Here is a 53,825-nt window from a genome sequence, read left to right as displayed (position 1 = left end):
GCGAACCGCAGCACGCTGTATCCGGCGACTGCCGACAGGATCGACCCACCGAGTACGCCGATCTTCACGCCCTCCGCCAGCGTGGGATCGCCGGGGAAGGCGAGACCGCCGATGAACAGGCTCATCGTGAAGCCGATCCCGGCAACCAGCGCGACGCCGTAGAGGTGCAGCCACCCCGCCCCGGTCGGCCGCCGCGCGATGCCCAGCCGGTCGGCGAGCCAGACGCTGCCGAACACGCCCGCCTGCTTGCCCAGGAACAGGCCGAGCGCGATGCCGAGTACCAGCGGCTCGGTGAACGTCGCCCACGCGACTCCGGCAAGCGACACGCCGGCATTGGCGAAACCGAACAGCGGCACGATGGCGAAGGCGACGATCGGATGCAGCCCATGCTCCAGCCGGTGCAGCGGCGATTCGGGCTCGTCCGGCGATGCGCCGACCGGCACCGTTAGCGCCGCGACCACCCCGGCGATCGTCGCATGAACGCCGGACATCAGCGTCAGCAGCCACAGCAGCGCGAAACCCGCGAGGTACACCACCGGCCGCCGCTCGCCCCGCCGGTTGAGTGCGTACAGCCCAGCGGCGACCACCACCGCTCCCGCCAGCGCGGCGACCGCGATATGATCGGTATAGGCCAGCGCGATAATCGCGACCGCGCCCATATCGTCGACGATGGCCACGGTGGTTAGGAACAGCTTCAGCGACGCCGGCACCCGATTGCCGAGCAGCGCCAGCACGCCGATCGCAAAGGCGATGTCGGTCGCCGCGGGGATCGCCCAGCCGCGCTGAAGGCCGGGCATATCGCGCGTGATCGCCAGATAGACCAGCGCCGGCACCGCCATGCCCGCAAGCGCGGCGATGACCGGCAGGCGGCGCCGCTCGGGCCGGGTCAGGTCGCCGTCGACGACCTCGCGCTTGATTTCCAGCCCGACCAGGAAGAAGAAGACGGCCATCAGCCCGTCGTTGATCCACAGATGGATCGTCATCGGCCCGAGATGCGGGTTCAGCACCGGGCCGGTGGCCATGTGCAGCAGCGCGGCATAACCGTCGCGCGTCGCCGGCACATTGGCGACGATCATCGCCAGCACCGCCGCCGCGATCAGCACGATACCTCCCGCGGCTTCGCTGGCGAAGAAGCGGCGAAAGGCAAACGTCAGCACCATCGCTCTCCTACCACCGTTCGTGATGAGCCTGTCGAAGCACTGCCTTTTCTTCGTGCGCAAAGGCTCGCGGCGCGAAGAAAGGCAGCCCTTCGACAAGCTCAGGGCGAACGGAGGTTGGGCTCACGCCTTCGCCAGCGCGTCCGCGATCAGCCGCCTCGAATTGGCGATGCCGTACAGCTTGACGAAGCTGCCCATCCGCGGCCCCTGACTCGACCCCAGCAACGTCTCGTACAGCGCCTTGAACCAGTCGCGCAGTTCGGCGAAGCCGCCGGTCTTGCCGATCTCGTAGACGATGTTCTGGATATCCTCGGCCGGGGCGGCCTCGGGCAGCGCGGCGAGTTCGCGGTCGAGTCGCTGGAGCGCATCGACCTCGACACCCTCCGGCGCACGACGGACCAGCGTCGGCGCGACGAAATCGCGGGCATAGGCCAGCGCATAGCCGATCAGCCGGTCGAGGTCGGGATGCGTCTCGGGCGTCGCATCGGGGATGTAATTGCCCAGATAGCCCCACACCTGATCCTTGGTCGCATCGCCCATCACGCCGACCAGGTTCAGCAACAGGCCGAACGTCACCGGCAGCTCACCTTCGGGCAGCTTGCCGTCGTGGATATGGTGCACCGGATTGCCGAGCTGCTGCTTCAGTTCCTGCGTCGGATAATTGCCGCGGAACTGCCAATACTCGTCGACCGCGCGGGGGATGACGCCCATGTGCAGCTGCTTGGCCTTCTTGGGCTCGCGATAGGCGTAGAAGGCCAGGCTCTCTTCCGGTCCATAGGTCAGCCATTGTTCGAGGCTGAGGCCGTTGCCCTTGGACTTGGAGATTTTCTCGCCCTTTTCGTCGAGGAACATCTCATAGTTGAAGCCCTCCGGCGGACGGCCGCCGAGCACGCGGGCGATCTTCGACGACTGGACGACCGAATCGATCAGGTCCTTGCCGGCCATCTCGTAATCGACGCCCAGCGCGACCCAGCGCATCGCCCAGTCGACCTTCCACTGGAGCTTGGACTTGCCGCCCAGCGCGGACTGGACGACCCGCTCGCCGCTTTCGTCGGTGAAGGCGATGGTGCCCGCATCGGCACCGACGACCTCGACCGGTACCTGCAGCACGACGCCGGTCGTCGGGCTGATCGGCAGGACCGGCGAATAGGTCGCGCGACGCCCCTCGCGCAGCGTCGGCAGCATCACGTCCTGGATCGCCTGGAACTGGCGGAGCACCATGCGCAGCGCATCGTCGAACCGACCGGAATGATAATAGTCGGTCGACGAGGCGAACTCGTAATCGAAGCCGTAGCGGTCGAGGAAGTCGCGCAGCCGGGCGTTGTTGTGCGCGGCGAAGCTGTCGTGGGTGCCGAACGGGTCGGGCACCTGTGTCAGCGGCTTGCCGAGATGTTCGGCCAGCATTTCGCGGTTCGGGACGTTGTCCGGCACCTTGCGCAGGCCGTCCATGTCGTCGCTGAACGCGATCAGACGAGTCGGCTGGTCGCTGAGCGCATGGAAGGCATTGCGCACCATCGTCGTGCGCAGCACTTCGTTGAACGTGCCGATGTGCGGCAGCCCCGACGGGCCATAGCCGGTTTCGAAGATGATCGCGTCGCCATTCGCCTTGCCGTCGGGCCAGCGCTTCAACAGCTTGCGCGCCTCCTCATACGGCCAGGCCTTGGATTCGAGAGCGGCGGAGCGGAGTTCGTCTGTCATCGTATCGCGCGCCCTATCGTCGGCGCGTCGAAATTTCCACACCGCGATGCAACCTTGATCCACGTCATGCGTCCCGGTGCGCGATGATCATCACCGCCACGCCACGCTATACCCGCATCCTCGCCGAAGTTTGGAAGCCGCTGCTCGTCCTGTTCGTGTGGGACTGCGTGGTGACCGCCTTCTATATGCTGACCTCGGCGAGAGCCCCGTCATTGCCGCTGACGCTGTTCGGCACCGCGCTTGCGCTGTTTCTCGGCTTTCGCGACAATTCGGCCTATCAGCGCTGGTGGGAAGGCCGCATCCTGTGGGGCGCGATGATCAACTGCTCACGCAGCCTGGCGCGCGAGATCGTGACCTTCATGCCCTACGCCGCCGAGGGCAAATTATGGGATCTGAAGCGGACGATCGTGTTGCGGCACATCGCCTATGTCCATGCCCTGCGGTGCCAACTGCGCCGGATCGACCCCAAGCCCGACGTACTGCGCTTCCTGTCGGCGGAGGAGGCAGCCGGGCCGTTCGGGCGGACGAACATCGCCAACGGCATCATCGACGGTACCGCCGGTCGCATCGCCAAGGCCCGGCGCGAGGGGCACCTCGACACCATTCTGCATTCCGCGCTGGAACGCACGCTGACCGACATCACCAACGCGCAGGGCGGCATGGAGCGGATCAAGAACACGCCGCTGCCCAACCAGTACCGGTTCTTCCCGAACCTGTTCACGCGGCTGTTCTGCATCGTCCTGCCGGTCGGGCTGGTCGAGACGTTGGGATGGGCGACGCCGGTCGGGTCGACGCTGGCTGGCCTCATGTTCCTGGCCGTGCTGCAGATCGGCGACGACCTGGCCGACCCGTTCGCAAACACCATCCACGACCTGCCGCTGGATGCGATGTGCCGGACGATCGAGATCGACCTGCTCCAGGCGATCGGCGATACCGCGCCCGAGCCCCTGAAGCCGGATCGGGATGTGTTGTGGTGAGGCTGGCCTGCACTCAATAAGCGCACCCCCGCGAAGGCGGGGGCCAATTCTGGCTGACGTCGAGGATCGAGCCGCACGGTCAGCCAGAATTTATTCGCGCCTCCGCGGGAATGACGGAGGAGGGGTCCGCCCCTCCCCCGGAGCGATCAGAGCTTCTCGGTTAATTCAGGCACGACCTTGAACAGATCGCCCACCAGCCCGACGTCGGCGACCTGGAAGATCGGCGCATCCTCGTCCTTGTTGATCGCGACGATGACCTTGGAGTCCTTCATGCCGGCAAGGTGCTGGATCGCGCCGGAAATGCCGACCGCGATGTACACTTCCGGGGCGACGATCTTGCCGGTCTGGCCGACCTGATAGTCGTTCGGCACATAGCCCGCATCCACGGCGGCACGCGACGCACCGACCGCGGCGCCCAGCTTGTCGGCCAGCGGCTCGATCAGCTCGACGAACTTCTCGCTCGACCCCAGCGCACGGCCGCCCGAAACGATGACCTTCGCACTCGTCAGTTCGGGGCGCTCCAGCTTGGCGATTTCGCTGCCGGAGAAGGTCGACACGCCGGCATCGCCGGTCGAGGCGACCGCTTCGATCGTGCCCGATCCGCCCTCGGCCGCAGCCTTCTCGAACGCGGTGCCGCGCACGGTCAGGACCAGCTTCGTGTCCTTCGTCTGGACGGTCGCGATCGCGTTGCCGGCGTAGATCGGACGCGTGAACGTGTCCGGCCCCTCGACCGACAGGATGTCGCTGACCTGCATCACGTCGAGCAGCGCGGCGACGCGCGGTGCGATGTTCTTGCCGTTGCTGGTGGCCGGCGCGACGAAGGCGTCGTGGCTGTCCATTAGCGACTTGACGAGCGGTGCGACGTTCTCGGCGAGCGCATGGGCATAAGCCGCGTCGTCGGCGACATGGACCTTGCCGACGCCGGCGATCTTCGCGGCTTCGGCGGCGACGCCGTCGACGCCTTGCCCTGCGACGAGCAGGTGGACCTCACCCAGCTTGGCCGCAGCGGTCACCGTGGCGAGCGTGGCGTCCTTGACGGCCTGGCCGTCGTGTTCGACCCAAACGAGAGTCTTCATCTTCGAACCTTTCCTAAGCCCGTTCGCCCTGAGCGAAGTCGAAGGGCATGGGACTCATGTGCTTCGACTTCGCTCAGCACGAACGGTGGATGTTACTGCGCGATGCCCAGCGTCTTGAGCTTCGACACGAGCTCATCGACGTCGGCGACCTTGACGCCCGCCTGGCGCTTGGCCGGTTCCTCGACCTTCAGCGTGGTCAGGCGCGGGGCAATGTCGACGCCGTAATCGGCCGCGGTCTTCTGCGCCAAGGGCTTCGACTTGGCCTTCATGATGTTGGGCAGCGAGGCGTAGCGCGGTTCGTTGAGGCGCAGGTCGGTGGTGACCACCGCCGGCAGCGTCAGCGTGTCCGTTTCCGCACCGCCATCGACTTCACGCGTCACCGCGACCTTGCCGTCGGCGACCTCGACCTTCGACGCGAACGTCCCCTGGCCCCAACCGGTCAGCGCGGCGAGCATCTGGCCGGTCTGGTTGTTGTCGTCGTCGATCGCCTGTTTGCCGAGGATGACGAGCGACGGCTGTTCCTCGTCGCAGATCGCCTTCAGCAGCTTGGCGACGCCCAGCGGCTCGACCTTCTCCTCCGACGTGATCAGGATCGCGCGGTCGGCGCCCATGGCGAGCGCCGTGCGCAGCGTCTCCTGCGCCTTCTGTTCGCCGATCGAAACGGCGACGACTTCGGTCGCGACGCCCTTTTCCTTGAGGCGGATCGCCTCTTCGACCGCGATTTCGTCGAACGGATTCATGCTCATCTTGACGTTGGCGAGGTCGACCCCGCTGCCGTCCGCCTTCACCCGGGGCTTCACATTGTAATCAAGCACGCGCTTGACCGGCACGATCACCTTCATTTGCGCCACTCTCCTCGTTTCGCGTCGCGGCTACCTGACGTTTACGTAAACATCAAGTCGCCGGTATCAACCCCCAGCGGGCAGCCAAGTACGGCCGACGTCCGCTGACCATGAAGGGATAAAGCGTCAGACCCGCGAGATGTCCATGCCGATGTGCTTGCCGACAGACATTCATTGACGGTTCACCGCGCCAACGCGACGTTGCGATACCGAAACAAGATTGGGGAGATTTGGAATGCGAGTTGTCCATTCCACGCTCATCGCCTGCGTGATCGCCGCCACGGCCGCGCCGGCCCTCGCTCAATCGGCGCAAACGGCGCCATCGACGGACAAGAGCGTCAGCCGGGAGGACGCCAAGTCGGCCAGAAGCATCAGCGAAAAAGGCGTTCCGGCCAGGAAGATCCACCCGAAGGCGAACAGCATCAGCGAGCAGGGTGTCGATACGTCGAAGAAGAGCATCAACGAAAAGGGCGTGAAGTAGGCCCGACACACGAAGGGCGGGAACGGCCACGCCGTCCCCGCCCGTGATCAATCGGCCGCTCCGCAGGCGGGGTCATGCACGGTCGTCAGCCGCCATTCCGGACGCGCGTCGACCAGATACCATCGGCTGACCTTCTCATCACCCCAGCCGGTCCGCGGATCGGCGGCAAGGAAGCCAGCGCAGGACGGGGTTAGCCAGCGGACGTCCCGGTAATCGACGAGGGCTGCTGGCGAGATGCTTCGGACGGGCACCAGGCGATCGCCGCTTTCGCCCGGCGTTACCGGGATCAGCGTCACGCCGATCGACGGCACATGCGCCTCGGCGAAATGCGCCGCCAGCAGATAACGCCGGTCGGGCGACAGAAGGGGTCGCTCACCGACCGGGATTTCGGTCAGGCCGTCGGTCAGCAGATATCCGCCGCCTTCGTAATACGTAACCTCGATGCCGACGATTCCGCCGGGAAACACCGCATCCAGCCTGTATTCGATACAGTCGTCGGGACGCGCGTTACCGCATCCTATCGTCCGATAGGTCCGGCGTCCGACCGTGAGCACGGAGCCGCGACGACGGGCGACCGTCGGATTCTGCGCCAGGATCGTCACTTCGACGCTCGCGGCAGGCGGCGGCGTTCGCGCCTCGGCTGCGGCCACCTGGACCGCGAGCCACGACGCGAACACCGCCAGCAGCATCAGGCGACCTTCTGCACCTCGGCGACGATCTTCTTCGCCGCGTCGCCCAGGTCGTTCGCCGGAACGATGGCGAGGCCGGAGTTGGACAGGATTTCCTTGCCCTTCTCGACGTTGGTGCCTTCCAGGCGAACGACCAGCGGGACCGACAGGTTCACTTCCTTCGCCGCCGCGACGATGCCGTCGGCGATGATGTCGCAGCGCATGATGCCGCCGAAGATGTTGACCAGAATGCCCTTAACGTTCGGATCCTGAAGGATGATCTTGAACGCCGCGGTCACCTTTTCCTTGTTCGCGCCGCCGCCGACGTCGAGGAAGTTGGCCGGGAACATGCCGTTCAGCTTGATGATGTCCATCGTCGCCATGGCGAGGCCGGCGCCGTTGACCATGCAGCCGATGTCGCCGTCGAGCTTGATGTAGGCGAGGTCGTACTTCGACGCTTCCAGCTCGGCCGGATCTTCCTCGGTCTCGTCGCGCAGTTCCATCAGGTCCTTGTGACGGAACATGGCGTTGCCATCGAAGCCGACCTTGGCGTCGAGCACCATCAGCTTGCCGTCGTCGGTGACGGCGAGCGGGTTGATCTCGATCTGCTCGGCGTCGGTACCGAGGAACGCGTCGTACAGCTTCGAGGCGACATTGGCGGCCTGCTTGGCAAGGTCGCCGGTCAGGCCCAGGGCGGCGGCAACGGCACGACCATGGTGCGGCATGAAGCCGGTCGCGGTATCGATGTCGATCGAGTGGATCTTCTCCGGCGTGTCATGCGCCACGGTTTCGATGTCCATGCCGCCTTCGGTCGAGGCGACCATCGAGACGCGGCCGGTCGCGCGGTTGACGAGCAGCGCGAGGTAGAATTCCTTCGCGATGTCGACGCCGTCGGTCACGTACAGGCGGTTGACCTGCTTGCCCGCGTCGCCGGTCTGGATCGTCACCAGCGTGTTGCCGAGCATTTCGGTCGCGGCGTGGCGAACCTCATCCTCGGTCTTGGCCAGGCGGACGCCGCCCTTGGCTTCGGCCGGCAGTTCCTTGAACTTGCCCTTGCCGCGGCCACCAGCGTGGATCTGCGCCTTCACGACATAGAGCGGCCCAGGCAGCTTCTTCGACGCTTCGACCGCTTCCTCGACGCTCAGCGCGGCGAAGCCCGCGGGAACGGGAACGCCGAACTTCGCCAGCAATTCCTTCGCCTGATACTCATGGATGTTCATGGGCGGCCTCGCCTTGTGCTAGAGACGTGAAAATTCACCGCCCTTTCGCACAGGCGCGCAGGTGAATCCACCCCGTATGATCGAAAGACCCGTCCTATTGAAAACGCATCGCAATATCGACGCACGGACTGGCCTGCTAGGATGAGGATCGTCGACTGGATCGCCCGCACGACGATGCTCGTCCTCGCGGCACTCGCGACGCTGGCCCTGATCGGGTCGCTCGCCAGCGTGTCCGACTCCCCGATCGGCGACGCCTTTCCGGGACAGGTCGCGCAACCGATATCCGACACGCCCCCCGGCCCGCCGGCGGAGACGGCGCCTCCAGCGACTGGGTCGGCCGCCGAACCGGTGCCGCAGGAAGCGGGCGAAATCGCGACCGTCGAACGGATCGTTGCAGAGCGCGAGCGAGAATCGGCGCGGTGGCTGAAGGCATTGACCTATGCCCTCATCGCGCTTGCCGCATTCGCCGCAGCAGGTGTCGTCGCGCTGGTCCGGATCGGCAGTCATCTCGCGCGGATTGCGGATCGGTGATCGAGACGCCGACCTTCTGGATCGTTGCGGTGTTCGCGGTCGCGCTGTTGGGACTGTCCAAGGGCGGCTTCGCGGGCATGGGGGCGCTGTCGCTGCCGGTCGTCGCGATGATCGTATCGCCGGTGCGCGCCGCCGCCATCCTGCTGCCGATCCTGATCGTCCAGGACGTGGTGAGCGTCTGGGCGTTCCGGCGCGACTGGGACGGCTATGTCCTCGGCTGGATGCTGCCCGGTGCCGCGATCGGGATCGCGCTCGGCTATCTCTTCGCGTCGTCCGTCTCGCCCGACGCGGTGCTCGGGCTGGTCGGGGCGGTGTCGATCCTGTTCGGCGGTTACCGGCTGTGGGTCGAGCGGCACGGTGCGCCGCAGGGGACCGGTGGTTCGCCGGGATGGGTAGGCACGATCTTCGGCGTCGCATCGGGCTTCACCAGCCAGATCGCCCATGCCGGACAGCCACCGTTCCAGCTATGGGTGCTCCCCCGCCGCCTGCCGCGCGACGTTCTGGTGGGGACGACCGCGATCTTCTTCGCGGTGGTCAATTGGGTGAAGGTGCCCGCTTATGTCGCGCTCGGCCAGTTTACCCGCGCCAACCTCACCGTCGCGGCGATGCTGCTGCCGGTCGCGATCGTCTCGACCGCGGCCGGAGTCTGGCTGGTACGCCGCGTGCCGGCCGAACGCTTCTACCGCGTCATCTATGTGTTGATGATCGCGGTCGGCTTGAAACTGGTGTGGGACGCGCTCGTCTGACGAAATCGGCGCGGATCGCCGGGCTGCCGAAAGCCCGCGCTACCCGCTCCGACAGTCTCAGAACGCCGCGATGCCGGTGATCGCGCGGCCCAGGATCAGGCCGTGGACGTCGTGCGTCCCTTCATAGGTATTGACCGTCTCCAGGTTGATCGCGTGGCGGAGGACGTGGAATTCGGCCGAGATGCCGTTGCCGCCGTGCATGTCGCGCGCGACGCGGGCGATATCGAGCGCCTTGCCGCAATTGTTGCGCTTGATGATGCTGATCGCTTCCGGTGACAGCGTCCCGTCGTCGAACATCCGCCCCGCACGCAGCGCGGCCTGGAGACCCAGCGCAATTTCGGTCTGCATGTTGGCCAGCTTCATCTGCACGAGTTGCGTCGCGGCCAGCGGCCGGCCGAACTGCTGGCGATCGAGCGTATATTGCCGCGCTGCCTCGAAACAGAATTCCGCCGCGCCCATCGTGCCCCAGGCGATCCCGTAGCGCGCGCGGTTGAGGCAGCCGAACGGCCCCTTCAGCCCCTGTACCTCGGGCAGCAGCACATCTTCGCCGACCTCGACCCCGTCCATCACGATCTCGCCGGTGACGGAGGCGCGCAGCGACAGCTTGCCCTCGATCTTCGGTGTCGACAATCCGGCCATGCCGCGTTCGAGCACGAAGCCCTTGATCCCGCCGCCATGCGCATCGCTCTTCGCCCAGACGACCATCACGTCGGCGATCGGCGAATTGGTGATCCACATCTTGCTGCCGGTCAGGCGATATCCGGTCGCCGTCTTTTCCGCGCGCGTCCGCATGCCACCGGGGTCCGACCCGGCATCGGGCTCGGTCAGGCCGAAGCAGCCGACCAGTTCGCCCGATGCGAGGCCGGGCAGATATTTCCGCTTCTGCGCCTCGGTCCCATAGGCGTTGATCGGGTGCATCACGAGGCTGGACTGCACGCTCATCGCCGAGCGATAGCCCGAATCGATCGCCTCCACCTCGCGCGCGACGAGGCCGTAAGCGACATAGCCGAGGCCCGCGCCGCCATATTCCTCGGGGATCGTCGGCCCGAGCAGCCCGGCCGCGCCCATCTCGCGCATGATGTCGCGGTCGAAATTTTCGTCGAGAAACGCCTTCGTCACGCGCGGCAGCAGCCGTTCGCGGGCATAGCCGCGCGCCGCATCGCGGACCATCCGCTCCTCATCCGTCAGCTGTGCGTCGAGCGCGAACGGATCGCTCCAGTCGAACCGGCCCATGCCTGCCATGTCGGGTATCCTCTCAAATCTTAAGTACCAGGTAGGGTCCCGGCTGGATTGGTCGCGGGCGCCGGGTCGACGGGGGTCGGCTCGGCCGGCACGGCGGCCGCGACGGGTACCGGCTCGGCCGGGATCGGCGTGCCGATCGCGTCCTGCTCCAGCGTATTGAGCGCGCGGCGCGTGTCGATGTAGCGTTTGGCCGCATCGATCCACTTCGACGCGTTGGCCGCGCCGGGCATCCGCGAAACCTCGGCCAGCGCGCCTTCCACGTTACCGCCATCGAGCACGACACGCGCGCGTTGCAGGCGGTCGTCGGGCCGCGTGCTGGGCGCGGTTTCGCGGCGCAGGATGATCAGGCCGGACAGTTCGCGCCACACGGTCTTGAAAAAGCCGTCCTGACGGGTCCCGGTCGTGAGCGTCGGCGCGATCTGGGTCAGCCCCTCACGCAGGTCGGCGAGCGTCGGGCTGCCGACCGCGCCGATCACCGCCGCCACGGCCTGCGGCTGTTCGGCGCCGAAGCGCGCGCGCAGCTGCGACTCCAGATAGCCGAGCGACAGGCCGCGATCGATCGCGCGACGTGCGGCAAAGGCGATCAGCAACCCTTCGGCCCGGCGCGCCTGGGTGGCGGCATTGCGCGAGGCGGTGTCGGCCGCGGCCATCCGCCCCTCGATCCCGCGCAACTGCGCGTCGAGCGCTGCGGCACGCACCGTCAGCGCGTCGACCGTCGCCGGATCGGCCGGCATGGCGCGCTGAACCGGTTGCGCGGCCGGTGTGGTTGTCGCGGCCTGGGTCGCTTCGGTCGGGGCGGTGGTCGCGTGCCCGGTCCAGCGCTGGAGCGCGGGCAGCAGATAATACATCGCCACCAGCCCGATCAGGAACGCGAACAACGCGACGATCATCGTGCCGCGGCTGCGGCGGCGCGGGGGCGCGGGCGCGAACGGGGACGGTTGCGGCGCGCTGGAGGCGCCGGGCGCGGTGGACTGGGGGTCGCCGGTCATCGCACGCGTTATCCGCGCCGCGCGACGATGCGTCAATCGGCGAGCGCAAGCGCCGCCGCGATCAGCGCGGCGTCGGTCGGGCGATCGGCGATGGCGACACGCCGCCAACCGCTGCCGGCTGCGTCCAGCGCCGCCGGACTGATCGTGGCGATGGCGATGCCGCTCGGGTCGACGAGACCCGCCAAGCGCGCGGCAGCGCGCGGGGAGTGAAGAAGCGCGGTCGCGCCGTCGAGCATCGACAGGTCGGGTGTCAACGCATCGCTGGCATAGACCGCGATCGTCCGGGCGGCCGGAGCCGGCCGATGCTCCCGCCCGACGAGCCGCAGCACGCGGCCGGGCGGCGAAAGCGCGTCGATGCCGCCTTCACCGACCGCGACGACGCTAAATCCTGCGGCGCGGGCCGCCGCGGCGCTCGCCTGACCCACGGCATGGACGGGCAGCGCGGTCAAGCGGGAGAGGTCCGGGCCGGCATGACGGACGGCGTTGGCGCTCGATAGCAGCAGGCTGTCGAACTCCGCCGGATCAGGCATGTGCCAGTCGAGCGGGCGGACCACGAAGAGCGGCAGGCGGAGCGCCACATGCCCGAGGGCTTCGATCCGGTCGGCCGTGGCGGCATTGCCGGGTTCCGGCCGCAATACCGCCAGCCGCTGCGTCATCCCGCGAACAGGACGCGGACGGGTTCGGGGGCGAGCGCCAGCAATTTCTCGGCAAGTACCTGCGACACGGCCGGATCGCTCGGCGCGCCGCTTTCCTGCGCCGACACCTGATGCGCGCCATCCTCCGAATAGAGCGTCGCCGATAGCGTCAGCACCGCGCCCTCGATCTGCGCCAGCGCGGCGACCGGTGAGTGGCAGTCGGCGACCAGCGCCGCGAGCAGCGCGCGCTCGGCAAGGACGCAGGCATGGGTCTTGGGATGGTCGATCTTGGCAAGCCGCGTCCGCGTCAGGTCATCGTCGGCGCGCGCCTCGATCCCGACCGCGCCCTGCGCCGGGGCGGGCGGCATCTCGGCGATCGACACGGCCACGCCGACATCCATCCGCCCGAGTCGCTCAAGGCCGGCGGCGGCGAGCAGGGTCGCATCCGCCTCCCCCGCCGCCAGCTTGGCCAGCCGCGTGTCGACATTGCCGCGGAACAAGACGGGTTGCAGGTCGGGACGGATGCTGCGGACCTGCGCGGCGCGGCGCGGGCTGCTCGTGCCGATCCGCGCGCCCGGCGGCAGTGCCTCGAACGTCTCGGCGCCGACCAGCCGGTCGCGCACATCGGCACGCGGCAGCATCGCGGCGATCGCGATCTCGGCCGGACGCACCGTCTCGACATCCTTCATCGAATGGACGGCGCAATCGATGTCGCCGGCCAGCAGGGCGCGGTCGAGCTCCTTCGTCCACAGCGCCTTGCCGCCGATCTCCGCCAGCGCGCGGTCCTGCACGCGGTCGCCGGTGGTGCGGATCGTCACGACCTCGACCGACAGGCCGGGATGCGCGGCTTCGAGCGCGCGCTGCACCAGCCCCGCCTGGGTGAGGGCGAGGGGCGAACCGCGGGTGCCGAGACGGATAACTGAATTCACCACATACTCCGTTCGGGCCGGGCCGGTCGAAGCCCTGCCTTTCCTCTCGTCGCCGGGTAGAAGAAAGTGCGGCACTTCGACAAGCTCGGTGCGAACGGTTATGGGCGTGCGATGCTGATTTTGGGCCTGGAATCGAGCTGCGACGAGACCGCAGCCGCCATCGTCACCGGGGACCGCCGCGTGCTCGCCCATGCGCTTGCGGGACAGGAAGAGGCGCATCGCCCCTATGGTGGCGTCGTGCCGGAGATCGCCGCGCGCGCGCATGTCGAGGTCATCGGGCCGCTGGTCGAGCGTGCCTTGCGAGAGGCCGATGTGCGCTTGTCCGACATCGACGCGGTCGCCGCGACCGCCGGACCGGGGTTGATCGGCGGCGTGATGGTCGGGCTCGTCACCGGCAAGGCGCTGGCGCACGCCGCGGGCAAGCCACTGGTGGCGGTCAACCATCTGGAGGGGCACGCGCTCTCCCCACGGCTGGCTGACCCGAGCCTCGAACTTCCCTACCTTCTGCTGCTCGTGTCCGGTGGGCATTGCCAGTTGCTGCTGGTCGAGGGGGTCGGCGCCTATCGCCGGCTCGCCACGACCATCGACGATGCGGCGGGGGAGGCGTTCGACAAGACGGCGAAATTGCTCGGCCTCGGCTTCCCCGGCGGCCCGGCGGTGGAGCGCGTGGCGAAGGACGGCGACCCGAAGGCGGTGCCGCTCCCTCGCCCGCTGACGGGTACGAAGGAGCCGCATTTCTCTTTCGCCGGGCTGAAGGCTGCGGTCGCTCGGGCGGTCGGCACGGCATCGGCGGCGGACCTCGCCGCTTCGTTCCAGCAGGCGGTGGTCGATTGCCTGGTCGACCGGACGAAGCGCGCGATCGGGCGCGCGACGGGGGCGACCGCGCTGGTCGTCGCCGGCGGCGTCGCCGCGAATGGCGCGGTTCGCGCGGCGCTGGAGCAGCTGGCGCACGCGCACGACCTGCGCTTCGTCGCGCCGCCGCTGTGGCTTTGCACCGACAATGCCGCGATGATCGCCTGGGCGGGCGCGGAGCGGTTCGCAGCCGGGCTGACCGACCCGCTCGACACGCTGGCGCGCCCACGCTGGCCGCTGGACCCGAGCGCGGAGGCCGTGCGCGGCGCAGGAGTGAAGGCATGAGGATCGGGGTCATCGGCGGCGGTGCCTGGGGCACGGCGCTGGCGCAGGTCGCGGCGCGCGGCGGCAAGGCAGTGACGCTCTGGGCGCGCGAGGACGACGTCGTCGCGGCGATCAATGACACGCATGAGAACAGTCTGTTCCTCCGCGGCGTCCAGCTGAGCGACACGATCCGCGCGACCGGCGATCTTGCCGCGCTGAACGACTGCGACGCGATCCTTGTCGTCGCCCCCGCCCAGCACGTCCGTGCCGTCCTGACGGCGGCAGACACCGGCGCGATCCCGCTCGTGCTATGCGCCAAGGGGATCGAGGCGGGGACGCGGATGCTGGTCGGCGAAGTCGCGCGCGAAGCCGCTCCGCACGCGCCGATCGCCGTCCTGTCCGGCCCGACCTTCGCGCACGAGGTCGCAGCTGGCCAGCCGACCGCGGTGACGCTCGCCTGTGCCGACACCGCCTTGCGGGACGCGCTGAGCGCCCGCCTCGCGAGCCCGGCCTTCCGCCCCTATGCCAGCAGCGATGTCGTCGGCGCGGAGATCGGCGGCGCGGTGAAGAATGTGCTCGCCATCGCCTGCGGTGTGGTCGAGGGTGCCGGGCTCGGCCTCAACGCCCGCGCCGCGCTGATCGCGCGCGGCTTTGCCGAAATGACGCGCTTCGGCCTCGCCAAGGGTGCGCGGGCGGAGACGCTGGCCGGGCTGTCGGGACTGGGCGACCTGGTGCTGACCTGTTCGTCGACCAACTCGCGCAATTTCTCGCTCGGCGTCGGGCTGGGACAGGGCATCGCGGCGGAAGGGCTGCTCGCGAACCGCCAGACGGTAGCCGAAGGCGCCCACACCGCGCCGGTGCTGCGCGATGCGGCGGAGGCGATCGGGGTCGACATGCCGGTGGTCGCCGCCGTCTGCGACCTGCTGGCCGGTGCTGACGTGCGCGAGATCGTCAGCCGCCTGCTCTCACGTCCCCTGCGCGCAGAGGTCTGACGCGAGGAACTCCGCCCGCTCTGCCGCGCTTGGGGCTGGGATATCAGCCAGCAGGAGCGCGAGATGGCGGACAATGATTTGACGATCCACCCGGCGAGCATCTTCGACAACCCGACCGACCGCCGTGTCGAGTTTCGTGGTGAAGTGGACGGGGAAACCCGCGATTACGGCGTCACCTACAGCGTGCTGGAGGCGCTGACGGGCAGCATCCCGGATCGCCCGGCAATGGCGTTCGGCGCGGTGCAGGACGCGGTCGCCAGGGCCGCCCTCGCCGCGCTGGCGCGCGCGGATGCGGAGGACGTGATCGTCGTCAGCGAGCGCGATCTCGACCAGAGCGGCACGTCCGCCATCACGCCGAACACCGATCGCGCCGTGTCGGAGGCCGAAGCCCACCCAAGCTAAGCGTCCGGCGTCAGATCCCGTCGCGCGTGGTCGGATAGCCGAGGTCGGCCAGCCGCGTGGCGAGGTCGGCGACGCACGCTTCCAACCGCTCCGGGTCCGGCGAGCGAACGACGAAGTTGGCGCCCGTTCGGCCGTCGCGAAAGAAGGGGTAGCTGCCGATCGACACCTCGCCGCCGTCGCCGCGATGATCTTTCTCCACGCTGCGTAACGTGTCGGCGACTTCGCTCTCGGCGACCCAGCAACCGAGCGTCGCCGAGCGCACCGGCCGCCCGCCCTCCAGCGTGCCGGTCAGCGCATCGAGCATGCCCGCGGTGATGTGCGGGACGCCCGCCATGACGAAGATATTACCGATCCGGATGCCCGGCGCGCCCGACACGCGGTTCTCGATCAGCGTCGCGCCGGAAGGAACGCGCGCCATCCGCAGCCGTGCTTCGGTCAGCCCGCCGCGCGTTTCGTAGTAACGCTCCAGTATCGCTCGGGCATCAGGGTGCACCTCCACCCCAATGCTCAGCGCCGCGGCGATGGCATCGACGGTGATGTCGTCGTGCGTAGGTCCGATGCCACCGGTGGTAAACAGGTAATCGTTGCGCGCGCGCAGCGTGTTGACCGCCTCGACGATCGCATCTTCGACATCCGCCACGATCCGCACCTCGGCCAGGCGGATGCCCTGGACGTTCAGCCAGCTCGCCAGCTGCGCGACATTCTTGTCCTGGGTGCGGCCCGACAGGATCTCGTCGCCGATGACGACCAGTGCGGCGGTCCAGATGCGTTCGCTCATGCACGGCGACATAGCGAAACCCGCCCCGAGCCGCTATATGGCCGCGCATGACCGAATATGTGACCGACGACGCCCCCCTTTCCCGCACCGGCGCGATCCGCCTTCACGGCGCGCAGGGGTTCGCAGGGATGCGCAAGGCCGGACGTGCCGCGGCCGAAGTGCTCGACGCGCTGGTGCCGCATGTCGTGCCGGGCGTGACGACGCAGGAACTGAACGACATCGTTCACCGCGAGATGCTGGCGCGCGGCGGGGTGCCGGCGACATTGGGCTATCGCGGTTACACGCACAGCACCTGCATCTCGATCAACCATGTCGTGTGCCACGGCATCCCGAGTGAGCGGACGCTGAAGGACGGCGATATCGTCAACATCGACGTGACGCCGATCGTCGATGGCTGGCACGGCGATTCGAGCCGCATGTACCTCGTCGGTGACGCCGTGCCGATCAAGGCGAAGCGGCTGGTCGACGTGACCTATGAATGCCTGATGCTGGGGATCGAGCAGGCGAAGCCCGGCAACCATATGGGCGATGTTGCGCACGCCATTCAGCAGCACGCCGAAAAGCACCGCTACGGCGTGGTCCGCGATTTCTGCGGCCATGGTCTGGGCCAGCTGTTCCACGACGCGCCCGAAGTGGTCCATGTCGGCCGCCCCGGCACCGGGCCGGAGCTGCGCCCGGGCATGTTCTTCACGATCGAACCGATGATCAACATCGGCCGCCCGGACGTGAAGCTGCTCGACGACGGCTGGACCGCCGTTACCCGCGACCGGTCGCTGTCGGCGCAGTTCGAACATTCGATCGGCATCACCGAAGACGGCTGCGAGATCTTCACCGCCAGCCCGGGCGGGTTCGACCGGCCGCCTTATTGAGGACGCCTACCATGGCCATGATCAATGTTGACGATCGCTTGATCACCGAAGCAATGATAGTCATGCGGAAGCAGACGAAGCGCGAAGCGGTTGAAAAGGCTCTTCAAGACGCTATTCGCGTCGCAAAACAGCATGAAATTCTTTCTTACCGCGGCAAGCTCACGTCTTGGGAAGGCGATCTAAACGCCCTTCGAACCGACTGATGATACTTGCCGACTCAAGTATCTGAATTGACTTTTTTCGCGGCACCATCTCTGCTCATACCGACCGTCTTGCTGCCGCACTTGACGCTGGTGAGGCTTGTACAGGCGACCTTATCGTCGCCGAAGTCTTGCAAGGATTCCGGGACGAAGATGAGTTCCAGACTGCTTGGCGACTGATGGATGGCGCACCGATGTTGATCATCGGCAGCCGAACCGTAGCCTATGATGCCGCGTCCAATTACCGTCATCTCCGCGCGCGTGGCATCACCGTCCGCAAGACGATCGACACGCTGATCGCAACCCGCTGTATCCTCGACGATATCCCCCTGCTCTATTCCGATCGCGACTTCGATCCCTTTGTCGAGCATCTCGGCCTTCAGTCCGCCCTTGCGCTCTCATAATCCCGCCGCGCGTCGTTGGCGGCATCGTGCGCAAGCCGGATCGGGAGCGGCAGGCGACGGCCTTCGGTGAGGTTCAGTATCCAGTCGACCGCGCTGTCGAGCGACACGCGGTGGCCGCTGCCGATATAGACCGGCGCGGTCTTGGGCCTGGTTCGCAGTGCATAGCCGACACGCTCCCCACGATCGACCAGCGGCGCGCGGTCGCCGACGTTCGGACCCAGTTCACCCTCGACCTGCCCGCACAGGATCGTCTTTGCGCAGCCGATGCTCGGGATATCGAGCAGCACCCCGACATGAACCGCGCTTCCGCAGCGGCGCGGGTGCGGCCGGCCTTGGCCGTCGACGACCAGAAGATCGGGGCGGCGCTCCAGCCGCTCGACCGCGGCGACGATCGCGGGGGCCTCGCGAAAGCCGAGATAGCCGGGCACATAAGGTATCGGTGGGATCGTCGAGATACTGGCCGCTGGCAACACCACCATGCCGGGCCAGGCGATCGGCGCCGCCGCGGCGTGGATCGGCCCGCGACTGTCACGCCATTTCATCGAGGTGTCGACGCCCGCGATCGTCGCGACCGTGCCGAATCGGTCGACCGTTTCGGCGGCCTCGGCGATCTCGCGCTGCGCTACGCTCGCGGCTTTCAGGTCGGGCGGGGCGAGCCAATGGTCGGGTCGGTCGATCACGGGCGCTCCAAGTGCCGGAAAATCAGGCATGTGCGCCGCAACTGCCCAAGTTCAAGGCACGCCTGCGCCACGTTAAGCGATCGTTACCGGAGAAATCGCGCTGTCCGGTGACTGGCACGCTTGCTGCAACGCGTGGGATCGGAGAGATTGGCGCCTGTCCGGCAGCCAATGATGGGGTCCATGTGAAAAAGATCGAAGCGATCATCAAGCCGTTCAAGCTCGACGAGGTGAAGGAAGCGCTGCACGACGTCGGCGTCAGCGGCATTACCGTGACCGAGGCCAAGGGCTTCGGGCGCCAGAAGGGTCATACCGAGCTCTATCGCGGCGCCGAATATGTCGTCGACTTCCTGCCCAAGGTGAAGCTGGAAGTCGTCGTCGAGGATGCGCTGGCCGAGCGCGTGGTCGAGGCGATCGCGGGCGCGGCACAGACCGGGCGTATCGGCGACGGCAAGATATTCGTGATTCCGGTTGAAACGGCGCTCCGCATCCGCACCGGCGAGCGCAACGAAGACGCGATTTGACGCGGCGTAACATTCGGTGAAAAGCGCGGCGCTGCGGCGCAACATGATTCTGCCGTCCCGGGGGACGGCGTTCCATCCAGAACGAAGGGCATAGACATGGCGAATACGGCCAGCGACGTACTGCAGAAGATCAAGGACGAAGAGATCGAGTGGGTCGACCTGCGCTTCACCGATCCCAAGGGCAAATGGCAGCACCTGACCATGGTCGCATCGGTCATGGGCGAGGACGAGTGGACCGACGGCCTGATGTTCGACGGTTCGTCGATCGAGGGTTGGAAGGCGATCAACGAGTCCGACATGATCCTGAAGCCGGATCTGGACGCGGTCTACACCGATCCGTTCTCGGCCACCCCGATGCTGATCGTGTTCTGCGACATCCTGGAGCCGTCGACGGGCGAGGGCTATACCCGCGATCCGCGCACGACCGCCAAGCGTGCGGAAGCCTATGTCAAGACTTTGGGCATCGGCGACACCGTGTACGTCGGGCCGGAAGCCGAATTCTTCATGTTCGACGACGTGCGGTTCGAGAACACCTATTCGTCGAGCTACTACAAGCTCGACGACATCGAATTGCCGGGCAATTCGGGCCGCGAATATGAGGGCGGCAACATGGCGCACCGTCCGCGCGCCAAGGGCGGCTATTTCCCGGTCGCACCGGTCGATAGCGCTGTCGACATCCGCGGCGAGATGGTGTCGACCATGCTCGAAATGGGCCTCCCCTGCGACAAGCATCACCACGAAGTCGCCGCCGCGCAGCACGAGCTGGGCCTGACCTTCGGCACGCTGACCACGACCGCCGACCGCATGCAGATCTACAAGTACGTCGTCCACCAGGTCGCGCACGCGTACGGCAAGACGGCGACGTTCATGCCGAAGCCGATCAAGGAAGATAACGGCTCGGGCATGCACACCCACTTTTCGATCTGGGAAGGCAAGACCCCGCTGTTCGCCGGCAACGGCTATGCCGGCCTGTCGGATATGTGCCTGTACTTCATCGGCGGCATCATCAAGCATGCGAAGGCGGTCAACGCCTTCACCAACCCGACGACCAACAGCTACAAGCGCCTGGTCCCGGGTTACGAAGCGCCGGTGCTGCTGGCCTATTCGAGCCGCAACCGCTCGGCCTCGTGCCGCATCCCGTACGGCACCGGTGCCAAGGCGAAGCGCGTCGAAGTCCGCTTCCCCGACGCTCTGGCCAATCCGTACCTCGCCTATGCCGCGCTGCTGATGGCGGGCCTGGACGGCATCCAGAACAAGATCCATCCGGGCGAAGCGATGGACAAGAACCTCTACGATCTGCCGCCGGCCGAACTCGCCGAAGTGCCGACCGTCGCCGGTTCGCTGCGTGAGGCGCTGGACAGCCTGGAAGCCGACATGGACTTCCTGCTGAAGGGCGACGTGTTCACCAAGGACCAGATCGAGGCCTATGTCGAACTCAAGCGTGCGGACGTCGCGCGGTGGGAAATGACGCCGAGCCCGGTCGAGTTTGATATGTACTACAGCGGTTGAGCCTGCCGAGCCGGCAGGCGGCGCCGCGGCCGAAGGCACGCGGCACAACCGCTGTCGGCCGGCGTCGCTCAAGCGACGACCGACGACGCGGCTTCGCCGCGGCGGCATTTGAAAAGGGCGTCCGGAGCGATCCGGGCGCCCTTCTTCTTTGTGCCCACCCCATATTCCGTCATTCCCGCGGAGGCGGGAATCCATAGTCGCTGAACGCGGTGAGACTCACCTCCACCAGCGCCAATTTATCCCCGCCTTCGCGGGATGACAGACGTAGAGCTGAGTTCTCGTGAGCCCATGTGCTCCGGCGCAGGCCGGAGCCGTGGCGACCGAAGGCTGACGCCCGCCAACGCTCCGGCCCGCGCCGGTGCACGAACGGGAGGAAATTCGCGAGCCTCCACACACCCCCTTACCACCGCCCCCGCCCCCTGTTAGCTTCTCACCCATGACCCCCGCCCTCCCCCTCATCGCCCTCGCCGTCACCCTCGCCACCCCAGCCGCCGCGCAAACGCCGGCGCAGATCGCGACGATGCGCAAGACCATCGCCGCGGAGGAAGCCCGCACCGTCGACCTGCTCACGGCGCTGGTGAACCAGAACTCGGGTTCGCTGAACCTCCCCGGTGTGACCAAGGTCGCCGAGATGATGCGCGCCGAGCTGGAGCCGCTGGGCTTTGCCGTGACGTGGGAGGACCAGAAGGCTGCCGGACGCGCCGGCCACCTCGTCGCGACCAAGTCGGGCAAGGGCGCCAGGCTGCTCCTGATCGGCCATCTCGATACGGTGTTCGAGCCCTCATCGCCGTTCCAGAAGGCGGTGCGCGAGGGCACCAGGCTGACCGGTCCTGGATCGGGCGACGACAAGGGCGGCCTTGTCGTTATCGTCGCGGCGCTCCGCGCGATGCAGGCGGCGGGGACGCTCAAGGATGCCGCCATCACCGTCTATCTGACCGGCGACGAGGAAAAGACCGGCACGCCGCTGACTGTCGCGCGCGGCGGACTGATCGCCGCGGGCAAGGCGGCCGATTATGCGCTGGAGTACGAAGGCCTCTACGTCGAGGACGGCAAGGAATGGGGCACGATCGCCCGGCGGAGCGCGGCGAGCTGGGAGATTCGCGCGCGCGGCAAGACCGGGCATTCGGCCGGCATCTTCAACGAGAAGATGGGTTACGGCGCGATCTACGAGATGGCGCGTATCCTCGACCAGTTTCGCCGCGACCTGCCGGAGCCGAACCTGACCTATAACGTCGGCGTGCTGGCGGGCGGCACCCCGGCGACGATCGACGCGGCCGGGGTCGACGTCACCGCGACCGGCAAGACGAACGTCATCGCCGCGGATGCGATCGCCCGCGGCGACCTGCGCACGCTGACGCCGGAGCAGGACGCAGGCGTGCGCAAGAAGATGGCGGCGATCGTCGAGCAGCATCTGCCGCTCACCAGCGCGAGCCTGAGCTTTTCGGACAGCTACCCGCCGATGGCCCCGACCGACGCGAACGCCGCGCTGCTCGCGAAGCTGAACGCGGTCAACCGTGACCTGGGCCTGCCCGAGACGCCGCCGCTCGATCCGCTGAAGCGCGGGGCGGCCGATTCGGGCTTCGTCGCCGCCAACGTCGCGACGATCGGTGGCCTCGGCGCCGCGGGCACCGGCGCGCATGCCGAGGGCGAATGGGTCGATCTCACGTCGATCCCGCGCCAGGCGCTGCGTTCGGCAGCGCTCCTTACCCGGCTGTCGAAGGAACGCTCCCAGCGGTGACGCGTCTGTCCGGGCGAACCTCCGGAGACATGATATGGCAAAGCTGAAGGCGATCGCGCTCAATTGTACCCTGAAGGCGAACGCGGCGGAGAAAAGCTCGACCGACGCGATGATCGCGGTCTTGGAACAGGCGTTCGCCGAGCATGACGTGGAACTGTGCGAGACGATCCGCGTTGCCGCCTGTCAGGTGAAGCCAGGCGTCACCAGCAACGAGGGACCGGGCGACGACTGGCCGCTGATCCGCGAGAAGATCCTCGCTCACGACATCCTGATCTTCGGCGGTCCGATCTGGATGGGCCAGATCGGCAGCATCGCCAAGCGTGTGCTGGAGCGGATGGACGCCTTCATCAGCGAAACCGACGACCAGGGGCGGATGCCGTCCTATGGCAAGGTCGCGGTCGCGGCGATCGTTGGGAACGAGGACGGCGCGCATTTCAGTTCCGCCCAGCTGTTCCAGTCGCTGAACGACACCGGCTGGACGATCCCTGCGGTCGCGGCCTGCTATTGGGTTGGCGAGGCGATGGGATCGGTCGATTTCCAGGATTTGCCCGAGACGCCCGAGAAGGTGACGAAGACGGCCAAGATGGTCGCGTCCAACGCTGCGCATCTGGCCGGGTTGTTGAAGGACTCGACTTATCCGGGGTGACCCAATCCTCCCCTGCAAGGGGAGGGGGACCATCCGAAGGATGGTGGAGGGGTGTCCCGCTATCGATAGGTCAACACCCCTCCGTCAGGCCTACGGCCTGCCACCTCCCCTTGCAGGGGAGGATGGGGTCAGTCCGGTATCAGCAGCGTGCTCCCGCGCGTCTCGCCCGCCTCCATCGCGCGATGCGCGTCCGCCGCATCCTCCAGCGCGAAGGTCCGGCCGATCTCCGGGCGGATATGCCCGGCGCGCAGCATGCCGAACACCGCATCGAAGCCCGCTGCGCGTTCCTCCGGCGTCACATAATAATCGAACATCGTCGGCCGCGTGACGAACAGCGATCCGTGCGCCGACAGCGTGCCGAGGTTCACGCCCGTCACCGCGCCCGACGCATTGCCGAAACTGACGATCAGCCCACGACGCTTCGCCGACTTCAGCGATGCTTCCCAACTCGCCTTGCCAACGCCGTCGAACACGACGTCTACGCCCGACCCACCGGTGATCTCGCGCACGCGTGCGGCGATGTCATCGCTCCGGTGGTCGAGGACATGGTCGGCGCCCGCGCGCCGCGCATCCTCGCCCTTTTCCTTGCCGCCGGCGATACCGATGACGGTGCTCCCGCGCGCCTTCAGCCAGCCGACCAGCAGATGCCCGACCCCGCCCGCCGCCGCCCAGACGAGTGCGGTCTGGCCGGGCTGCACCTTGGCACAGCGGTCGACGAGGAATTCGGTCGTCCCGCCCTTCAGTAGCAGCGCCGCGGCGGTGCGGTCGTCGATGTCGTCCGGTAGCGGGATCAGCTCCTTGGCCGGCACGATTCGCGCGGTGGCATAGGCGCCGCGCGTCGGCCCGAAGGTGCCCACGCGGTCGCCGGGCTTCACCTGCGTCACGCCCGGCCCGACCGCCTCGACCACCCCGGCCGCCTCGCCGCCAAGTCCGGCGGGCAGGTCGATCGGGTAGAGCCCGCTGCGGTGGTACGCGTCGATATAGTTCAGCCCGACCGCGGCGTTGCGCATCAGCACCTCGCCCTCGCCGGGCGGGGCCAGATCGACATCGACCCACGCGATCACCTCGGGTACGCCGGTGCGCTCGATCCGTGCGGCGCGTGCCTTCATGCTCTCAGTCTCCATTGCGTGCGGCGATGGCGAAAGCGCCGGCCGCTGCCAGCCACAACGTCGTGACGATCAGAGTGGCTCCGATGATGTCGCGCGGATAGATGCGGCTGCCCTCGCCCAGGCCCATCGCCAGCGCGAGGGCGCCGATAGCGACCTGCGCCACGGCGGCGAGTGCGAAGGTCCGGGACATGCCCCTGGCGCGGGCGTGGCTGACGATCGCTCCGCCGACGGCGATGGTGATGACCAGCGCGTACAGGATGTTGGCGGGATTGTCCTCGCTGCCGATGATGCCGACCGCCAGATTGACCCAGATGAGGAAGAAGCCAGCGAAAACACCGATCGCGGCGCCGATCCGATAGGGCCATCCGCCGCCCATGCGGGTCAGCAGGTCGAACGCCCCGCCCGCGACCAGCAGCATGATGCCGAAGACGAGGAAATCGAACGCATCCCATTGCACCTCGCGGGTGAATTGCATGGCGACGAACGGGAGCAACAAGAGGAAGACGGCGCCGGACCAGGCGGCGATGCGCAGGCGGCGGCCGAGGGTGTCGTGGGTGGCGGTGGTCATCGGGGTGGTCCTTCTACTGTGGATCGACCCGGTGTGTCAGGTGGCGGGGTGAGCGGCATGAGGGGGAAGTGAGGACGTGGTGAAATCGCCGCGGGTTCGCACCGTCATCCCCGCGAAGGCGGGGATCCAGGGCCAAGCAGCACCAGCGTATCGGCAGAGAAACCCTGGATCCCCGCTTTCGCGGGGATGACGTGGGTAAAGCGCCACGCCGTCGGACGGGACCGCTACGCGGCCCCGCCGCCCGACGTGGCGAGTCCGCGATTTGCCTATGCAAATCGCTGGCCGCCCGCGCCCCGCTCAGTAATCCTTCGTAACCCGCACGTTCACGCTCTGCCGCCCGATCGTCGACACCGACGACAGCAGCGACAGCCAGCGCGTCACCTGGAACTCCAGCCGCGTCGCCGAATAGCCCTGCCCGTCGGAGATGATCTCCGCATAGACCCGCCGCGTCAGGAACTTGCCCGCCGCGATCGAGGTGCCGGCCCCCGTCTGCGGATCGGCCGGCAGGATGCGCAGCCGATCGAGCCCCGCCGCACGGCGCACCGCGTTGATCGGGTTCAGGCCGTTGCCGCCGTTCTGGAGCGCGGAGACGGCCGCAGCCAATTGCAGCGCTTCCGGTGCCGACAGGCTGGTGATCGACGTGCCGAACAGCAGGCGCGACAACAGTTCGTCCTCGGGCAGCGCGGGCACGCTGGTAAAGCCGATCTCGGGCCGCTCGGACGTCCCGGTCACGCGGATCGTCGCGTTCAGTCCCTGCGTGTTCGCATTCGCGGCGATGTCGAGCGCGGGGTTGGCCGGCACGCTGCCGTCGAAGCGGATGACACCGCGGTCGATCTCGAATTCGCGACCGGCGAACTCGTAATCGCCGCGGACCAGGTCGAGGCGCCCGGTGATCTTCGGATTGGTCGGCTCGCCCGCGATCTTGAGGTTACCCGCCCAGATGCTGTCGAGCCCCAGCCCGCGGACGACGACGCCGTCGCCGATGCGCGCGTCGAGATCGAGCTGCCAGGGCGCGGCCGGCTGGTCGTCCTCGTCCCCACCCCCGGGCACGTTGATCTCGCGGATATTGAGCCGCGGGAGCGGCACCGCCTGCGCGGCCTGACCGAGGCGATAGCGCCCGCGGTTGACGGTGACCTGTCCGGAGATGACGCCCCCTGCCCCGTCCGACCGGAAGCGCAACGGACCGCTGACCGTCGCCGAGATATCGTCGCGGCCGATCAGCCGGGCATTGTCCGCCTGCACCGACAGATCGATGCCCAGCCCGCGCGCGGCGGCGAAGTCGAAACTGCCGCTGCCCGAAACGCGCCCCGTGCCGGCATCCTGTGCGGTGAATTGGTCGATCACCAGCCGCGACCCGCCGAACCGCCCGTTCGCGGCGACGTTGCGCAGCACGGTGCCTGTCACGCTGCTTTCGATCCGTGCGGTCTGGGTGCGCAGCGAGCCGCGAATCTGCGGGCTCGCCAGCCGGCCGGTCACGTCGGCGCCGATCGCGACGGGGCCGGACAGGTCGAACAGCTCGATCCCCGTCAATCGCCACAAGGTGTCGGCCGGGCCGGAATAGCGAATCTGCCCGAACAGCGGCGCATTCGCGAGCCGCGTCGCGAGATCACCCGATCCGAGCGGCGAGAGCAGCATCTGCGCGCGGCCGATCGTCTGTCCTCCGCTCGCCATCACCGCCCGCACACCCGCACGGGTCGCGTCGAGCGTCCCGGCGATCCCAACATCGATCGGACGCGACGACAGGACCAGGCCCGAGCGCGTCAGCCCGCGCACCGTCATGTCGATCCGGCCGGTCGGCGCCGCGCCGTCGCGGTCGACGAAGCGCAGGCTTCCCGTCGCACTGCCGCCGAGGCCGAGGCCGGGATAGCCGATATCGAGCACCGACAACGGCATGCGCGCAAGGCTCGCCTCGATCGCGGTTTCCGCGGTCGAAAAGCGCCCGCCGACCTGCGCCTCACCACCAGCGAAGGTCAGCTTTGCCGGTTCCAGCCGCCAGCCGTCGCCGTCACGAACGAAGACCGCGGGCGTCGTCAGCGCGATCGGGCGGCGGTCGACGGTCCCTTGCGCCTGCACCGTATAGCGATCGGCGGCGACCGCGATCACCGACTGGATCGCAAAGGCGCGACCGCGGCTGCCGGCGATCGCGGCACGGATCTCACCCACGCCGCCGACGAGCTTCGCATTGGCGGCAAGGCGCGCGAGCGACAGCGAACCGCGACGCAGGCCCTGCGCGGTCAGCGTCGCCTCGATCGACGTGCCGGCCGGGTCGAGCAGCACCGCCGCCTCCACCCGCCCGCGACGGATACGTACGCCGTTCAGGTCGGCGGCATTTGCATCGAGCAGGATGTCGATCCGCTGGACATCGCCCTGCGGCCGGAAGGCAAGGCTGCCGGTCAGCCCGCGCCCGGTCACGTCGAGCTTGCCATTGAACCCGCCATCGACGACGTCGAGCGCGCCGGTCGAGCGGGTGCCCGCGACGTCCAGCCGCGCGACCTGGATGCGCGCATCGCCGCCCGGCGGCAGCAGGATCGCGCCCGCCGCCTGGAACGCCCCCAGCCGCGATCCGCCGGCGGCAGTGAAGTCGAAACCCTGCGTCGTCGGATCGAGGTGCGCGCGGACATCGCGCAGGCCCAGCGCATCGGCCGGGCGGCGAAGCAGCAGGTCGATCGTCGGCCGCTCGATCCGCCCGTCGAGGCGCAGCGTCAGTGGCCCGTAGCGCGTCTGGGTGCCGGACCCTTCGAAGAAGAAGGTGCCGTCACGCCGGCGGTAGCCGTTGCCGCTGATCTTCAGCCCCGGCGACACCAGCTGGAGCCCGCGCAGGTAGAGGATCCCGTCGTTGCCGCGTTCCAGCCCGGTCACGATCCGCGGCAGGCCGCCCGTCAGGCTCGCGAAGAAGGCATTGTCGAGCCGCACGACACTCGCCGTGCCGCGCCCGACGACGCGCGTTCCCTTGCCGCCCGGCCCGGGCACGACGGTCAGGCGCGAGTCGACGTCGACCAGGCCGATGCCGGGGATCAGATAGCGGCGCAGGCCACCGCTCAAGCCCACCTCGTACCGCCCGGTCCGCAGGTCGAGGAACAGCGTGATCCGCCCGTTGAGCTTGTCCGAGCGCAGCACCAGCCCATCGCCCGTCAGCTCGCGCGCCGTCACGCGCAGCGGGCCGGTGACACGCAGGTTGCGCAAGATGCCGCCCGCGACATCGCCCACCCCGGTGACACGGGCAGCCGTCAGGTCGACGGGGACGATCACCGGCGGGTCGGACAGGCGCAGGCGGCCGGCGGCGCGGACCGTGTCGAAGCCGGTGTCGTCGAACTGTACCCGCGCCGCGGTCAGGCGATAATCGACGCCGGCGGTTGCGAAGGCGCCATCGACGATCGCGCGCAACTGGATGTCGCGGCCGGTCATGTTCGGGAACAGCGCGGGCGGGCGCAGCAGCCGGCCGGCAATGCGGACATTGCGGAAACGGCTGGCAGCGAGGTCGATCTCGCCGGTCGCATCGAGCGCCAACGCCTGCGAGCGCAGCGACAGGTTGCCATCGAGTTGGCGTCTCACGAGCGTCGCGGCGCCATTGACCAGGATGCGTGGACTGCTCAGCCGCTGAAACTTGCCACCGACCAGGCTGGCAGGCGCGATCGCCCCGCTCAGCGCATAGCGACCGGCGTCGTTGGCCAATGCCAGGTCGACGATCCGCGCCTGCCCGGCATCCATCCGCGCATTACCGCGCCACTGACGCCAGTCGCCGTCGCCGTGAACCTCGACCGCGAGCGGGCGCGCGATGCCGGTCAGCTTCGCCAGCACGCCCCGCGCGGTTCCGCGCGCCGTCACATCGACGTCGAAGCGGTTGCGATCGGGTTCGGCGTCGAGGAACAGCTTCAGCCGGTCGCTGCCCTGGACGACCGAATCGAGCCGCACCGTCGCCCGGCCGGCATGGATCGTGGCAGTGCCGTTCAGCGATCCCGTCCGCGCGACGCCGGTCACCGCGGGGGCGATGTCGAGCCGGTCGATCCGCAACTGCCGGATCGCGATGTCGATCTTCGGCAGGATCGGGCCTTTGCGCCCGGTCTTCAGCGTGCGCGGCAGCTTGTGAAGCGTCGCCTGGGGGATGACGAGCGTGCGGATATCGAGCTTCTCGGCGACGAGCGCGAACGGTCGCCAGTCGAGATCGGCGCGCGGTACCTGTAGCACCAGCCCGTCGGGATCGCGCAGGCGAACGTCGATCAGCCGCGCCTTGCCGTACAGCGAACCCTCGATCCGCCCGACCGAATAGCGCAGGCCGTTCGACGGCCGTTGCGCGGCGATCCGGTCGGCGACGAAGCGATGCCCCATCTGCGTATCGAACAGCGCCGCCGCCGCCAGCAGGATCGCGACGACGAGCAATGCGACGACCAGGACACGCCCGATCCACAGCCGCGGCGCGCGGGCCGGCGGCGGGGCTTCGTCCTCGACCGCATCCTCGTTCAAAACGCCTGTCCCAGCGAGACGTAGACGCCGATCTTCGGGTCACCGGGTTGCGGGTTGAGCGGCGTGCCGACGTCGATGCGGATCGGTCCGAAGTTCGAATAATAGCGCACGCCCAGACCCGCGCCGTAGCGGAAGCCCGAGAATTTCGGCAGCGGCGAGGTGTAGATGTTGCCCGCGTCGAAAAACGGCACAACGCCGAAATTGCCGAACGCCTTCACCCGCGCCTCGATCGAGAATTCGGTGAGGCTGCGCCCGCCGATCGGCGTGTCGTTAGGCCCGCGCGGGCCGATCGACTGGAAGCCATAGCCGCGGACCGAGGCGCCGCCGCCCGCATAGAACCGCCGCGACGGCGCGATCGCGTCGCGCGGGGCGCCGGCGATGGTGCCCAGGCGGATGCGGCTCGCCAGCACCACGCTGTCGGTGACCGGGCGATACACGCTGCCGTCGAACTGGATGCGCGAATATCCGAACACGCTGCCGACCAGCGACAGCTCGGGGCTGAACCGCCCGCTCAGGCGAAAGCCGCGCGTCGGGTTCAGCAGATCATCGGAGCCGTCATAGGTCAGGCTCGTCGGCAGCGCGCCGATGAAATAGGTCTGGCGCCGCGGCTGGCCGGTATCCTCGATCACGTCGCGTTCGTCGGTCGCGACCAGCTCGGCGCCCAGCGACCAGGTCCAGGTCTTCTGGAAGAAGATATTGGTCTGGCGTTCCAGCGATCCGGAGAGCTGGAGCGTATCGGCCTCATAGGCGTCGCGCTCGGTATGCGCGGCGCTCAGCTGCGCGGTCAGCACGCGGTCGCGACCGTGGAAATTGTTGCGACGGAAGACCAGCGCGCCTAGCTGCTCGCGGGTGCCGAGCACGCCACGCACCGTCAGCGCGCCTTCGGGCGGGAACAGGTTGCGGTGCGTCCAGCTGACCTCCGCCCGCGCGCCCTCGCCGGTGCCGTAGCCAAGCTCGCCCGCGATCGTGCGCGGCGGCGCGGGTTCCAGCGCGACCGCGACGTCGACGGTACCGGGCGACTTCCCCTCGACCGCATCGACCTTCGCCGACGAGACGAGACCGGTCTGGATCAGCGCACGGCGCAGGTCTACCAGCGCGCTTTCGGTGAAGGGCTGGCCGGGTTTGAACCGCGCGATATCCTCGACATGGCCGGGGCCGAAGATGCGGGTGTCCGCCATCGTCACCCGGCCGAAGCGGCGCTCGGTGCCGGGGGCGAGCGTCAGATCGAGCGTCGCGGTGCGTGCGGCGCGGTCGACGACGATCTCGGGCTCGCCGACCTTTGCGAAGGCGAACCCCTCCTCGCCGGCCGCGGTCTTCAGCCGGTCGGTGGCGGCGGCGATCGCATCGCTGTTGACCGGTGCTTCGGCTTTCAGCCCGAATGCGGCACGCAGGTCGCCGGCCTTGTCCCCGGCCTGGTCGACGCCCGCCAGCGTCACTCCACCGAAGCGGTAGAGCGGGCCCGGATCGACATCGAGTGTCACCGCGACCGCCCCGCCACTCGGCTCCACCCGCGTCGCGATGCGCGCATCGTAATAGCCCTCCGCCTTCAGCAGCGCCTCCAGCAGGCCGGCATCCTCGCGCGCGCGGCGGTCGATCTGCGCGGCATTGGCCGGGTCGCCGCGATTGGCGCGCAGGCTGGAGGCAGCATCGAAGCGCTCGCGCAGCAACGGGCTGGCGATGTCGTCGATCCCGGCGATGGTATAGCTGTAGCGCGTCTCGGCGGCGATCTCGGCGCGGGCGTCAGAGGCGGGATCGGTGTCGACCGCCGCCTTCGCCAGATCGGGCCATTCGACGCCGATGCCGGGAATGTCCGCCATCGGCGACATGGGGTCAAGCCGATCGTCCGCCGCCGGCGGCGTCGGCGCGGGCGTCCGCTGCGCGGGCGGCACGCTTTGGGCAAGGGCAGGAAACGGCGCGAGCGCAAGGCAACAGGCCAGCGCGCGGTGCCGGCGAACGGGCCCGGTCATCGCCCGTCTCTAGCGCGGGCGGATCAGCCGCGACAATGGTTTAGTGGACGGTACCCACCACGTCTCCGCTGGTCAGCAGCACGATCAGCCGCTCGATCTGACGCCAGTGGCAGAATTGGACGGCATTGCCGAGGTCGCGGCTGCGCTCGGCGCGGATTGCGGCTTCGGTGCCGGCATCCGCTCCATGCGCGGCGAGCAGCGCATCGGCATCGGCTACCGACTGGAGATTCGCCAGATACGGCAGCGGTTCGTTCATGTCTTCGAAGAGCATTGCCCACGATCCTACACGCCGCGTGCCAGTCCCGGCGATCCGATGGTGTAGCGCGGCAGACGAGGGTTAATGCCCCGCCCGCCCGCCCCTGCCCACCCGTCCCGCGCGTCCTGTAACGAGACGGTGGCGTCCGAAAGCGGGACATGGCACAGCGCGCGTCATGGCCATTCCCGACCCCCAGCTACCTAGACGCCGTTCGAGCGGCATGGGTGGCCCGTTCGTCATCCTGCTGATTCTGGGCATCGCGGTCGGCGTGGCGATGCGGCAGCCGACGCTCGGTTTCCTGGGCGGAACGGCGGCGGGGATCGCGGTCGGCGTGCTGCTCTACCTGCGCGACCGGCGCGCGTAGGCCTGTCCTCTCCGATGGCTTGAGGCCGCCGGCACCTAGAGGCGGCGAACCAATTCCACCACGCGCCCCAGCACCTCGACGCTCTCGACGGCGGCCCGCCGTTCGGGCGCATTGTCGCTCTGGATGCGCCAGTCCGCGCCGTCGCGCGTCAGGCGCTTGACCAAAAGTTCGTCGTCGCAGCGCAGCACCCAGATGCCGCCGCGCCGGCCCGGCACCCGCTGGCCGCGATCGACCAGGATGCGGTCGCCATCCATCAACGTCGGCAGCATCGAATCACCGCGCACGTCGAGGATCGCGGCGTTCGTCGCGTCGATCCCTAAGCGGGCGAGATCCTCGGCCGCATAGCCCGCGCTGGCCACCGTCGCCTCGCTGGTGACGAGCCGCCCCGGCCCGGCCGACACGCTGACCGCCAGCCGCGGGACGCGCACGATCGCCGGCTGCTCGGCCCCGCCCAGGTGACTGTCCGGGACCCCGAAGAATCCCGCGATCACCGCGCGCTCCCGCTCGGGCAGCAGGCGCGGCGTGCCGCGGCGCAGATATTGCTGCATCCACGCCGCATTGCGCCCCACCAGCCGCGACAGCGTCGACAGGCCGACGCCATCGCGAGCGATCAGCCCCGTCAGTATCTCGCGCTGTCGATCCGGCTCCATAGCGGACACAGTAGCGTAGGAAATTTCCTAGACAAGTTGGAAATGCGTTGGAACATTAAGGGAACGAATTGATCGAGTCGCTTGGATGGGAGGGCAATATGATCGTGTCGAAGGTACGGCGGTTTCTGCATCGGACGGGTATGCCGCACACATCGTTCGGCCGCGCGGCGACCAACGACCCGCGGCTGGTCGAAGATCTGCTGAACGGTCGTCAGCCGCGCAAGGAGACGGTCGCGCGGATCGAGGCGTTCATCGCCCGCCATGCCGGGGACGCACGGTGAGCGGCGGGGGAACGGCCACGGGCCGGCTCGAACGCGCGCTGACGGCGCATGCGGCCCGCTGCGGGCTTGCGCTGTCGATCGACGACAATCGCGCAACACGCTGGGCGAGTGCCACCTTCGTCGGCGCACGGCATCGGCTGGAGATGACCCTGGGCGGTGAGATATCGGCGGGGCAGGACTGGATCGCGGGCCTGCCCGAGGCGGACCTGCCGCTGCCGGGGCACCTGGTCGCCGACCTGATCGTGATCGGCCGGCGAACAGGCGACGCCGGCCTGACCGCGACGATCGAAGTGCTGACCGTCGAGGACTGAAGCCCGCCGAGGATCAGCGGCGGGCGAGTTTGCGCAATTCGTCGAGCGTCCCGGCGACGGAGGTCGCGCGAACCGACGGCTCGGACCGCCGCGCACCGGCGCCGCGTTCCAGCCTGTCGAGCAGAGCGTGGATGGTCGCGTCGGTCCGCGGCAGTTCGACGGCGGCGATCCGTGCGCCCTCAACGGAAGCGGGCGCACTTCGCCGCGGCTGTAGCGCCGGCACGACGGGAACCGGCGCGGCCGGCTGCGTCGGGATCGCGGCGGGGTCATAGGCGGAAAGCGGCGCGTCTAGATCCAGCGGCAGGGCGCGTTCGATCGGCCCGCTGTCCCGAACCTCCAGGAAAGGCGCGCCCAGTTCGCGTGTCGCGCTGAGCGGGGCACGCGCGGGGGCATCGGGATGCGCATCGGCCCGGCGCAGAAGCGGGACCGGAGCGTCCGAATCGACGGTCGACGGCGGTGCCGGATCGGCCGTTCGCCGCGCCAGCGTCACCTGTCCCTCCTCCCCGAAAGCGAGATAGGCGGCGAGCCACATGATCACCCCCGCGCCAACGCCCGCGACCATCGCCAGCGCAGTCCGCACGGAATAGCCGAGTGGCAGGTCGGATGCCGGAAGGATCGCGGAAACACCGCTGGCCGCTGTCCAGTCTTCCAGCACGGTCGCAGGCAGGATCAGGAATATCCCGGCAACGCACGTCGCAGCGGCCAGCCCCAGCGACAGGGTCAGCGACAGCGTCAGTGGCTGATGGATCGGTAACGTGACCATGATACCCGCCTTTACACCTCCGCTCGTCACCTTTTGGTAAACGACGTCATAGGTGAACGCTCGGTAACGACTTCAGCTGCGCTTGCTGACATTTGCTCCAGCCAGGCTAGGGCGTGCTACGGGGCAGGCCGGAGCCGTGAAAACTAACGCCCCTACGATCGCCAACGCTGCGGCCTTAGCCGGAGCACCGCGGCGCTCGAAGCCAGATCGATCGAGAATCGCAGCCGGCTGCACGGCCTTCCCGGTGATCGCGTCTTTGACCACGGGCCCACACGGAACGTCGCGATGCCGACCCCACCTCTACGGCAGGGCCGGCCGCGTCCTTACGCTTCGACCTTCGAAAGCGCCTGGATCATCGCATCGTTGAACGCCGGGATATCGTCCGGATTGCGGCTGGTGATCAGGTTGCCGTCGACGCAGACCTCCTGATCGACCACATCCGCGCCGGCATTGGCCAGATCGGTGCGGATCGAGGGCCATGACGTCAGCGTCTTGCCTTCGATCACGTCCGCCTCCGCCAGCAGCCAGGGTCCGTGACAGATCGCGGCGACGATCTTGTCGTCGTCCATGAACTCGCCGACGATCTCGACCGCGCGTTCGTTCATGCGCAGCTTGTCGGGGTTGCCGACGCCGCCGGGGAGCAGCAGCGCATGGTAATCCTCGGTATCGACGTCGTCGACCGTCAGGTCGGGCGTGATCGTATCGGCAGGGTCGCTGTCGTTCTTCACGCCCTGGATCGGATCGGTCTTGAGGCTGGCGAGCGTCACCTCGGCACCGGCGTCGATCAGCGCCTGGCGTGGCTTGAACAGTTCGTCGTTCTCGAACCCGTCGGTCGCGACGATCAGCACCTTGGCTTGCGAAATATCGGGCATGTCGGGGAAACTCCTGATTGGGATCAGGCACCTAACCCCTCGAACTGGCGGGCGTTCCGGAACGGAATCGACGGACCGAGCATTGGTCAGGCCGTTGCGAACAGGGAACGACCGCCGTGGCCCGAATTGTCTATTGCGATGACAGCATGGCCGGGATCACCCGGAAGAAGATCGGCCGGGCCTGGGGCTATTTCGATGCGAGCGGCACGCGCATCACCGACCGCGACGAGATCGACCGGCTGAACGCGATCGGCCTGCCGCCGGCGTACCGCGACGCCTGGTTCTGTCCGAAGCCCAACGGCCATATCCAGGCGATCGGATGGGACGAGAAGGGCCGCAAGCAATATCGCTACCACGGCGATTTCCGCGCGAAACAGGAACTGGCGAAATATGAAGGCTGCGCCCGTTTCGGCCAGCGCCTGCCGAAACTGCGCGCGCGGGTCGAGGCCGATCTGAACCTGCGCAAGCTGAGCCGCGAGCGCGCCGTCGCCGCGGTCGTCCGCCTGCTCGACCTAGGCCATATCCGCGTGGGTAACGAAGGCTATGCGCGTACCAACAAGAGTTTCGGCGCGACCACCCTGCGCTGCCGCCATGCCAAGGTCGAGGGTTCGAAGCTGAAGCTGAAATTCCGCGCCAAGTCCGGCAAGGAAAAGGTGATGAGCGTCACCGACCGCTCGCTCAGCCGCTTCGTCAAGACGTGCCACGACCTGCCGGGCCAGCACCTGTTCCAGTGGCTGGACGAGGAGGGCGAGCCGCACCCGGTTTCCTCCAGCGACGTGAACGAATATATCCGCGAGGCCATGGACGACGAATTCACCGCCAAGCATTTCCGCACTTGGGGCGCGAGCGTCCTGGCGTTCGAGGCGCTGGCGACCGCGGACAAGGACATCGGCATCAAGGCGATGCTGGAGCCCGTGACCGAGGCGCTGGGCAACACACCCGCCATCGCGCGCAAGTCCTATGTTCATCCGATGCTGGTCGAAATCGCCAAGTCTGGCGACCAGGCGGCGCTGCGGGCACGTCCGCTGCCGCGTGCCACCCAGCATCTCAGCCGTGTCGAGCGTGGCCTGATCGCGCTGCTCGACGGCGATACCAAGGGGAAGCGCGAGCTGAAGCTCGCCGCATAAGTTTATGGGTAATACGACCAAGGCCGTCGAAAAGGCCACGCTGAACAGCGACGCCGCCGAAGCGCATGTCCGGAGCCTGTGGACCGACGGCATCGTCTGGCTGCAGACCAACTGGCTCCAGATCGCGATCGCGGTCGGGATCGGTACGGCGATCGCTCTGGCGCTGATGCTCGCGCGACGGACCGGGCGCAAATTGTGCGACCGGCCGAACTGGGTCGGCGGCTGGGGCGTGGTCTTCGGCCGCACGGTGTCGAAGACCGGCAATTTCTTCATCGTGATGGTCGCGGCCAAACTGGTCGAGGGCTATGCCGAGACGCCGCCGGCGGTCACCACCACGATCACCTTCCTCTTCACCATCGCCACGGTCATTCAGGCCGCGGTCTGGGCGCGCGAGCTGATCCTCGGCGGCATCGAACACCGCATGACCGGACAGGATCATGCGACGCTTGGCAGCGCGTTCGGACTGATCCGCCTGCTCGTCACCTTCGCGCTGTTCTCAGTCGCGCTGATCGTCGTGCTCGACAATCTGGGCGTCAACGTCACCGGCCTGGTCGCGGGTCTGGGTGTCGGCGGCATCGCGATCGGTCTGGCGGCACAGGGCATCTTTGCCGACCTCTTCGCCGCCCTTGCCATCATCTTCGACAAGCCGTTCCGTGTCGGCGACGCGATCACCTATTCGGGGTCGTCGGGCACGGTCGAATCGATCGGTCTGAAATCGACCCGCGTGCGCGGCGCGACCGGCGAACTGAAGGTCATCAGCAACAAGAAGCTGCTCGACAACGAGATCCTCAACAACACCCGCCGCGATTATCGCCGCATCCAGTTCACGCTGGGCCTAGTCCAATGGACCGCGGTCGATGTGATGGAGGCACTGCCGGGCATGATGAAGGAGGTGGTCGAGGAACACGGCATGAAGTTCGTCCGCGCCGGCTTTACCAACTTCGGCGCGTCCTCCTACGACTTCGGCGTCGAGTTCGATTCGCCCGGCCCCAATTACCAGGACGCATTCGACGCGCGGCACGTCGTCGGCATCGCCGTCATCCGCCGCCTGAACGACGAGGGGATCGAGCTCGCCTATCCGACCCAGACCGACTTCACCGCCGCACCCGACGGTGGCCTGATCTACCCCTATCCGCGCAAGCAGACGGCGGACCGTACGGCACAGCCCAGCAACATCTCCGATCCCATCCGCGCACAGGACACACACGGCACCGCGGAAGGGACGCGTTCGGCGGTCGATCAGGACTGATCAGGCGACTTTCGAAGATCGGGTTCGGGCTGGGAAGCGCCTCTTGTCTCTAGCGACGACTACGCTTTTCGTAATTCCGGTTTAGCGCATCTTGCAGCCCCGCGCGCGCCCGGCTAAACGGCATCCAACACCCGCGCGCCGGGGGAGAGGAATGCCATGCCGACCATCAGCATAGCCGAGCGCGCGGGTCAGGTCGGCAGCACGGCCGTCTCCGAATGGATCGACGTCACACAAGCGATGATCGATAAATTCGCCGACGCGACCGGCGATCACCAGTTTATCCACACCGACCCGGTTCGCGCTGCGCAGACGCCGTTCGGTGGCACGATCGCCCACGGGTTCCTGACGCTGTCGCTGATGCCGCAGATGCAGGCGCGCACCGACGTGCCCGAGATCGAGGGCGTGCGGATGGGTGTGAACTACGGCGGCAACAAGGTCCGCTTCCTGACCCCGGTACCGTCGGGTTCGCGCATCCGCGGTCACTTCAAACTGCTGGAGCTGGTCGAGAAGCGCCCAGGTCAGTGGCAGCAGACCACCGAGCTTACTGTCGAGATAGAGGGCCAGGACAAGCCCGCACTCATCGCCGAATGGATCGGCCAGATTTTCGTTTGAGAGGATAAGCCCCATGCGTTCCGCCGTCATCGTCTCCACCGCCCGCACGCCGATCGGTCGCGCGTACCGCGGCGCCTTCAACAACCTGCCGTCGCCGACGCTGGCGAGCCACGCGATCAAGGCCGCGGTCGAGCGCGCCGGGATCGACGGCGCCGAAGTGGACGACGTCGTGTTCGGCTCCGCACTCCAGCAGGGCAGCCAGGCCGGCAATATCGCCCGCAACGCGCTGCTTCGTGCGGGCCTGCCCAACACCGTCTCGGGCATGTCGCTCGATCGCCAGTGCGCTTCGGGGCTGATGGCGATCGCGACGGCGGCCAAGGAGATCATGGTCGACAACATGGACATCGCGATCGGCGGCGGTGTCGAGAGCATCAGCCTCGTCCAGACGCCGCAGATGCGCGTCAATCCGGACCCCGAACTGCTGGCGATGGTGCCCGACATCTACATGCCGATGCTCCAGACCGCCGAGATTGTCGGCAAGCGCTACGGCATCTCGCGCGAAGTCTGCGACGAATATGCCCTCCAGTCGCAGCAGCGCACCGCCGCCGCGCAGGCTGCCGGCAAGTTCGATGATGAGATCGTCCCCGTCACCGCGACGATGAACGTGGTGAACAAGGAGACGAAGGAAGTCTCGCAGAAGGAAGTGACGCTCTCCAAGGACGAGGGCAATCGCGCCGACACGACGCTGGAAGGCCTGAAGTCGCTCAATCCGGTGCTGCCGGACGGGTCGGTCACCGCCGGCAACGCGTCGCAGCTTTCGGACGGTGCCTCGGCCAGTGTACTGATGGAAGAGTCGCTCGCCGCAAAGCGCGGCCTTACGCCGCTCGGCCGATATGTCGGCATGGCGGTCGCGGGCACCAAGCCCGACGAAATGGGCATCGGCCCGGTCTATGCTATCCCCAAGCTGCTCGAGCGCTTCAACCTGAAGATGGACGACATCGGCCTGTGGGAGCTGAACGAGGCGTTCGCGGTGCAGGTGCTCTACTGCCGTGACCAGCTGGGCATTCCGAATGACCTGCTGAACGTCAACGGCGGCTCGATCTCCATCGGCCACCCCTATGGCATGACCGGCGCGCGCTGCACCGGCCACGCCCTGATCGAGGGCAAGCGGCGCGGTGCGAAGTACGTCGTCGTGACGATGTGCGTCGGCGGCGGTATGGGCGCGGCCGGGCTGTTCGAGGTGCTGTGATCTTGAAGAATTAGCCATTCTGGCTTATCTGAAACGAAGGCGACGTCATAGGCGCCTTTCTGTGAGCCCCGGCTGTGCTAGCGGCCGGGGCTCAATACGTTTGGGGCCCGGCTGCTAGACCGGGCCCCGCCCGTGTACCTTACTCCTTGCGGGATACTTCGATCACTTTCACGACGAGTGTCGCGAATGCGATCAAGACGCCCAGGAACAGGCACAGATCGGCGAACGTCATAGGTCGGCCTTTCTGTTCAGCGGCAGTATTGCCGCTGCGCGCATCATGACAGGTGACGCGCGTCGCGCAACTAACCCCCGCCCCCCTCGTTTCGCTCTCGAAACCCCTCAGATTCAGGAGCAGACGATGGCTGAAAAGAGCGACGACCAGATCAAGCGCGACATGTGGAAGAAGATGGCGGACAGCCCGTTCCTGATGGTCGGCCTGACCGACGCGCACCAGCATTCCGAACCGCTGACCGCGCAACTGGACGAGGATCAGGTCGACACCCTGTGGTTCTTCGTCGGCAAGGACAACCGCGTGGCCAAGGGCGGCCAGGCGATGGCGCAGTTCGTATCGAAGGGCCATGACTTCTTCGCCTGCCTGTCGGGCACGATCAGCCAGGACAACGACCGCGCGATGATCGACAAGCTGTGGAACAAGCAGGTCGAGGCCTGGTTCGACGGCGGCAAGGACGACCCGAACCTTGCGCTCGTCCGGCTCGACATCGACAGCGCGGAACTGTGGGAAACCGATCTGTCGCTGAGCGGGCGGGTGAAGATGCTGTTCGGCGGCACGATCAAGGCCGGTGAATCGGGAAGCCATGCCAAGGTCGAGACGACCGCCGCATAACCCCTTGCGGGACCCGCGGCTTTGGCGAGAGTGCGGGTCCCGTCCAAAGGAATTGAACGATGAGTGTCGCCTTCCGGCGTGAGAGTGACGACGAGCATCTCGAACCCAAGTTCGAGATTCCGATCGCCCCCGGACCTAATCTGGTCACCGCCCGGGGACTGCGCCTGATCCAGGCGAAACTCGCCGATCTCGACGCACAGATCGCTGCGACAACCGATGACGATGCGCTGAAGGCGTTGAAGCGCAACCATCGCTACTGGGGCACGCGCCTGTCGACCGCGGAGATCGTGGACGTCCCGGATGAGGACGAAGTCGCGATCGGATCGCGTGTCACCTTCACGCTCGACGGCAAGCGACGGACGATCGACATCACCGGCGGTGACGAGGCCGACGCGGCGCAGAACCGCATCGCCTTTTCCGCGCCGCTCGCCCGCACGCTGATCGGGCTGGCACCGGGCGAGACCGCCGATTTCGCCGGACGCAGCGATGCGATCGAAGTGCTTGAAACCGGCCCCGCCCCCGACGCAGACTGACGTCGGGCGCACCGGCCAGTGGAGAGGATCATGGGCCATTACGGCGATTTCCAGAACGCGATCTATCTGGCCGGCACGCAAGGCATCGTCCCGAAGCTGCCGGTCGATTTCGCGACGCTGGAGGCACGGGCGAAGGACGCCATGCCGCCCGCCGTCCGCGACTATGTCATGGGCGGTTGCGGCGACGAGTTCACGCAGGACGAGAATGCCCGCGGCTTCCACCGCTATGGCATGGTGCCGCGGATGCTGGTCGACGGCACGACGCGTGACCTGTCGATCGAGCTGTTCGGTCGCCGTCTGCCCAGTCCGATCTTCATGAGCCCGATCGGCGTCGCCGGTATCGCGACCCCGGACGGTCACGGCGATCTAGCGGCGGCGAAGGCGTCCGCGCTGACCGGCGTGCCGCTGATGGCATCGACGCTGTCGAACGACCCGCTGGAGGCGGTGTACGAAGCGACCGCGGACACTCCCGCCTGGTTCCAGCTCTACACGCCGCGCGATCCCGAACTCGCGGCCAGCCTGGTCGCGCGCGCGGAGGCGGCGGGCTATGAGGCGATCGTGGTGACGCTCGATACCTGGGTCACCGGCTGGCGTCCGCGCGATCTCAACGCCGGCAATTTCCCGCAACTCAAGGGAGCGGTGCTGCAGAATTACTTCAGCGATCCCGTCTTCCAACAGCGCCTCGGCTGCGCGCCGGCAGACAATCCGGCAGCGGCGATCGGGTTGTGGGTGCAGTCGTTCGGCAAGGTGCTGACGTGGAGCGACCTGCCCTGGCTGCGCTCGCTGACGAAACTACCGATCGTCCTGAAGGGCATCTGCCATCCCGACGATGCCCGGCGTGCGGTCGATGCGGGCATCGATGCGATCTTCTGTTCCAACCACGGCGGGCGCCAGGCGAACGGCGGCATCGCCGCGATCGACATGCTGGCGGATGTCGTCGCGGCATCGGGCGGCGTGCCGGTGCTGTTCGATTCGGGCATCCGGTCGGGCAGCGATGTCGTCAAGGCGCTGGCGCTGGGCGCGCACGCGGTCGGGATCGGGCGGCCGTGGCTCTACGGCCTCGCGCTCGACGGTGCGGAGGGGGCCGCACACGTTTTGCGCTGCATCCTGGCGGAGGCCGACCTGCTGATGGCGGTCAACGGATGCCCGACGATCGAAGCGGTTCGCGCAGAGGGCGTCAGGCGGCTCTGACCTCGTCACGACGATCGCCGGCGCGGAGTTGCCCCCAGGCGCGTGCGGTCCCGCGCTGCGTCCGCTTGGCCTGATACAGCGCGGTGTCCGCCCGGTGGACGAAGGCATGCAGGCCATCCTCGCCCGCATCGAACGCGGCATGGCCGATCGTGCCCGACACCGGGATGACGCCAGCGGCCGAATGCACCGGCATCTTCAGATCCGCCAGCAACTTGGCGACCAGCTCCTTCGCCCGAATCGCCGCGTCACCGCGCAGCAGCAGCGCGAATTCGTCGCCGCCCACGCGCGCGGCATAGGCATCGGTCGGGTGAAGCCGGCGCAAGCGACGGCCGAACGCGCGCAGCACCTCGTCGCCAACCAGATGGCCGTGGACGTCGTTGATCTGCTTGAACAGGTCGAGGTCGATCAGGAGCAGTTCGAGCGGCGTCGCATCCGCGCGCGCCGCTGTGACCCAGCGTTCCAGCTCGACATTGAACGCGGCCCGATTGGCGATGTTGGTCAACGCATCGACACTGGCCGAGCGGCGCAGATCCTGCTCCAGCGCATAGCGCGCGGTCACGTCCTGGAACACGCCGACGACGGCGACTGCCTGCCCGCCCTGAACTTCGAGCTCGGCCATCACCCGTACCCGACGCTTCATACCGGTCGCGCTGACGAAGTCGGTCTCGAGGTCGAACGGCGTCCCCGTCTCCATCGTCCTGGCCAGTCCGTCCGAGACGAGCGCTCGGGCATATTCGGGATAGAAATCGAGCGCTTGCGACAAGGGCGGCGGCGTGCCGGGCGTCAGGTCGTGGATTCGGTAGACACCCTCGGACCAGACGATCGCTTCGCTCTCCAGCTCGAGTCGCCATGATCCCACCGCCGCCAGCCGCTCCGCCTGGCGAAAGATACGGTCGTTGCGGCGTAGCGCTTTCGATTGCGCCTCGGCCTGGACGCGCAGCGCGCGGGCATCGAACAACGCCTCGGCCAGCGCTTTCAGATGCGCGAGCACCGCCTGCTGTTCGGCGGTGAAGGCCCGCGGCTGGGTGTCGAGCCCGCAGACCGCGCCGACCGGCACGCGCGGGCCGCCGGCGGGATCGGGAGCGGAGATGGCGATGCCGGCATAGCTGCGGATGCCCGCAGCGCCGGTGACGAACGGGCTGGCGAAAAAGTCCGCGTCCTCGGTCGTGTCCGCGATGGTGACCGGTTCGCTCTGCGCGATCGTGCGGTTGCAGAAGGCATGTTCGCGCGGCGCAGACATCCCTTCGCCTCCCGCGGTCGCCAGCGGGAGAAAGCGGTCGGCATCGATCATTGACACCACGCCCATCGGACAGGCCAGCAGCTTCGCCGCCAATGCGGCCAGCGCCTCGAACTCGCGTTCCGGTGGCGCATCGATCAGATCGAGCGCGGCAAGGGCACGGACACGATCCGCGGTCGCGGCAGGACTTTCCAGGCGATTCATGGTCTTAACCATAAGCTTTGAGACGTTAATTTTTCGGGTGCCGCGCGTCCGCAGAAACACCTAAAGAGACGCGAACACAGCCCTTCAGAAAAGCGAGCCGCCATGAAGTTCTTCGTCGATACCGCCGACACCAACGACATCCGCGACCTAGCCGAATCGGGGCTGGTCGACGGGGTCACCACCAATCCATCGCTGATCCACAAGTCGGGTCGCGATTTCCTGGAAGTCGTGCGCGAAATCTGCACGATCACGCCGGGTCCGGTGTCGGCAGAGGTCGTCGCGCTCGACCACGACGGCATGATGCGCGAAGCTGAAATCCTGCGGAAGATCGCCGACAATGTCGCGGTGAAGGTGCCGCTGACGATCGATGGCCTCAAGACCTGCAAGGCGCTGACCGACGACGGCACGATGGTGAACGTGACCCTGTGCTTTTCGGCCAACCAGGCGCTGCTGGCGGCGAAGGCGGGGGCGAGCTTCATTTCGCCGTTCGTCGGCCGTCATGACGACATCGGCTTCGACGGCATGCAGCTGATCAGCGACATCCGCCTGATCTACGACAATTACGACTTCGGCACCGAAATCCTGGTCGCCAGCGTCCGCCACCCGATCCACGTGCTGGAAAGCGCGAAGCTGGGCGCCGACGTGATGACCGCCCCGCCTGCGGTGATCCGCCAGCTAATCAAGCACCCGCTGACCGACAAGGGGATCGAGGGCTTCATGGCCGATTGGGCGAAGAGCGGGCAAAAGATCGGCTGAGCCGCGTCGCGCGGCAAAGCCGCGGACGGCGGCGGTGCGCACGCGCACAGCCGATCCCGGCCGGCGGACGAAGTCCGACCGACGACGCGGAATTCACTTCCGCGTCGGCCCGCGCGGCACTTTCCCCCCGATTGCCTCGCCAGCGGCACGAAGAAGGACAGCCCTTCGACAAGCTCAGGGCGAACGGAGGTTGGGCCGTTCCATTACCCACCCCGCCCGCCTAGAACAGCCTGCGATGCATCCGCTCCCCGCCGCCTATGCCGCCCATCTCTCGCGCGACCGCCGCCGGTCGGCGCATACGGTGCGCGCCTATCAGGCGACGGCGGAGCGGCTGATGGCATTTCTCTCGCGCCACAGAGGTGAGGTGGCGGACCGGACGACGCTCGATATGCTGACGCAGAGCGACCTGCGCGCCTTCCTCGCCCAGCGCCGTAACGAAGGCCTCAGCAACGCGTCCGCCGCCCGCGAGTTGTCGGCGGTGCGTGGCTTCCTGGCCTGGGCGGGCGCTGGAACCCCGCGATTGAAAGGCCCGCGCGTCAAGAAGGGCCTTCCCCGCCCAATCGCGCCGGACGAGGTCATGGCGCTGGCCGAAGAGGTCGCCGACGAAGCGCGCGCACCGTGGATCGCGGCGCGCGACTGGGCGGTGCTGTTGCTGCTCTATGGCGCCGGCCTGCGCATCGGCGAGGCGCTGTCGCTGACCGGCGCGGCGCTGCCTTTGGGCGAGACACTGGTCGTCACCGGCAAGCGCGACAAGACCCGGATCGTGCCGATCCTGCCCGCGGTCGCCGATGCGGTGTCGCGCTATGTCGACCTCCAGCCTTGGCCGATCAGGCGCGACACGCCGCTGTTCCGCGGGGCCAAGGGCGGGCCGCTGGCCGCCGGGGTCATCCGCCGGTCGGTGCAGGGCGCGCGCGGACGGCTGGGACTGGGCGAGCGCACGACACCGCACGCATTGCGCCACAGCTTCGCGACGCATCTGCTGGGCCGCGGGGCAGACTTACGCGCGTTGCAAGAGTTGCTGGGCCATGCGAGCCTGAGTTCGACACAGGTCTACACCGCGGTCGATGCGGCGCATCTCCTCGACGTCTACCGCACCGCGCACCCGCGAGCCTAGCGTTTGGCGCGCGGCTTCCAGGTGACGACGCGGTAGATATAGCCTACCACGATCGCGACGGTCAGCGCGATGGCGACCGGGCCGACATAATGGTCGAGCTGCTCGAAATTCTTGCCGAGATAGACGCCGGCCCATGCCAGCACCGCATTCCAGATTGCGCTGCCGAGGAAGGTCGCCAGGAAAAACCGCCAATAGGGCATGCAAGCCATGCCCGCGGGCAGCGAGATCATCGTGCGGAAGGTCGGCAGGAAGCGGAAGACGAACACCGTCTTGCCGCCGTGTTTCAGGAAGAAGCCGTGCAGCTTCTCGACATCCTCCCACTCGACGGTCAGCACCCGGCCCCAGCGGTCGACGAACGGCCTCAGCCCGTGATAGCCGAAATGCCGTCCGATCGCGTACCAGAAGTAATTGCCGATCGTCGTGCCCGCAGTGCCCCACAGCAGTAGTGGCACGAAATTCATGTCCCCGCGCGCGACCGCCATGCCGCCCAGCCCCATGATGACTTCGGAGGGCACCGGCGGCACGACGTTTTCGAGAGCCATCAGCAGGAATATGCCAACATAGCCGCCCCAGGCGATCGCATCGAGAATGAATTCGGTCATTGATGCGAGGTAACTCTTCGAGGCGGCGTTCGGTTCGATTTTGGGAAGAAGGATGTTTTGGGCGCCCTGCGGGCGCGAGGCGCGGAGGCGCGGAGATGGCCCGCGCGAGGCTATCGACCGGAAGACACCGCGATCGCTCGTTGAAAGAGCTGCGTCGCAGCTAAGCGACCGGAAACCTCCGCGCCTCCGCGCCTCGCGCCCGGAGGGCGCCCGAAACCCTACTTCTTCTTCTGCGAAACCCGCGCCTCGATCGCATCCCAGATCATTGCCGCCGTATCGGTGCCGTTGAACCGGTCGATCGCGACGATGCCGGTCGGCGAGGTCACGTTGATTTCCGTCAGCCATTCGCCGCCGATCACGTCGATCCCGACGAAGATCAGCCCGCGCCGCTTCAATTCCGGCCCGAGCACCGCGCAAATCTCGCGCTCGCGCTCCGTCAGGTCGGTCTTCACCGCCGAGCCGCCGACCGCGAGGTTGGAGCGGATTTCGCCCTCGCCCGGAATACGGTTGATCGCGCCCGCCACTTCGCCGTCGACCAGCACGATGCGCTTGTCGCCCTTCGCCACGCCGGGCAGGAACGCCTGGATCATGTGGGGTTCGCGATAGGCGGTGTTGAACACCTCGATCAGCGAGGATAGGTTCGCGCCATCGCGCCCGACCTTGAAGATCGCCTTGCCGCCGTTGCCGTGGAGCGGCTTGACGACGATCTCGCCGTGCTCAGCCAGGAACGCGCGCGCTTCGTCGAGGCTGCGCGTCACCAGCGTCGGCGGCATATATTGCGCATAATCGAGCACCCAGACCTTTTCGGGCGCATTGCGGACGCTGGCGGGATCGTTGACGACCAACGTGCGGTCCGAGATTCGCTCCAGCAGGTGCGTCGCGGTGATGTAGCCGAGGTCGAACGGCGGGTCCTGGCGCATCAGCACGACATCGGCCTCGTCGCCCAGATCGAGGTTCACCGCCTCGCCGAAGCTGAAATGGTCGCCGACGACGCGCTGGACCGTCACCGGATGCGCCCGCGCCCAGACGCGCCCCGCGGAATAGCTCAGATCCTCGGCCGCATAATGGAACAGCCGGTGCCCGCGCGCCTGCGCCGACAGCATCAGCGCGAAGCTCGAATCGCCGGCGATGTTGATCGATTCGAGCGGGTCCATCTGGACGGCGACGGTGAGGGACTGGGTCATGCAATCGCAGGTAGGATGGCCGGGGCGGAAAGTCACCCGATCCAGGCATTCTCGATATGCCGCGGCACGCTGCCCTTCGCCAGCAGCAGCACATCGACACGAATATCGTCCTGCGGCCCGGCATAGCGCGACATCAGATATTCCGCCGCGGCGGCGACGCGCGACAGCCGCCGCTGGTCGATCGCATAGTCGAGTTCGGCCGCGGTCGCGCGGGTCTTCACCTCGACGAAGGCGACCAGATTCCCGCGCCGAGCGATCAGGTCGACTTCTCCTGCCGGCGTGCGGACACGGCGGTCGAGGATTCGCCAGCCCTTCAGCCGCAACCACCAGCCCGCGACCCGCTCGCCGCGACGGCCGGCGGCTTCGGCGGCCTTGCGATCCCTCACCCCTTCAACTCCATCGCCCGCGCATAGAGTTCCCGCCGGTCGAGCCCGAGCCGCTTGGCCACTTCCCCCGCCGCCTTCGACACCGGCAGTCGGGTCAGGGCCTCGCGCAGCGCCGTATCGGCATCCTCTTCGCTTGCCGGCGCAGGCTCGCCCGGAGGAGCGACGATCACGACGATCTCGCCCTTCGGCGGCGTGTCCGCATAGCGCGCCGCCAGGTCCGACAATGTGCCGGTCACGCATTCCTCGAACCGCTTGGTGATCTCCCGCGCGACACCCGCCTCGCGATCGCCCAAGCCTTCCGCGAGCGCAGCCAGGGTGGCCGCCAGTCGCGGACCCGATTCGTAGAGGATCAGCGTCGCGCGCACGGCCGCGACCTCGGCGATCGCCGTCGCGCGGGCGCCGGCCTTGGGCGGCAGGAAGCCCAGGAACAGGAAGCGGTCGGTCGGCAGCCCCGCCAGCGTCAGCGCCGCGACCGCCGCGCACGGCCCCGGCACCGTGACCACCAGGTGCCCCGCCGCCCGCGCATCGCGGACCAGCTTGTAACCGGGGTCGGAAATGAGCGGGGTGCCGGCATCCGATACCAGCGCGACCACCTCGCCGCCCATCCGCGCGACCAGCCCCGGCCGGACGGCTTCGGCATTATGGTCGTGGTACGGCGTCATGCTTCGCTTGACACCGATATGCTGGAGCAGCTTGGCCGTCACACGGCTGTCTTCGACCGCGATCACGTCAGCATTCGCAAGGACTTGCGCCGCACGTTGGCTCAAGTCACCGAGATTGCCGATGGGGGTCGCGACGATGTAGAGACCTGGGGAAAGTTCGGCGTTCATAAGGGGAAAGACTATGGCGGAGGTGACTGGCACACCGCAACTGCGCAAACTGCGGCAGGTGATCGCACTGGTCGGAGCGGCGGTGCTGAGCGCCTGCGCGGTCGTGCCCCGCGACGCCGCCCCGCCTCCACCGCCGCCGCCATCGGCGAGCGCCCCGCGCCCGACCGCGCCGCGTCCCGTCACGCCCGCCCTGCCGGAGGACGTCGCCCGCCACCGCGTCGCGCTGCTCGTGCCGTTGTCGGGCGCCAATGCGGCGGTCGGGCGCAGCCTCGCCAATGCGACTCAGCTCGCGCTGCTCGATCTGCGCAACGAGAAGATCCGGATCACCAATTACGACACGTCCGGCGGGGCCGCGGCGGCCGCGCAACGGGCGATCGACGAAGGTGCGCAGCTGATCCTTGGTCCGTTGCTCGCCGAGGACGTTCGCGCGGTCGCTCCCGTCGCGCGCGCGGCGCGGGTGCCGGTGCTCAGCTTCTCCAACGACATCTCGGTCGCCGGCAACGGCGCGTACCTGCTCGGCTATGCCCCCGCCCAGTCGATCGAGCGCGTCGTCGACTACGCCCGCGGCACCGGCATCACCGATTTCGCCGGGCTGGTCCCGAGCGGCACCTATGGCGAGCGGGCCTCGACCGCTTTCCTGCGCGCGGTCGAGAGCGCGGGCGGCCGGGTCACCGGCATGCAGACCTATGACCGCTCGGCCGGATCAATCACCGCCGCCGTCGGCCGTCTGACGCGGGCCTCGCCGTTCCATGCCGTGCTGATCGCCGACAGCGCCGGCACCGCCAGCCTGGCCGTGCCCGCCCTGCGCCGCTCGGCCGGGTCGGGCGCGCGCGTGCTCGGCACCGAATTGTGGAACGCCGACACCGGCATCGGCGGCAATGCGGCGCTGAACGGCGCGTGGTTCGCCAGCGTATCGAACACGCTCTATCGCCAATATGCCGGCAAGTACCGCACCCGGTTCGGGACGGCGCCCTATCGGCTGTCGAGTCTCGGCTATGACGCGGTGCTGCTGACCGCCCGCATCGCCCGCGACTGGCGCGTCGGCGATCGCTTCCCGGAAAGTCGCCTGACCGATCGCGATGGCTTCGCCGGACTGGACGGTGCCTTCCGCTTCGGCCGCGACGGCATCGCGGAGCGCGCGCTGGAGGTGCAGGAGATCAAGAGCGGGACGACGGTGACGGTATCGCCGGCGCCGGCAGGGTTCGCGGGGCGGTAAGGCCCTCAAACACAACCGTTCGTGCTGAGCCTGTCGAAGCACTGCCCTTCGACAGGCTCAGGGCGAACAGGGTTCGGTCAAATGTCGCGCGCGATCGTTGGCAGGATCGAATCGAGCAGCAGGATACCGGCCTCGGTCGTCGCGATGTGATCGCCCGTGCGCGTGAGCAGGCCATGCCCGACCAGCCGGTCGACTGCGGCGAAATCGACCCATGACGGATCGACCATGATCCCTTCGCGCATCCTCAGGCCCATCACCAGCGCCTCGGACGCGCGGTCGCGGGGATCGAGCACGTCCTCGCTCTGCATCCCGTGCCGGTTGCGGTCGACCGTCTTCAGCCAGTTCTCCGGCTTCTTATGGCGCACGGTCGCCATTCCACCCCGCCGACCGTGCGCGCCCGGACCGATGCCGGCATAGTCGCGGTAGCGCCAATAGGTCAGGTTGTGCCGGCTCTCCGCGCCCGGCCGCGCGTGGTTCGACACCTCGTAGCGCGGCAGGCCGGCGGCGCGGGTCATGTCCTGCGTCGTCTCGAACAGTTCGGCCGCGGTGTCGCCATCGGGAATTGTCAGTTCGCCCTTCGCCGCCAGCGTCGCGAAGCGGGTGCCCGGTTCGATCGTCAGCTGATAGAGCGACAGATGCTCCGTTCCGAACGCGAGCGCGCGCGCCAGCTCCGCTTTCCAGTCGGCCAGCGACTGACCGGGGCGTGCGTAGATCAGGTCGAAGCTCACGCGGTCGAACACCGCCTGCGCCACGTCGAGCGCCCCCAACCCCTCGTTTACGTCATGCGCGCGGCCCAAAAACGCGAGGGCATCGTCGTCGAGCGCCTGCAGGCCGAGCGACACGCGATTGACGCCGGCCGCCGCGAGATTGGCGAAGCGGGCCGCCTCGACCGACGACGGGTTCGCCTCCAGCGTGATCTCGATATCCTTGGTAAAGCCCCATGCCGCCTCTGCCGCGCTTAGCAGCGCCGCGACCGTCTCTGGGGGCATCAGCGAGGGTGTGCCGCCCCCGAAGAAGATCGATCCCAGCCGACGCCCCGGCAGCACCGCCGCCTCATGCGCGAGATCGGCGAGCAGTGCATCGCGCCACCGCGCCTGATCGACCTGATCGCGGACATGGCTGTTGAAGTCGCAATAGGGGCATTTGCTGACGCAGAACGGCCAGTGGACGTACAGCGCCAGAGGTAGGAAATCGTTCATTGGTGCCGCGCTATGCCCCGATCCCATGCGAAAGTCATGGCTGATCCCCCTGATGCTCAGCAGCTGCGGCGCGAAAAAGGCGCCCGAGCCCGTCGTCGAGCCTCGCCCCTTCACCAATCCGGCCCCGCGCGGGGAGATCATGCTCGAACAGGCGATGACCGCGATGCACAACGCCGCGCGCGCGAGCGTTCGCCAGCCGCCGTTGGTCTGGGATCCGCAGCTTGCCGCGGATGCCGGCGCCCATGCCGCCGATCTGGCGCGCAGCGGACGGTTCGAACATGCGCGCCAGCCGCGCGGCGCTGCCGTTCAGGGTGAGAATTTGTGGGCCGGTACGCGCGGTGGCTATCGCTACGATGAAATGGCCCAGCACTGGATCGACGAGGCGCGCGTGTTCGTGAACCGCGCCGCACCGGCCTTCAGCACGACCGGCGACTATCGCGACGCCGGTCATTATGCGCAGATCGTGTGGTCGGGCACACGGCGGTTCGGTTGCGCGACAGCGGTCGGCGCGCAGCACGAGTATCTCGTCTGCCGCTACGCCCCCGCAGGCAATGTGGTCGGAGAGCGCGCAATCCCCTGAGAGCGCGCCGCCTCAGCCGTGCTGCTTGCGGCGGCCCTTGCGCTTCGGCTTGGGCTTCGCTTTCGCGCCCCACAGTCGCAGTCCCAGGATCGCACCGCCGATCGCCACGGCGCCCAGCCCGATCACCGCCCCGATCGTTCCGATCGGCAGCGCCGGCGCGGCGGCCGGCTGGTCCGCGACCTTCAGGACCGGCGGCAGGTCGGGGCGGTCGTGCTTCGGCTCCTGCAAGGGGTAGGGCGACTGATTGGCTTCGGGAACGGGTGGGCTGTGCGACATCGTATGTCTTCCTGTCTGATTCGATCGCGAAACGCTCCGCGCGGGCGCAGGCTCCCCGCCGTTACGATTCCCGTGCTGATCGGGGTTGGTCTGGCGCGCGGCTTGCGCTAGTCGGCCGGGCCATGACGCGCGTTGGCATCATCATGGGATCGACTTCCGATTGGGAGACGATGCGCCATGCCGCCGAGATCCTCGACACGCTGGGCGTCGCCCACGAAACCCGCGTGGTTTCCGCCCACCGTACGCCCGAGCGGCTGTACGATTACGCCAAGGGCGCGGCCGACCGGGGGCTGAAGGTGATCGTCGCAGGCGCTGGCGGGGCGGCGCATCTGCCGGGCATGGCGGCGGCGATGACGCATCTGCCGGTGCTCGGCGTGCCGGTCGAATCGAAGGCGCTAAAGGGCATGGACAGCCTGCTCTCCATCGCGCAGATGCCGGGCGGCATCCCGGTGGGCACGCTGGCGATCGGCAAGGCGGGCGCGATCAACGCCGGTCTGCTGGCGGCAGCGATTCTGGCCGGCAGCGATGCGGACCTCGAAGCGCGCCTGATCGCCTGGCGCGCGGAGCAGACCGACAGCGTGGCGGAAACGCCGGAGTAATTGGGGATAGAGTATTCCCGTTCGGGCTGAGCTTGTCGAAGCCCTGCCCTTTCTTCATTGCGACACGGTCCGCGGCACGGAGAAGGACATTCTTCGACACGCTCAGGGCGAACGGAGGTTTTGATGACACCCCTTCCCCCCGGTTCGACGATCGGCATTCTCGGCTCGGGCCAGCTCGGGCGGATGCTGGCGATCGCCGCCGCGCAGCTCGGCTATCGCACGCACATCTACGCGCCGGAAACGGGGCCTGCGAACGACGTGTCGCCGCTGATGACCCGCGCGCGCTACGACGATGCGGGCGCACTGTCCGCCTTCGCCCGCAGCGTCGATGTCGTGACCTATGAGTTCGAGAACGTCGCCTTCGCCCCCATCGCCGCACTGTCGCCGATCGCGCCGGTCCACCCGCCGGCGATGAGCCTCGCCACTGCGCAGGACCGGGTGAACGAAAAGAGCTTCGTCGAAGGCTTGGGCGGCCGCCCCGCCCCCTGGCGCGAAGTGAAGTCTTTGGCGGAACTGGAGGCGGCGATCGACGCGATCGGCTGCCCTGCGATCCTCAAGACCTCGCGGTTCGGCTATGACGGTCGCGGGCAGGCGCGGATCACCGCCCCCGATCAGGCGCAGGCCGCGTGGGACGCGATCGGCGCGGCGCCGGCGGTGCTCGAGGGCTTCGTCCAATTCGAGCATGAATTCTCAATCGTGCTGGCCCGCGGGCTCGACGGGACGATCGTCAGCTACGCGCCGCCGCTCAACGTCCACAAGGACGGCATCCTCGCCACCTCGACCATCCCCGCCCCGCCCCAGGTCGCCGCGCAGTGGACCGAGGCCGCGACGCTCGCCGGTCGCGTCGCCGCCGCGCTCGACCATGTCGGCATCCTGACGCTGGAATTCTTCGTCGGCGCCGATGGCCCGGTGTTCAACGAAATGGCCCCGCGCGTCCACAATTCGGGACACTGGACGATCGAGGGCGCGGTCACCTCACAGTTCGAAAACCACATCCGCGCGATCTGCGGCCTGCCGCTCGGCTCGACCGACGTGGTCGGGCACGGCGCGGAGATGGAAAACCTGATCGGCGACGACTGGCAGCGCTGGCCGGACGTGCTGGCCGAGCATGACGCGCATTTGCATTTGTACGGCAAGCACGAGGCCCGGCCGGGACGCAAGATGGGCCATGTCACGCGGGTGAAGCGGTAGCCCTCTTCTGCTCCCTCCCCGCAAGGGGGGGAGATAGAGCGCCTCGCACTCGGCAAGCGACCTAGACACTCACGGTATCCCCGACCAAAGTCCCGCCTATGAGCACCGACCATATTTCCGCCCCGACATCCGGCCGACACATCGCCCTGCTGATCGACGCCGACAACGTCTCGCACACCAAGATCGCGGCGATCCTGTCGGAGCTGTCGAAATACGGCACCGCCAACATTCGCCGCGCGTACGGTGACTGGGGTGCGGCGGGTCTCAAGGGCTGGCGGGACAAGCTGCACGCGTTCGCGATCCGGCCGATCCAGCAGTTCAGCTACTCCGCGGGCAAGAATGCGACCGACATCGCGCTGGTCATCGATGCGATGGAGTTGCTCTACACGCAGAAGCTGGACGGCTTCTGCATCGCGTCGAGCGACGCGGATTTCACGCCGCTGGTCATGCAGCTGAAGGCGAACGGCCACGACGTCTTTGGCTTCGGCGAGCGTAAGACCCCCGAGCCGTTCGTCAACGCCTGCACCACCTTCCTCTACCTCGACAGCCTCGTCGAGCCCGACGCCCCGCCCGCACCGCCGCCGGCACCCGCCAAGGCCAAGGCAGCCGCGAAGCCCGCCAAGGCCTCCCCTGCCCCCGCGCCGACACCCGCCCCGGCCGAACTCGAACGCCGCTCGCTGGCGCAGGATGCCAAGCTGGTCACCGCGCTGCGCGGCGGGGTCGAGGCGGCGGAGCGCGACGATGGCTGGGCACTGCTGTCGACCGCTGGCAGCCGCGTGAAGCGCCAGGCACCGATCGACCCGCGCAACTATGGCGTGCGCAACTTCCCGGCGCTGTTCGAGGCGGTCGGCCTGTTCGACATCGTCAAGGGCGCGGACGGGCACGCCTATATCGCGGACAAGCGCAACCGTGAGCGGACGGCGGTGCCGACAGTTTGAACACAAGAATATCAACTCCGTTCGCCCTGAGCTTGTAGAATGGCCGTTCTGCGTGCGGCATAGGATGGGGCGGGCAGGAAGGACGGTGCTTCGACAAGCTCAGCACGAACGGGTGGGGGC

At 67.7% G+C, this 53,825-nt stretch carries 58 protein-coding genes (1 of these 58 running past the window's edge); 31 read left to right on the top strand and 27 right to left on the bottom strand.

Going from position 1 to position 53,825, the window contains the following annotated elements:
* Both nhaA and ACFSC3_RS09510 read right to left on the bottom strand, forming a co-directional pair.
* A protein-coding gene (gene nhaA, locus ACFSC3_RS09515; RefSeq protein WP_380940170.1) for a Na+/H+ antiporter NhaA crosses the window boundary here: on the bottom strand, positions 1-1,160 show its 5' portion. Its footprint begins 13 nt before the window's first position; only the first 1,160 of its 1,173 coding nucleotides appear in the window; it begins with the start codon at positions 1,158-1,160; its stop codon lies off the left edge, out of view.
* A 120-nt stretch (positions 1,161-1,280) separates the two neighbouring features.
* Positions 1,281-2,855, bottom strand: a complete 1,575-nt coding sequence (locus tag ACFSC3_RS09510) for a lysine--tRNA ligase (RefSeq protein WP_380940169.1) — start codon at positions 2,853-2,855, stop codon at positions 1,281-1,283.
* An 83-nt stretch (positions 2,856-2,938) separates the two neighbouring features.
* On the opposite strand from ACFSC3_RS09510, the gene ACFSC3_RS09505 reads away from it, so the two are divergent.
* A complete protein-coding gene (locus ACFSC3_RS09505) occupies positions 2,939-3,832 on the top strand; it encodes a bestrophin family protein (RefSeq protein WP_380940168.1) in 894 nt (297 codons plus the stop codon).
* 146 nt (positions 3,833-3,978) lie between these two features.
* Here ACFSC3_RS09505 and ACFSC3_RS09500 read toward each other — a convergent pair whose 3' ends face one another.
* Together ACFSC3_RS09500 and ACFSC3_RS09495 are read right to left on the bottom strand one after the other, a co-directional pair.
* Entirely contained in the window at positions 3,979-4,908 is a 930-nt protein-coding gene (locus ACFSC3_RS09500) for an electron transfer flavoprotein subunit alpha/FixB family protein (RefSeq protein WP_380940167.1), read from the bottom strand.
* 92 nt (positions 4,909-5,000) lie between these two features.
* Positions 5,001-5,750: an electron transfer flavoprotein subunit beta/FixA family protein gene (locus tag ACFSC3_RS09495; protein WP_380940166.1), complete on the bottom strand. Its 750-nt coding sequence runs from the start codon at positions 5,748-5,750 to the stop codon at positions 5,001-5,003.
* A gap of 268 nt (positions 5,751-6,018) precedes the next feature.
* Between ACFSC3_RS09495 and ACFSC3_RS09490 the strand changes: the two genes are divergently transcribed.
* Complete coding sequence (locus tag ACFSC3_RS09490; RefSeq protein ID WP_380940165.1) at positions 6,019-6,231, top strand: hypothetical protein; 213 nt, start codon at positions 6,019-6,021, stop codon at positions 6,229-6,231.
* A gap of 47 nt (positions 6,232-6,278) precedes the next feature.
* Here ACFSC3_RS09490 and ACFSC3_RS09485 read toward each other — a convergent pair whose 3' ends face one another.
* Positions 6,279-6,920 (bottom strand): hypothetical protein, encoded by a 642-nt coding sequence (locus tag ACFSC3_RS09485; protein WP_380940164.1) that lies wholly within the window; start codon positions 6,918-6,920, stop codon positions 6,279-6,281.
* The gene (sucC, locus tag ACFSC3_RS09480; RefSeq protein WP_380940163.1) at positions 6,920-8,119 is read right to left on the bottom strand and encodes an ADP-forming succinate--CoA ligase subunit beta; all 1,200 of its coding nucleotides are present in this window, start codon (positions 8,117-8,119) and stop codon (positions 6,920-6,922) included. Before sucC ends, ACFSC3_RS09485 begins: the two co-directional genes overlap by 1 nt.
* 141 nt (positions 8,120-8,260) lie before the next feature.
* On the opposite strand from sucC, the gene ACFSC3_RS09475 reads away from it, so the two are divergent.
* Both ACFSC3_RS09475 and ACFSC3_RS09470 read left to right on the top strand, forming a co-directional pair.
* The gene (locus ACFSC3_RS09475; protein WP_380940162.1) at positions 8,261-8,650 is read left to right on the top strand and encodes a hypothetical protein; all 390 of its coding nucleotides are present in this window, start codon (positions 8,261-8,263) and stop codon (positions 8,648-8,650) included.
* Positions 8,647-9,396, top strand: a complete 750-nt coding sequence (locus tag ACFSC3_RS09470) for a sulfite exporter TauE/SafE family protein (protein ID WP_380940161.1) — start codon at positions 8,647-8,649, stop codon at positions 9,394-9,396. The genes ACFSC3_RS09475 and ACFSC3_RS09470 overlap by 4 nt, the downstream gene beginning before the upstream one ends.
* Before the next feature lie 57 nt (positions 9,397-9,453).
* Here ACFSC3_RS09470 and ACFSC3_RS09465 read toward each other — a convergent pair whose 3' ends face one another.
* From ACFSC3_RS09465 to hemC, 4 genes are read right to left on the bottom strand one after another with little or no spacing between them, the layout of a single operon-like run.
* Entirely contained in the window at positions 9,454-10,638 is a 1,185-nt protein-coding gene (locus ACFSC3_RS09465; protein ID WP_380940160.1) for an acyl-CoA dehydrogenase, read from the bottom strand.
* A 20-nt stretch (positions 10,639-10,658) separates the two neighbouring features.
* Positions 10,659-11,627, bottom strand: a complete 969-nt coding sequence (locus tag ACFSC3_RS09460) for a hypothetical protein (RefSeq protein WP_380940159.1) — start codon at positions 11,625-11,627, stop codon at positions 10,659-10,661.
* A 32-nt stretch (positions 11,628-11,659) separates the two neighbouring features.
* A complete protein-coding gene (locus ACFSC3_RS09455; protein ID WP_380940158.1) occupies positions 11,660-12,283 on the bottom strand; it encodes a uroporphyrinogen-III synthase in 624 nt (207 codons plus the stop codon).
* Positions 12,280-13,191, bottom strand: coding sequence for a hydroxymethylbilane synthase (gene hemC, locus ACFSC3_RS09450; RefSeq protein ID WP_380940157.1), 912 nt, complete (start codon positions 13,189-13,191; stop codon positions 12,280-12,282). The genes ACFSC3_RS09455 and hemC overlap by 4 nt, the downstream gene beginning before the upstream one ends.
* A gap of 111 nt (positions 13,192-13,302) precedes the next feature.
* Between hemC and tsaD the strand changes: the two genes are divergently transcribed.
* The 3 genes from tsaD to ACFSC3_RS09435 all read left to right on the top strand — a co-directional run bounded on the left by tsaD (position 13,303) and on the right by ACFSC3_RS09435 (position 15,701).
* Positions 13,303-14,328, top strand: coding sequence for a tRNA (adenosine(37)-N6)-threonylcarbamoyltransferase complex transferase subunit TsaD (gene tsaD, locus ACFSC3_RS09445; RefSeq protein WP_380940156.1), 1,026 nt, complete (start codon positions 13,303-13,305; stop codon positions 14,326-14,328).
* Positions 14,325-15,299 (top strand): NAD(P)H-dependent glycerol-3-phosphate dehydrogenase, encoded by a 975-nt coding sequence (locus tag ACFSC3_RS09440; protein WP_380940155.1) that lies wholly within the window; start codon positions 14,325-14,327, stop codon positions 15,297-15,299. Before tsaD ends, ACFSC3_RS09440 begins: the two co-directional genes overlap by 4 nt.
* A gap of 63 nt (positions 15,300-15,362) precedes the next feature.
* A complete protein-coding gene (locus tag ACFSC3_RS09435; protein ID WP_380940154.1) occupies positions 15,363-15,701 on the top strand; it encodes a hypothetical protein in 339 nt (112 codons plus the stop codon).
* Positions 15,702-15,711: 10 nt separating this feature from the next.
* On the opposite strand, the gene ACFSC3_RS09430 is transcribed toward ACFSC3_RS09435, so the two are convergent.
* Positions 15,712-16,479: a competence/damage-inducible protein A gene (locus ACFSC3_RS09430; RefSeq protein WP_380940153.1), complete on the bottom strand. Its 768-nt coding sequence runs from the start codon at positions 16,477-16,479 to the stop codon at positions 15,712-15,714.
* 47 nt (positions 16,480-16,526) lie between these two features.
* Here ACFSC3_RS09430 and map point away from each other — a divergent pair, with 47 nt between their 5' ends.
* The 3 genes from map to vapC are packed head-to-tail and all read left to right on the top strand — an operon-like array spanning position 16,527 to position 17,952.
* Complete coding sequence (gene map, locus ACFSC3_RS09425) at positions 16,527-17,348, top strand: type I methionyl aminopeptidase (RefSeq protein ID WP_380940152.1); 822 nt, start codon at positions 16,527-16,529, stop codon at positions 17,346-17,348.
* Between the two features lie 11 nt (positions 17,349-17,359).
* Entirely contained in the window at positions 17,360-17,551 is a 192-nt protein-coding gene (locus ACFSC3_RS09420) for a type II toxin-antitoxin system VapB family antitoxin (protein WP_380940151.1), read from the top strand.
* Between the two features lie 26 nt (positions 17,552-17,577).
* Positions 17,578-17,952, top strand: a complete 375-nt coding sequence (gene vapC / locus ACFSC3_RS09415) for a type II toxin-antitoxin system VapC family toxin (protein WP_380940900.1) — start codon at positions 17,578-17,580, stop codon at positions 17,950-17,952.
* On the opposite strand, the gene ACFSC3_RS09410 is transcribed toward vapC, so the two are convergent.
* Positions 17,928-18,632, bottom strand: a complete 705-nt coding sequence (locus tag ACFSC3_RS09410; protein WP_380940150.1) for an endonuclease V — start codon at positions 18,630-18,632, stop codon at positions 17,928-17,930. The genes vapC and ACFSC3_RS09410 overlap by 25 nt on opposite strands.
* A gap of 182 nt (positions 18,633-18,814) precedes the next feature.
* Here ACFSC3_RS09410 and ACFSC3_RS09405 point away from each other — a divergent pair, with 182 nt between their 5' ends.
* The 4 genes from ACFSC3_RS09405 (at position 18,815) to ACFSC3_RS09390 (ending at position 23,046) form a co-directional block, all read left to right on the top strand.
* Positions 18,815-19,153, top strand: a complete 339-nt coding sequence (locus tag ACFSC3_RS09405) for a P-II family nitrogen regulator (RefSeq protein WP_205497431.1) — start codon at positions 18,815-18,817, stop codon at positions 19,151-19,153.
* A 96-nt stretch (positions 19,154-19,249) separates the two neighbouring features.
* The gene (gene glnA, locus ACFSC3_RS09400) at positions 19,250-20,662 is read left to right on the top strand and encodes a type I glutamate--ammonia ligase (RefSeq protein ID WP_380940149.1); all 1,413 of its coding nucleotides are present in this window, start codon (positions 19,250-19,252) and stop codon (positions 20,660-20,662) included.
* A gap of 436 nt (positions 20,663-21,098) precedes the next feature.
* Positions 21,099-22,400: a M20/M25/M40 family metallo-hydrolase gene (locus ACFSC3_RS09395; RefSeq protein WP_380940148.1), complete on the top strand. Its 1,302-nt coding sequence runs from the start codon at positions 21,099-21,101 to the stop codon at positions 22,398-22,400.
* 34 nt (positions 22,401-22,434) lie between these two features.
* Complete coding sequence (locus tag ACFSC3_RS09390; protein ID WP_380940147.1) at positions 22,435-23,046, top strand: flavodoxin family protein; 612 nt, start codon at positions 22,435-22,437, stop codon at positions 23,044-23,046.
* 128 nt (positions 23,047-23,174) lie between these two features.
* Here the strand turns inward: ACFSC3_RS09390 and ACFSC3_RS09385 are convergent, their stop codons facing one another.
* The 5 genes from ACFSC3_RS09385 to ACFSC3_RS09365 form a co-directional block, all read right to left on the bottom strand.
* Positions 23,175-24,155, bottom strand: a complete 981-nt coding sequence (locus ACFSC3_RS09385; RefSeq protein ID WP_380940146.1) for a quinone oxidoreductase family protein — start codon at positions 24,153-24,155, stop codon at positions 23,175-23,177.
* 4 nt (positions 24,156-24,159) lie between these two features.
* Positions 24,160-24,723, bottom strand: coding sequence for a hypothetical protein (locus ACFSC3_RS09380; RefSeq protein ID WP_380940145.1), 564 nt, complete (start codon positions 24,721-24,723; stop codon positions 24,160-24,162).
* A gap of 297 nt (positions 24,724-25,020) precedes the next feature.
* Positions 25,021-29,184: a translocation/assembly module TamB domain-containing protein gene (locus ACFSC3_RS09375; protein WP_380940144.1), complete on the bottom strand. Its 4,164-nt coding sequence runs from the start codon at positions 29,182-29,184 to the stop codon at positions 25,021-25,023.
* Positions 29,181-31,151 carry an autotransporter assembly complex protein TamA gene (locus tag ACFSC3_RS09370; RefSeq protein ID WP_380940143.1) on the bottom strand — a complete coding sequence of 657 codons (1,971 nt, stop codon included), beginning with the start codon at positions 31,149-31,151 and terminating at the stop codon, positions 29,181-29,183. Before ACFSC3_RS09370 ends, ACFSC3_RS09375 begins: the two co-directional genes overlap by 4 nt.
* Before the next feature lie 40 nt (positions 31,152-31,191).
* Positions 31,192-31,422 carry a hypothetical protein gene (locus ACFSC3_RS09365; RefSeq protein WP_380940142.1) on the bottom strand — a complete coding sequence of 77 codons (231 nt, stop codon included), beginning with the start codon at positions 31,420-31,422 and terminating at the stop codon, positions 31,192-31,194.
* Positions 31,423-31,582: 160 nt separating this feature from the next.
* On the opposite strand from ACFSC3_RS09365, the gene ACFSC3_RS09360 reads away from it, so the two are divergent.
* Positions 31,583-31,771 carry a hypothetical protein gene (locus tag ACFSC3_RS09360; RefSeq protein WP_380940141.1) on the top strand — a complete coding sequence of 63 codons (189 nt, stop codon included), beginning with the start codon at positions 31,583-31,585 and terminating at the stop codon, positions 31,769-31,771.
* 35 nt (positions 31,772-31,806) lie between these two features.
* On the opposite strand, the gene ACFSC3_RS09355 is transcribed toward ACFSC3_RS09360, so the two are convergent.
* Entirely contained in the window at positions 31,807-32,421 is a 615-nt protein-coding gene (locus ACFSC3_RS09355) for a S24 family peptidase (protein ID WP_380940140.1), read from the bottom strand.
* A 98-nt stretch (positions 32,422-32,519) separates the two neighbouring features.
* Between ACFSC3_RS09355 and ACFSC3_RS09350 the strand changes: the two genes are divergently transcribed.
* Positions 32,520-32,702, top strand: coding sequence for a hypothetical protein (locus ACFSC3_RS09350; RefSeq protein ID WP_380940139.1), 183 nt, complete (start codon positions 32,520-32,522; stop codon positions 32,700-32,702).
* The gene (locus ACFSC3_RS09345; protein WP_380940138.1) at positions 32,699-33,013 is read left to right on the top strand and encodes a hypothetical protein; all 315 of its coding nucleotides are present in this window, start codon (positions 32,699-32,701) and stop codon (positions 33,011-33,013) included. Before ACFSC3_RS09350 ends, ACFSC3_RS09345 begins: the two co-directional genes overlap by 4 nt.
* Positions 33,014-33,026: 13 nt before the next feature.
* Here ACFSC3_RS09345 and ACFSC3_RS09340 read toward each other — a convergent pair whose 3' ends face one another.
* Entirely contained in the window at positions 33,027-33,776 is a 750-nt protein-coding gene (locus ACFSC3_RS09340) for a hypothetical protein (protein WP_380940137.1), read from the bottom strand.
* 323 nt (positions 33,777-34,099) lie between these two features.
* Positions 34,100-34,648: a type 1 glutamine amidotransferase domain-containing protein gene (locus ACFSC3_RS09335; protein WP_380940136.1), complete on the bottom strand. Its 549-nt coding sequence runs from the start codon at positions 34,646-34,648 to the stop codon at positions 34,100-34,102.
* A 146-nt stretch (positions 34,649-34,794) separates the two neighbouring features.
* Between ACFSC3_RS09335 and ACFSC3_RS09330 the strand changes: the two genes are divergently transcribed.
* The 7 genes from ACFSC3_RS09330 to ACFSC3_RS09300 all read left to right on the top strand — a co-directional run bounded on the left by ACFSC3_RS09330 (position 34,795) and on the right by ACFSC3_RS09300 (position 41,393).
* A complete protein-coding gene (locus ACFSC3_RS09330) occupies positions 34,795-35,775 on the top strand; it encodes a DNA topoisomerase IB (protein WP_380940135.1) in 981 nt (326 codons plus the stop codon).
* A 4-nt stretch (positions 35,776-35,779) separates the two neighbouring features.
* Positions 35,780-37,024 (top strand): mechanosensitive ion channel family protein, encoded by a 1,245-nt coding sequence (locus tag ACFSC3_RS09325; protein ID WP_380940134.1) that lies wholly within the window; start codon positions 35,780-35,782, stop codon positions 37,022-37,024.
* A gap of 156 nt (positions 37,025-37,180) precedes the next feature.
* A complete protein-coding gene (locus ACFSC3_RS09320) occupies positions 37,181-37,636 on the top strand; it encodes a MaoC family dehydratase (protein WP_380940133.1) in 456 nt (151 codons plus the stop codon).
* 13 nt (positions 37,637-37,649) lie between these two features.
* Positions 37,650-38,825 (top strand): acetyl-CoA C-acyltransferase, encoded by a 1,176-nt coding sequence (locus ACFSC3_RS09315; RefSeq protein ID WP_380940132.1) that lies wholly within the window; start codon positions 37,650-37,652, stop codon positions 38,823-38,825.
* 358 nt (positions 38,826-39,183) lie between these two features.
* Positions 39,184-39,669, top strand: coding sequence for a pyridoxamine 5'-phosphate oxidase family protein (locus tag ACFSC3_RS09310; protein ID WP_380940131.1), 486 nt, complete (start codon positions 39,184-39,186; stop codon positions 39,667-39,669).
* 59 nt (positions 39,670-39,728) lie between these two features.
* A complete protein-coding gene (locus ACFSC3_RS09305) occupies positions 39,729-40,202 on the top strand; it encodes a GreA/GreB family elongation factor (protein WP_380940130.1) in 474 nt (157 codons plus the stop codon).
* A gap of 30 nt (positions 40,203-40,232) precedes the next feature.
* Complete coding sequence (locus ACFSC3_RS09300; protein WP_380940129.1) at positions 40,233-41,393, top strand: alpha-hydroxy-acid oxidizing protein; 1,161 nt, start codon at positions 40,233-40,235, stop codon at positions 41,391-41,393.
* Here the strand turns inward: ACFSC3_RS09300 and ACFSC3_RS09295 are convergent.
* Complete coding sequence (locus ACFSC3_RS09295) at positions 41,380-42,834, bottom strand: sensor domain-containing diguanylate cyclase (protein WP_380940128.1); 1,455 nt, start codon at positions 42,832-42,834, stop codon at positions 41,380-41,382. The genes ACFSC3_RS09300 and ACFSC3_RS09295 overlap by 14 nt on opposite strands.
* 102 nt (positions 42,835-42,936) lie before the next feature.
* Here ACFSC3_RS09295 and fsa point away from each other — a divergent pair, with 102 nt between their 5' ends.
* Complete coding sequence (gene fsa / locus ACFSC3_RS09290; protein WP_380940127.1) at positions 42,937-43,590, top strand: fructose-6-phosphate aldolase; 654 nt, start codon at positions 42,937-42,939, stop codon at positions 43,588-43,590.
* A gap of 235 nt (positions 43,591-43,825) precedes the next feature.
* On the top strand, positions 43,826-44,704 hold the full coding sequence (locus ACFSC3_RS09285) for a tyrosine recombinase XerC (RefSeq protein WP_380940126.1): 879 nt from the start codon (positions 43,826-43,828) through the stop codon (positions 44,702-44,704).
* Here the strand turns inward: ACFSC3_RS09285 and ACFSC3_RS09280 are convergent.
* The 4 genes from ACFSC3_RS09280 to rsmI all read right to left on the bottom strand — a co-directional run bounded on the left by ACFSC3_RS09280 (position 44,701) and on the right by rsmI (position 47,706).
* Positions 44,701-45,306 carry a DedA family protein gene (locus ACFSC3_RS09280; protein WP_380940125.1) on the bottom strand — a complete coding sequence of 202 codons (606 nt, stop codon included), beginning with the start codon at positions 45,304-45,306 and terminating at the stop codon, positions 44,701-44,703. The two genes, ACFSC3_RS09285 and ACFSC3_RS09280, sit on opposite strands and share 4 nt — an antisense overlap.
* 218 nt (positions 45,307-45,524) lie before the next feature.
* On the bottom strand, positions 45,525-46,490 hold the full coding sequence (gene gshB, locus ACFSC3_RS09275) for a glutathione synthase (RefSeq protein ID WP_380940124.1): 966 nt from the start codon (positions 46,488-46,490) through the stop codon (positions 45,525-45,527).
* A gap of 32 nt (positions 46,491-46,522) precedes the next feature.
* Entirely contained in the window at positions 46,523-46,876 is a 354-nt protein-coding gene (locus ACFSC3_RS09270) for a YraN family protein (RefSeq protein WP_380940123.1), read from the bottom strand.
* Positions 46,873-47,706 (bottom strand): 16S rRNA (cytidine(1402)-2'-O)-methyltransferase, encoded by an 834-nt coding sequence (gene rsmI, locus ACFSC3_RS09265; protein ID WP_380940122.1) that lies wholly within the window; start codon positions 47,704-47,706, stop codon positions 46,873-46,875. The genes ACFSC3_RS09270 and rsmI overlap by 4 nt, the downstream gene beginning before the upstream one ends.
* A 13-nt stretch (positions 47,707-47,719) precedes the next feature.
* On the opposite strand from rsmI, the gene ACFSC3_RS09260 reads away from it, so the two are divergent.
* Positions 47,720-48,922 carry a penicillin-binding protein activator gene (locus ACFSC3_RS09260; protein ID WP_380940121.1) on the top strand — a complete coding sequence of 401 codons (1,203 nt, stop codon included), beginning with the start codon at positions 47,720-47,722 and terminating at the stop codon, positions 48,920-48,922.
* A gap of 77 nt (positions 48,923-48,999) precedes the next feature.
* Here the strand turns inward: ACFSC3_RS09260 and hemW are convergent, their stop codons facing one another.
* Entirely contained in the window at positions 49,000-50,121 is a 1,122-nt protein-coding gene (gene hemW / locus ACFSC3_RS09255; protein WP_380940120.1) for a radical SAM family heme chaperone HemW, read from the bottom strand.
* A gap of 25 nt (positions 50,122-50,146) precedes the next feature.
* Here hemW and ACFSC3_RS09250 point away from each other — a divergent pair, with 25 nt between their 5' ends.
* Complete coding sequence (locus tag ACFSC3_RS09250; protein ID WP_380940119.1) at positions 50,147-50,701, top strand: CAP domain-containing protein; 555 nt, start codon at positions 50,147-50,149, stop codon at positions 50,699-50,701.
* A 12-nt stretch (positions 50,702-50,713) separates the two neighbouring features.
* Here the strand turns inward: ACFSC3_RS09250 and ACFSC3_RS09245 are convergent, their stop codons facing one another.
* On the bottom strand, positions 50,714-50,977 hold the full coding sequence (locus ACFSC3_RS09245) for a hypothetical protein (RefSeq protein ID WP_380940118.1): 264 nt from the start codon (positions 50,975-50,977) through the stop codon (positions 50,714-50,716).
* A 122-nt stretch (positions 50,978-51,099) separates the two neighbouring features.
* On the opposite strand from ACFSC3_RS09245, the gene purE reads away from it, so the two are divergent.
* The 3 genes from purE to ACFSC3_RS09230 all read left to right on the top strand — a co-directional run bounded on the left by purE (position 51,100) and on the right by ACFSC3_RS09230 (position 53,705).
* Positions 51,100-51,576, top strand: coding sequence for a 5-(carboxyamino)imidazole ribonucleotide mutase (gene purE / locus ACFSC3_RS09240; protein ID WP_380940117.1), 477 nt, complete (start codon positions 51,100-51,102; stop codon positions 51,574-51,576).
* A gap of 123 nt (positions 51,577-51,699) precedes the next feature.
* Entirely contained in the window at positions 51,700-52,767 is a 1,068-nt protein-coding gene (locus ACFSC3_RS09235) for a 5-(carboxyamino)imidazole ribonucleotide synthase (RefSeq protein ID WP_380940116.1), read from the top strand.
* 98 nt (positions 52,768-52,865) lie between these two features.
* Entirely contained in the window at positions 52,866-53,705 is an 840-nt protein-coding gene (locus tag ACFSC3_RS09230) for an NYN domain-containing protein (RefSeq protein ID WP_380940115.1), read from the top strand.
* Positions 53,706-53,825: the final 120 nt, after the last annotated feature.

Origin of the sequence: Sphingomonas floccifaciens (assembly GCF_042681125.1) — a bacterium.
Classification (GTDB): domain Bacteria; phylum Pseudomonadota; class Alphaproteobacteria; order Sphingomonadales; family Sphingomonadaceae; genus Sphingomonas; species Sphingomonas floccifaciens.
Note: the sequence above shows the minus strand (reverse complement) of the source record. Positions and strands in the feature narration are given on the sequence as shown.

What these genes read in the sequence shown, in the direction of transcription:
- ACFSC3_RS09435 (WP_380940154.1), top strand. Translation starts at nt 15,363, where the DNA reads ATGGCGGACAATGATTTGACGATCCACCCGGCGAGCATCTTCGACAAC.
- ACFSC3_RS09460 (WP_380940159.1), bottom strand. Translation starts at nt 11,627, where the DNA reads ATGACCGGCGACCCCCAGTCCACCGCGCCCGGCGCCTCCAGCGCGCCG.
- ACFSC3_RS09500 (WP_380940167.1), bottom strand. Translation starts at nt 4,908, where the DNA reads ATGAAGACTCTCGTTTGGGTCGAACACGACGGCCAGGCCGTCAAGGAC.
- ACFSC3_RS09305 (WP_380940130.1), top strand. Translation starts at nt 39,729, where the DNA reads ATGAGTGTCGCCTTCCGGCGTGAGAGTGACGACGAGCATCTCGAACCC.
- ACFSC3_RS09325 (WP_380940134.1), top strand. Translation starts at nt 35,780, where the DNA reads ATGGGTAATACGACCAAGGCCGTCGAAAAGGCCACGCTGAACAGCGAC.
- ACFSC3_RS09505 (WP_380940168.1), top strand. Translation starts at nt 2,939, where the DNA reads ATGATCATCACCGCCACGCCACGCTATACCCGCATCCTCGCCGAAGTT.
- gshB (WP_380940124.1), bottom strand. Translation starts at nt 46,490, where the DNA reads ATGACCCAGTCCCTCACCGTCGCCGTCCAGATGGACCCGCTCGAATCG.
- ACFSC3_RS09395 (WP_380940148.1), top strand. Translation starts at nt 21,099, where the DNA reads ATGACCCCCGCCCTCCCCCTCATCGCCCTCGCCGTCACCCTCGCCACC.
- ACFSC3_RS09350 (WP_380940139.1), top strand. Translation starts at nt 32,520, where the DNA reads ATGATCGTGTCGAAGGTACGGCGGTTTCTGCATCGGACGGGTATGCCG.
- tsaD (WP_380940156.1), top strand. Translation starts at nt 13,303, where the DNA reads ATGCTGATTTTGGGCCTGGAATCGAGCTGCGACGAGACCGCAGCCGCC.
- ACFSC3_RS09230 (WP_380940115.1), top strand. Translation starts at nt 52,866, where the DNA reads ATGAGCACCGACCATATTTCCGCCCCGACATCCGGCCGACACATCGCC.
- ACFSC3_RS09465 (WP_380940160.1), bottom strand. Translation starts at nt 10,638, where the DNA reads ATGGCAGGCATGGGCCGGTTCGACTGGAGCGATCCGTTCGCGCTCGAC.
- ACFSC3_RS09475 (WP_380940162.1), top strand. Translation starts at nt 8,261, where the DNA reads ATGAGGATCGTCGACTGGATCGCCCGCACGACGATGCTCGTCCTCGCG.
- ACFSC3_RS09355 (WP_380940140.1), bottom strand. Translation starts at nt 32,421, where the DNA reads ATGGAGCCGGATCGACAGCGCGAGATACTGACGGGGCTGATCGCTCGC.
- ACFSC3_RS09235 (WP_380940116.1), top strand. Translation starts at nt 51,700, where the DNA reads ATGACACCCCTTCCCCCCGGTTCGACGATCGGCATTCTCGGCTCGGGC.
- ACFSC3_RS09455 (WP_380940158.1), bottom strand. Translation starts at nt 12,283, where the DNA reads ATGACGCAGCGGCTGGCGGTATTGCGGCCGGAACCCGGCAATGCCGCC.
- ACFSC3_RS09295 (WP_380940128.1), bottom strand. Translation starts at nt 42,834, where the DNA reads ATGAATCGCCTGGAAAGTCCTGCCGCGACCGCGGATCGTGTCCGTGCC.
- sucC (WP_380940163.1), bottom strand. Translation starts at nt 8,119, where the DNA reads ATGAACATCCATGAGTATCAGGCGAAGGAATTGCTGGCGAAGTTCGGC.
- ACFSC3_RS09340 (WP_380940137.1), bottom strand. Translation starts at nt 33,776, where the DNA reads ATGGTCACGTTACCGATCCATCAGCCACTGACGCTGTCGCTGACCCTG.
- ACFSC3_RS09390 (WP_380940147.1), top strand. Translation starts at nt 22,435, where the DNA reads ATGGCAAAGCTGAAGGCGATCGCGCTCAATTGTACCCTGAAGGCGAAC.
- ACFSC3_RS09280 (WP_380940125.1), bottom strand. Translation starts at nt 45,306, where the DNA reads ATGACCGAATTCATTCTCGATGCGATCGCCTGGGGCGGCTATGTTGGC.
- ACFSC3_RS09370 (WP_380940143.1), bottom strand. Translation starts at nt 31,151, where the DNA reads ATGACCGGGCCCGTTCGCCGGCACCGCGCGCTGGCCTGTTGCCTTGCG.
- ACFSC3_RS09365 (WP_380940142.1), bottom strand. Translation starts at nt 31,422, where the DNA reads ATGCTCTTCGAAGACATGAACGAACCGCTGCCGTATCTGGCGAATCTC.
- ACFSC3_RS09380 (WP_380940145.1), bottom strand. Translation starts at nt 24,723, where the DNA reads ATGACCACCGCCACCCACGACACCCTCGGCCGCCGCCTGCGCATCGCC.
- ACFSC3_RS09285 (WP_380940126.1), top strand. Translation starts at nt 43,826, where the DNA reads ATGCATCCGCTCCCCGCCGCCTATGCCGCCCATCTCTCGCGCGACCGC.
- ACFSC3_RS09430 (WP_380940153.1), bottom strand. Translation starts at nt 16,479, where the DNA reads ATGAGCGAACGCATCTGGACCGCCGCACTGGTCGTCATCGGCGACGAG.
- ACFSC3_RS09385 (WP_380940146.1), bottom strand. Translation starts at nt 24,155, where the DNA reads ATGAAGGCACGCGCCGCACGGATCGAGCGCACCGGCGTACCCGAGGTG.
- ACFSC3_RS09250 (WP_380940119.1), top strand. Translation starts at nt 50,147, where the DNA reads ATGCGAAAGTCATGGCTGATCCCCCTGATGCTCAGCAGCTGCGGCGCG.
- ACFSC3_RS09300 (WP_380940129.1), top strand. Translation starts at nt 40,233, where the DNA reads ATGGGCCATTACGGCGATTTCCAGAACGCGATCTATCTGGCCGGCACG.
- rsmI (WP_380940122.1), bottom strand. Translation starts at nt 47,706, where the DNA reads ATGAACGCCGAACTTTCCCCAGGTCTCTACATCGTCGCGACCCCCATC.
- ACFSC3_RS09420 (WP_380940151.1), top strand. Translation starts at nt 17,360, where the DNA reads ATGGCCATGATCAATGTTGACGATCGCTTGATCACCGAAGCAATGATA.
- ACFSC3_RS09310 (WP_380940131.1), top strand. Translation starts at nt 39,184, where the DNA reads ATGGCTGAAAAGAGCGACGACCAGATCAAGCGCGACATGTGGAAGAAG.
- purE (WP_380940117.1), top strand. Translation starts at nt 51,100, where the DNA reads ATGACGCGCGTTGGCATCATCATGGGATCGACTTCCGATTGGGAGACG.
- map (WP_380940152.1), top strand. Translation starts at nt 16,527, where the DNA reads ATGACCGAATATGTGACCGACGACGCCCCCCTTTCCCGCACCGGCGCG.
- ACFSC3_RS09495 (WP_380940166.1), bottom strand. Translation starts at nt 5,750, where the DNA reads ATGAAGGTGATCGTGCCGGTCAAGCGCGTGCTTGATTACAATGTGAAG.
- ACFSC3_RS09320 (WP_380940133.1), top strand. Translation starts at nt 37,181, where the DNA reads ATGCCGACCATCAGCATAGCCGAGCGCGCGGGTCAGGTCGGCAGCACG.
- fsa (WP_380940127.1), top strand. Translation starts at nt 42,937, where the DNA reads ATGAAGTTCTTCGTCGATACCGCCGACACCAACGACATCCGCGACCTA.
- ACFSC3_RS09315 (WP_380940132.1), top strand. Translation starts at nt 37,650, where the DNA reads ATGCGTTCCGCCGTCATCGTCTCCACCGCCCGCACGCCGATCGGTCGC.
- ACFSC3_RS09510 (WP_380940169.1), bottom strand. Translation starts at nt 2,855, where the DNA reads ATGACAGACGAACTCCGCTCCGCCGCTCTCGAATCCAAGGCCTGGCCG.
- ACFSC3_RS09335 (WP_380940136.1), bottom strand. Translation starts at nt 34,648, where the DNA reads ATGCCCGATATTTCGCAAGCCAAGGTGCTGATCGTCGCGACCGACGGG.
- glnA (WP_380940149.1), top strand. Translation starts at nt 19,250, where the DNA reads ATGGCGAATACGGCCAGCGACGTACTGCAGAAGATCAAGGACGAAGAG.
- ACFSC3_RS09330 (WP_380940135.1), top strand. Translation starts at nt 34,795, where the DNA reads ATGGCCGGGATCACCCGGAAGAAGATCGGCCGGGCCTGGGGCTATTTC.
- ACFSC3_RS09440 (WP_380940155.1), top strand. Translation starts at nt 14,325, where the DNA reads ATGAGGATCGGGGTCATCGGCGGCGGTGCCTGGGGCACGGCGCTGGCG.
- ACFSC3_RS09360 (WP_380940141.1), top strand. Translation starts at nt 31,583, where the DNA reads ATGGCCATTCCCGACCCCCAGCTACCTAGACGCCGTTCGAGCGGCATG.
- ACFSC3_RS09245 (WP_380940118.1), bottom strand. Translation starts at nt 50,977, where the DNA reads ATGTCGCACAGCCCACCCGTTCCCGAAGCCAATCAGTCGCCCTACCCC.
- hemW (WP_380940120.1), bottom strand. Translation starts at nt 50,121, where the DNA reads ATGAACGATTTCCTACCTCTGGCGCTGTACGTCCACTGGCCGTTCTGC.
- ACFSC3_RS09485 (WP_380940164.1), bottom strand. Translation starts at nt 6,920, where the DNA reads ATGCTGCTGGCGGTGTTCGCGTCGTGGCTCGCGGTCCAGGTGGCCGCA.
- ACFSC3_RS09260 (WP_380940121.1), top strand. Translation starts at nt 47,720, where the DNA reads ATGGCGGAGGTGACTGGCACACCGCAACTGCGCAAACTGCGGCAGGTG.